This is a genomic window from Mycobacterium barrassiae (genome assembly GCF_025822765.1).
Taxonomy (GTDB): domain Bacteria; phylum Actinomycetota; class Actinomycetes; order Mycobacteriales; family Mycobacteriaceae; genus Mycobacterium; species Mycobacterium barrassiae.
Map to the genome: position 1 here is coordinate 1 of NZ_JACKUK010000031.1, position 45783 is coordinate 45783.

44 protein-coding genes and 1 pseudogene are annotated in these 45783 nt (G+C 66.8%); 29 read left to right on the forward strand and 16 right to left on the reverse strand.

Translation table 11 applies throughout. From position 1 onward, the window contains the following. Nucleotides 1–117 precede the first annotated feature (117 nt). From H7J93_RS21610 to cobG, 3 genes are read right to left on the reverse strand one after another with little or no spacing between them, the layout of a single operon-like run. Entirely contained in the window at nucleotides 118–1596 is a 1479-nt protein-coding gene (locus tag H7J93_RS21610) for a precorrin-2 C(20)-methyltransferase (RefSeq protein WP_267308353.1), read from the reverse strand. Further along, nucleotides 1593–2219: a precorrin-8X methylmutase gene (locus H7J93_RS21615; RefSeq protein WP_267308354.1), complete on the reverse strand. Its 627-nt coding sequence runs from the start codon at nucleotides 2217–2219 to the stop codon at nucleotides 1593–1595. The genes H7J93_RS21610 and H7J93_RS21615 overlap by 4 nt, the downstream gene beginning before the upstream one ends. Nucleotides 2220–2228: 9 nt before the next feature. Continuing rightward, entirely contained in the window at nucleotides 2229–3344 is a 1116-nt protein-coding gene (gene cobG / locus H7J93_RS21620; RefSeq protein ID WP_267308355.1) for a precorrin-3B synthase, read from the reverse strand. A gap of 203 nt (nucleotides 3345–3547) precedes the next feature. Between cobG and H7J93_RS21625 the strand changes: the two genes are divergently transcribed. Next, complete coding sequence (locus H7J93_RS21625; protein WP_264074630.1) at nucleotides 3548–3823, forward strand: hypothetical protein; 276 nt, start codon at nucleotides 3548–3550, stop codon at nucleotides 3821–3823. A 1-nt stretch (nucleotide 3824) separates the two neighbouring features. Here H7J93_RS21625 and H7J93_RS21630 read toward each other — a convergent pair whose 3' ends face one another. Next, a complete protein-coding gene (locus H7J93_RS21630; RefSeq protein WP_276022273.1) occupies nucleotides 3825–4763 on the reverse strand; it encodes a TauD/TfdA dioxygenase family protein in 939 nt (312 codons plus the stop codon). Nucleotides 4764–4908: 145 nt separating this feature from the next. Between H7J93_RS21630 and H7J93_RS21635 the strand changes: the two genes are divergently transcribed. The 9 genes from H7J93_RS21635 to H7J93_RS21675 all read left to right on the forward strand — a co-directional run bounded on the left by H7J93_RS21635 (nucleotide 4909) and on the right by H7J93_RS21675 (nucleotide 15176). Beyond that, entirely contained in the window at nucleotides 4909–5556 is a 648-nt protein-coding gene (locus tag H7J93_RS21635) for an ABC transporter permease (protein WP_267308357.1), read from the forward strand. Next, nucleotides 5553–6719, forward strand: coding sequence for a betaine/proline/choline family ABC transporter ATP-binding protein (locus tag H7J93_RS21640; protein WP_267308358.1), 1167 nt, complete (start codon nucleotides 5553–5555; stop codon nucleotides 6717–6719). The genes H7J93_RS21635 and H7J93_RS21640 overlap by 4 nt, the downstream gene beginning before the upstream one ends. Then, nucleotides 6716–7483, forward strand: a complete 768-nt coding sequence (locus H7J93_RS21645) for an ABC transporter permease (RefSeq protein WP_267308359.1) — start codon at nucleotides 6716–6718, stop codon at nucleotides 7481–7483. The genes H7J93_RS21640 and H7J93_RS21645 overlap by 4 nt, the downstream gene beginning before the upstream one ends. Then, entirely contained in the window at nucleotides 7483–8457 is a 975-nt protein-coding gene (locus tag H7J93_RS21650) for a glycine betaine ABC transporter substrate-binding protein (protein WP_267308360.1), read from the forward strand. The genes H7J93_RS21645 and H7J93_RS21650 overlap by 1 nt, the downstream gene beginning before the upstream one ends. A gap of 74 nt (nucleotides 8458–8531) precedes the next feature. Beyond that, nucleotides 8532–9989: a flavin-containing monooxygenase gene (locus H7J93_RS21655; RefSeq protein WP_267308361.1), complete on the forward strand. Its 1458-nt coding sequence runs from the start codon at nucleotides 8532–8534 to the stop codon at nucleotides 9987–9989. 283 nt (nucleotides 9990–10272) lie between these two features. After that, nucleotides 10273–13860 (forward strand): cobaltochelatase subunit CobN, encoded by a 3588-nt coding sequence (gene cobN / locus H7J93_RS21660; protein ID WP_267308362.1) that lies wholly within the window; start codon nucleotides 10273–10275, stop codon nucleotides 13858–13860. A gap of 97 nt (nucleotides 13861–13957) precedes the next feature. Next, complete coding sequence (locus H7J93_RS21665; protein ID WP_267308363.1) at nucleotides 13958–14338, forward strand: PPOX class F420-dependent oxidoreductase; 381 nt, start codon at nucleotides 13958–13960, stop codon at nucleotides 14336–14338. Continuing rightward, nucleotides 14338–14721 (forward strand): PPOX class F420-dependent oxidoreductase, encoded by a 384-nt coding sequence (locus tag H7J93_RS21670; RefSeq protein WP_267308364.1) that lies wholly within the window; start codon nucleotides 14338–14340, stop codon nucleotides 14719–14721. The genes H7J93_RS21665 and H7J93_RS21670 overlap by 1 nt, the downstream gene beginning before the upstream one ends. Nucleotides 14722–14789: 68 nt before the next feature. Beyond that, nucleotides 14790–15176, forward strand: coding sequence for a PPOX class F420-dependent oxidoreductase (locus tag H7J93_RS21675; protein ID WP_267308365.1), 387 nt, complete (start codon nucleotides 14790–14792; stop codon nucleotides 15174–15176). Here H7J93_RS21675 and H7J93_RS21680 read toward each other — a convergent pair. Then, complete coding sequence (locus H7J93_RS21680) at nucleotides 15173–16777, reverse strand: GMC family oxidoreductase (RefSeq protein WP_267308366.1); 1605 nt, start codon at nucleotides 16775–16777, stop codon at nucleotides 15173–15175. The two genes, H7J93_RS21675 and H7J93_RS21680, sit on opposite strands and share 4 nt — an antisense overlap. 38 nt (nucleotides 16778–16815) lie before the next feature. After that, nucleotides 16816–17526, reverse strand: a complete 711-nt coding sequence (locus H7J93_RS21685) for a dienelactone hydrolase family protein (protein ID WP_267308367.1) — start codon at nucleotides 17524–17526, stop codon at nucleotides 16816–16818. A gap of 48 nt (nucleotides 17527–17574) precedes the next feature. Between H7J93_RS21685 and H7J93_RS21690 the strand changes: the two genes are divergently transcribed. The 4 genes and pseudogenes from H7J93_RS21690 to H7J93_RS21705 all read left to right on the forward strand — a co-directional run. Then, nucleotides 17575–18042 carry an FxsA family protein gene (locus H7J93_RS21690; RefSeq protein ID WP_267308368.1) on the forward strand — a complete coding sequence of 156 codons (468 nt, stop codon included), beginning with the start codon at nucleotides 17575–17577 and terminating at the stop codon, nucleotides 18040–18042. Then, the gene (locus tag H7J93_RS21695) at nucleotides 18043–19629 is read left to right on the forward strand and encodes an amidohydrolase (protein ID WP_267308369.1); all 1587 of its coding nucleotides are present in this window, start codon (nucleotides 18043–18045) and stop codon (nucleotides 19627–19629) included. Then, a complete protein-coding gene (gene lnt, locus H7J93_RS21700; protein ID WP_267308370.1) occupies nucleotides 19622–21325 on the forward strand; it encodes an apolipoprotein N-acyltransferase in 1704 nt (567 codons plus the stop codon). The genes H7J93_RS21695 and lnt overlap by 8 nt, the downstream gene beginning before the upstream one ends. After that, nucleotides 21313–22074, forward strand: a pseudogene (locus tag H7J93_RS21705) (polyprenol monophosphomannose synthase); the annotation flags it as partial. The gene lnt and the pseudogene H7J93_RS21705, both read left to right, overlap by 13 nt. Nucleotides 22075–22107: 33 nt before the next feature. Here the strand turns inward: H7J93_RS21705 and rbpA are convergent. Continuing rightward, the gene (gene rbpA, locus H7J93_RS21710) at nucleotides 22108–22443 is read right to left on the reverse strand and encodes an RNA polymerase-binding protein RbpA (RefSeq protein WP_267308371.1); all 336 of its coding nucleotides are present in this window, start codon (nucleotides 22441–22443) and stop codon (nucleotides 22108–22110) included. 121 nt (nucleotides 22444–22564) lie between these two features. Here rbpA and H7J93_RS21715 point away from each other — a divergent pair, with 121 nt between their 5' ends. The 7 genes from H7J93_RS21715 (at nucleotide 22565) to H7J93_RS21745 (ending at nucleotide 28843) form a co-directional block, all read left to right on the forward strand. After that, nucleotides 22565–22894, forward strand: a complete 330-nt coding sequence (locus tag H7J93_RS21715) for a hypothetical protein (protein ID WP_267308372.1) — start codon at nucleotides 22565–22567, stop codon at nucleotides 22892–22894. Between the two features lie 83 nt (nucleotides 22895–22977). Then, nucleotides 22978–24243 (forward strand): alpha/beta hydrolase, encoded by a 1266-nt coding sequence (locus tag H7J93_RS21720; RefSeq protein ID WP_267308373.1) that lies wholly within the window; start codon nucleotides 22978–22980, stop codon nucleotides 24241–24243. A 79-nt stretch (nucleotides 24244–24322) separates the two neighbouring features. Next, nucleotides 24323–25021 carry a hypothetical protein gene (locus H7J93_RS21725; RefSeq protein ID WP_267308374.1) on the forward strand — a complete coding sequence of 233 codons (699 nt, stop codon included), beginning with the start codon at nucleotides 24323–24325 and terminating at the stop codon, nucleotides 25019–25021. A 213-nt stretch (nucleotides 25022–25234) separates the two neighbouring features. Then, nucleotides 25235–25963: an ABC transporter permease gene (locus H7J93_RS21730; protein WP_372507993.1), complete on the forward strand. Its 729-nt coding sequence runs from the start codon at nucleotides 25235–25237 to the stop codon at nucleotides 25961–25963. Beyond that, complete coding sequence (locus tag H7J93_RS21735; RefSeq protein WP_267308375.1) at nucleotides 25960–26682, forward strand: ABC transporter ATP-binding protein; 723 nt, start codon at nucleotides 25960–25962, stop codon at nucleotides 26680–26682. Before H7J93_RS21730 ends, H7J93_RS21735 begins: the two co-directional genes overlap by 4 nt. 20 nt (nucleotides 26683–26702) lie before the next feature. After that, nucleotides 26703–27716 (forward strand): ABC transporter substrate-binding protein, encoded by a 1014-nt coding sequence (locus H7J93_RS21740; protein WP_267308376.1) that lies wholly within the window; start codon nucleotides 26703–26705, stop codon nucleotides 27714–27716. 11 nt (nucleotides 27717–27727) lie between these two features. After that, nucleotides 27728–28843, forward strand: a complete 1116-nt coding sequence (locus tag H7J93_RS21745) for an LLM class flavin-dependent oxidoreductase (RefSeq protein ID WP_267308377.1) — start codon at nucleotides 27728–27730, stop codon at nucleotides 28841–28843. 79 nt (nucleotides 28844–28922) lie between these two features. Here the strand turns inward: H7J93_RS21745 and H7J93_RS21750 are convergent, their stop codons facing one another. Next, on the reverse strand, nucleotides 28923–29597 hold the full coding sequence (locus H7J93_RS21750; RefSeq protein ID WP_267308378.1) for a hypothetical protein: 675 nt from the start codon (nucleotides 29595–29597) through the stop codon (nucleotides 28923–28925). 75 nt (nucleotides 29598–29672) lie between these two features. On the opposite strand from H7J93_RS21750, the gene H7J93_RS21755 reads away from it, so the two are divergent. Genes H7J93_RS21755 through H7J93_RS21765 form a run of 3 tightly spaced genes read left to right on the forward strand, consistent with a single transcriptional unit; the run spans nucleotide 29673 to nucleotide 35139 of the window. Further along, nucleotides 29673–31181, forward strand: a complete 1509-nt coding sequence (locus H7J93_RS21755; protein ID WP_267308379.1) for a carboxylesterase/lipase family protein — start codon at nucleotides 29673–29675, stop codon at nucleotides 31179–31181. 60 nt (nucleotides 31182–31241) lie between these two features. Continuing rightward, entirely contained in the window at nucleotides 31242–33191 is a 1950-nt protein-coding gene (locus H7J93_RS21760) for a primary-amine oxidase (RefSeq protein WP_267308380.1), read from the forward strand. Then, nucleotides 33178–35139: a DUF7064 domain-containing protein gene (locus tag H7J93_RS21765; protein WP_372507992.1), complete on the forward strand. Its 1962-nt coding sequence runs from the start codon at nucleotides 33178–33180 to the stop codon at nucleotides 35137–35139. The genes H7J93_RS21760 and H7J93_RS21765 overlap by 14 nt, the downstream gene beginning before the upstream one ends. 60 nt (nucleotides 35140–35199) lie before the next feature. Here H7J93_RS21765 and H7J93_RS21770 read toward each other — a convergent pair whose 3' ends face one another. From H7J93_RS21770 to H7J93_RS21780, 3 genes are all read right to left on the reverse strand, one after another. Further along, entirely contained in the window at nucleotides 35200–35526 is a 327-nt protein-coding gene (locus tag H7J93_RS21770) for a YnfA family protein (RefSeq protein ID WP_267308395.1), read from the reverse strand. A gap of 86 nt (nucleotides 35527–35612) precedes the next feature. Next, nucleotides 35613–36500, reverse strand: coding sequence for an SCO6745 family protein (locus tag H7J93_RS21775; protein ID WP_267308382.1), 888 nt, complete (start codon nucleotides 36498–36500; stop codon nucleotides 35613–35615). A gap of 22 nt (nucleotides 36501–36522) precedes the next feature. Continuing rightward, nucleotides 36523–37230, reverse strand: coding sequence for a FadR/GntR family transcriptional regulator (locus H7J93_RS21780; protein ID WP_267308383.1), 708 nt, complete (start codon nucleotides 37228–37230; stop codon nucleotides 36523–36525). Between the two features lie 123 nt (nucleotides 37231–37353). Here H7J93_RS21780 and H7J93_RS21785 point away from each other — a divergent pair, with 123 nt between their 5' ends. Beyond that, nucleotides 37354–37854 carry a gluconokinase gene (locus H7J93_RS21785; RefSeq protein WP_267308384.1) on the forward strand — a complete coding sequence of 167 codons (501 nt, stop codon included), beginning with the start codon at nucleotides 37354–37356 and terminating at the stop codon, nucleotides 37852–37854. After that, the gene (locus H7J93_RS21790; RefSeq protein ID WP_267308385.1) at nucleotides 37854–39296 is read left to right on the forward strand and encodes a GntP family permease; all 1443 of its coding nucleotides are present in this window, start codon (nucleotides 37854–37856) and stop codon (nucleotides 39294–39296) included. Before H7J93_RS21785 ends, H7J93_RS21790 begins: the two co-directional genes overlap by 1 nt. A gap of 43 nt (nucleotides 39297–39339) precedes the next feature. Here the strand turns inward: H7J93_RS21790 and H7J93_RS21795 are convergent, their stop codons facing one another. The 4 genes from H7J93_RS21795 to H7J93_RS21810 all read right to left on the reverse strand — a co-directional run bounded on the left by H7J93_RS21795 (nucleotide 39340) and on the right by H7J93_RS21810 (nucleotide 41955). Then, nucleotides 39340–39822 carry an RDD family protein gene (locus H7J93_RS21795; RefSeq protein ID WP_267308386.1) on the reverse strand — a complete coding sequence of 161 codons (483 nt, stop codon included), beginning with the start codon at nucleotides 39820–39822 and terminating at the stop codon, nucleotides 39340–39342. 102 nt (nucleotides 39823–39924) lie between these two features. Next, on the reverse strand, nucleotides 39925–40815 hold the full coding sequence (locus H7J93_RS21800; RefSeq protein WP_267308387.1) for a DoxX family protein: 891 nt from the start codon (nucleotides 40813–40815) through the stop codon (nucleotides 39925–39927). Between the two features lie 36 nt (nucleotides 40816–40851). Next, nucleotides 40852–41358, reverse strand: coding sequence for a DUF6328 family protein (locus H7J93_RS21805; protein WP_267308388.1), 507 nt, complete (start codon nucleotides 41356–41358; stop codon nucleotides 40852–40854). 45 nt (nucleotides 41359–41403) lie between these two features. Next, nucleotides 41404–41955 (reverse strand): dihydrofolate reductase family protein, encoded by a 552-nt coding sequence (locus tag H7J93_RS21810; protein WP_267308389.1) that lies wholly within the window; start codon nucleotides 41953–41955, stop codon nucleotides 41404–41406. A gap of 52 nt (nucleotides 41956–42007) precedes the next feature. Between H7J93_RS21810 and xylB the strand changes: the two genes are divergently transcribed. The 3 genes from xylB to H7J93_RS21825 all read left to right on the forward strand — a co-directional run bounded on the left by xylB (nucleotide 42008) and on the right by H7J93_RS21825 (nucleotide 44424). Beyond that, a complete protein-coding gene (xylB, locus tag H7J93_RS21815; RefSeq protein ID WP_267308390.1) occupies nucleotides 42008–43402 on the forward strand; it encodes a xylulokinase in 1395 nt (464 codons plus the stop codon). Further along, complete coding sequence (locus tag H7J93_RS21820) at nucleotides 43399–44115, forward strand: MBL fold metallo-hydrolase (protein WP_267308391.1); 717 nt, start codon at nucleotides 43399–43401, stop codon at nucleotides 44113–44115. Before xylB ends, H7J93_RS21820 begins: the two co-directional genes overlap by 4 nt. Nucleotides 44116–44190: 75 nt before the next feature. Then, nucleotides 44191–44424: a DUF6400 family protein gene (locus H7J93_RS21825; RefSeq protein ID WP_267308392.1), complete on the forward strand. Its 234-nt coding sequence runs from the start codon at nucleotides 44191–44193 to the stop codon at nucleotides 44422–44424. Nucleotides 44425–44653: 229 nt separating this feature from the next. On the opposite strand, the gene H7J93_RS21830 is transcribed toward H7J93_RS21825, so the two are convergent. Further along, the gene (locus H7J93_RS21830) at nucleotides 44654–45574 is read right to left on the reverse strand and encodes a LysR family transcriptional regulator (RefSeq protein WP_267308393.1); all 921 of its coding nucleotides are present in this window, start codon (nucleotides 45572–45574) and stop codon (nucleotides 44654–44656) included. Nucleotides 45575–45783: the final 209 nt, after the last annotated feature.

Below are 45783 nucleotides of genomic sequence, written 5' to 3' on the forward strand. Positions count from 1 at the left end.
CGCGCGTCGCCAACGACACGCTCACCACACTGACTATCGGAGGAAGCAAAAGAGGCGCCGTCGGGGTAGCTCCCCGGCGGCGCCTCACCTTGCCCTCTTGACAAACTTCTCTACATATCAGGTGGGGTAGCGGCGCGGCGTGAAGACGGTGTCGCCGGCTTCGCTCAGATACCACTGGGTCTGCGACGACCCGACGATGAGAAGCGTTCGCATATCGACATCGGTCTGGTCGAGGTCGGCCAGCCGGACCACCTTGACCTCTTCGGAAGGGCCCGACACGTCGCGCCCGATGACCACGGGCGTGCCGGGGTCACGGTATTCGAGCAGCAGGTCGCGCATCGCCCCAACCTGCCAGGTGCGACTCTTCGACGCGGGGTTGTAGATGGCGAGCACCAGATCGGCGGCCGCCCCTGCCGTCAAGCGCGCCGCGATCACATCCCACGGCTTCAGCCGGTCGGACAGCGAGATGACGGCGTAGTCGTGGCCCAACGGGGCGCCCACCCGGCTGGCGACTGCCTGTGCGGCCGTCATCGCCGGAACGACGCGAACCCGGACGCCGGGCCACTGCTTGGCCTCCTCGAGCACCGCCGTGGCCATCGCGAAGACACCCGGATCGCCGGAGGACACCACCGCCACGGCGCGGCCCTGCTCGGCCAGCGTGCATGCCAACCGGGCGCGGGCGGGTTCGTCGGTGTTGTCGCTGGGATGGCGCCGTTGACCGTCGCGGCTTCCGATGCGGTCCAGATAGGGGCCGTACCCGATGAGGTCGGTCGCCGCCGCCACCTCGCGACGGCTCTGAGGCGTCATCCAGGCGGTGTCGCCGGGGCCGAGGCCGACCACCGCGACGCTGCCGGTCGTCGACTCGCGTCGCGGCGTTCCCGGCAGCATCGCCAGCGAGAAGTACGGCACCGACGTCTCGTCGACGTCACCCGCGCCCAGCACCCGCTGCGCCGGCGTGCTCGCGCGCTCCACGTAAAAGGCCTCGTCCAGGCGCCCGCTCGCCGAAAGTGCCTCCCGCACCGCGGGATACGAACGCCCCAGCTTGAGCACGACGGCGGCGTCGGTGTCGCTCAGCCTGCGTTTGAGCTCACCGATCGGAAGTGTGCCGGGCAGAATCGTCAGCACCTCGTCGCCCTGGACCAGGGGAGTGCCGGTCGCCGCCGATGCGGCGCTCACCGACGTCACACCGGGAACGATCACCGCGTCGAACCGCTCCGTGAGGCGGGTGTGCATGTGCATGTAGGAGCTGTAGAACAGCGGGTCACCCTCGGCGAGAAGGGCGACGTCGCGCCCGGCGTCGAGATGCGCGGCGATCCGGTCGGCGGATTCGCGGTAGAAGTCCTCCATGGCGCCGGCGTAGCCGCCGGGATGGTCCGTGGTTTCGGTGGTCACCGGATAGACCAGATGCTCCTCGATCTGGCCTTCGCGCAGATACGGCTCGGCGATACCTCGCGCGATGCTCTTTCCGTGCCGGGCGCTGTGGTACGCCACCACGTCGGCCTCGCCGATGACGCGCGCCGCTTTGACGGTCACCAGCTCCGGGTCGCCGGGTCCCAGGCCGACGCCCCACAGGGTTCCTCGCTTGTCTGCCGTCATTCGCGTTCGCTGGCAATCGAATTCACGGCGGCCGCTGCCATGGCGCTTCCGCCGCGGCGGCCCTTCACCACGAGATACGACATTCCGCGGGGACGCTCGATGAGCTCCTGCTTGGACTGCGCCGAGCCGACGAACCCCACCGGTCCGCCCAGCACCGCCGCCGGGGTGGGCGCCCCCTCGTCGACGAGCTCCAGTAGTCGGAACAGGGCGGTCGGCGCATTGCCGATGGCCAGCACGGCGCCGCCGAGGCGGTCGGCCCACAGCTCGACACCCGCCGCCGACCGGGTGGTGCCCAGACGCTCGGCCAAGGCGGGTGCGCGATCGTCCGCGACGAGCGAGACCACCTCGTTGCCCGCGGGCAGCCGCGACTTCGTGATGCCCGCCGCCACCATTGACGAGTCGCACAGCACCGGTGCGCCTGCGACAAGCGCGGCATGGGTCTTCGCGACGACATCGTCGCTGTAGGCGACGTGGTCGGCGACGTCGACCTGACCGCAGGTGTGGATCAGCCGCACCACGACGCGCGCGACATCCTCGGGAAACCGCGTCAGGTCCGCCTCGGCGCGGATCGTCGCGAACGACTGCCGATAGATCTCTGCGGCGTCGCGGATGTAGTCGAGCACCCGCTCACCCTACGGGTGGGTGCCACGCAGCCGGTATCCGTCTCCCGTCGCGACCAGCACGGCACCTGTCGCGGGGCTGCCGCATGCGCGTTCGCAGCCGACAAAGTGCCGGTGACCTGCGGCGGGCTCCTCGACCGCGGCTGCAGCATCGGCACGCACGTCGGCGGCGGAGTGCTCGCAACCGGGGCTTCCGGTGCACGCGCTGACCGACAGCCACGGCGAGTTCTCGTCGAACACCAGCCCCATCGGCGCCAGCACGCGCAGCGCGACGTCGGCCACCTCCTCGTCGAGGTCGAAGACGAGAAGTGACCGCCACGGCGTGATGACCATCGGCGCGTTGATCGCCGCGAGATACTCCGCGACCCGGGCGTTGAGCACTCCCAGCGGAACCGCCGCGCCCAGCGCGACTCGTCCGTCATTCTGCTCGATCCACCCGATCGGTCCCCGCGTCACCGGCTCCCATGTTGCACCGGGTTTTGCCGTCACCGCGAAACCCGCCAACAGCTGATCGGGATTCTCGAGTTCGCTGATGCGCCAACATGTTCCGCGAGTCTCGGCAAAGCGGCCCGCCACCGTCAGCAATGCTTTGACCGCGTCCGGCAGCGGCAGCCGCACGCCGGTGTCCCGGCCGGCGAACAACAGCGCCGCCGAGTCGTCGACAACCTGGATACCGGCGTCGGCCGCCAACCCGCTGACGTCGCCGCGTCCGTCGTCGATGCCGAACAGGAATCGGCCGGGCAGCGCCGCCAGCGCGGGCCGTGCCCGGATCTCCTGGTCCAGTTCCGCGACCATGCCGCGGATATCGACCTCAGAACCGACGCGGCCCGACAACGGCGAGGCCACGATGTTGCGCACCCGCTCGTGCGTCTCCGACGGCAGCAGGCCCGAGGCAGCCAGCGCCTCGGCGACCGCAGCGGTGTCCGTCACCGCGCGGATCTGGATGTTCCCTCGCGAGGTCAGTTCCATGGCCGGCGATGCCCATCGAGTCGCCGCGAGCGCCAGGGTTTCGAGTTGCGGCGCGGTGATCATCCCGCCCGGTAACCGCACCCGCGCCAGCGCCCCGTCGGCGGCTGGATGAACCTGCAGCGCACCCGGGCACGCATCCTGATCGCGGGTCCTGGCCACCAGTTCACGGTACGCCGGAGTTGCTGGGGCACGTATGCGTGGCCCACTAGTTGGCGCACTCCTGCACACACGCGTGACCTGCGTAGATCGCGACGGTTAACCAGGAACTGAGGTAGTCGCCTACGCATGCGTTATCGCATCAGCGCTCGTAATTTTCCTCGTGAAGGGCCCGAGCCGACGGGCACACAGGGTGGGAGAGAACCATGACCGAGCTGACGACCGTTCGTCCGAACATCTCGACGACTACCGACCTGGTGCCTGCGCCCGGCGGCACGACACTGATCACCGAGCAGCAGGTGAGGCTCAGCACCGCAGCCGCGTTGGCCATACCGCCCGTGAGGACCAGCCGCTTCAGCGCGGTCGCCAAAGCGATGAGCGGGCTGTGCACCGCGCCGCACCAGCCCACACCCCGCTACCGTGCGAAGCGGTACGTCTATCTCGAAAACGCGCTGATGGGGCGGGAGATGGATCGGCTGTAGCTCAGCTGGCCAGCCGCACCGGGCTGACCACCTCCGAATACGCCGACGCATCACCGACCACTGCGCGACTGCGCCGGCCGTGGATGTCGACTGGGATATCGCCGGCCAGTGTGACGCGGTTGAGTCGGCGGTACTGGTCGTCGTAGTCCGAGACGGCGTAGTGCTGAGTGGCCCGGTTGTCCCAGATCGCGAGGTCACCGAGCTGCCAGTTCCACCGGATGGTGTTCTCCAGCTTGGTGATCCGATGCTGGAAGAGGTTGAACAGCGTCGCTGACTCGGACGTACTCAAACCGACGAAGTGCTTGACGAACTGGCCGAGCAGCAGCACCCGCTTACCGGTTTCCGGATGCACCCGCACCACGGGATGCTCCGTCTCGTAGTAGTCGGACTCGAATTCTTCGCGATACTCGCGCTCCGTGTCGGCGAGTTCCTCCAGCCGCCGGTCGACGTCCGTCGCGTAGTCATAGACGTTGGTGTGTACCGCCCATAGGTTGTCCGCGAGTGCTCGAAGTGGTTCCGGCAACAGCTCGTACGCGGCCTCCGTATTCGCCCATGTTGTGGTGCCGCCGTACTCGGGCAGTGAAATCGCGCGCAGCAGCGACGCTTTCGGAATGCGATCGACGAAGGTGACGTCGGTGTGCCAGGCGTTGGCCTTGTCATACCGGGAGTCGATGGGTAACAGCTTGGTGCCGCGGGAGGTCACCGTGGGGTGCGCGACGGTCGGCGTGCCCAGCTTGGCCGCCAATGCGAGCTGACCGTCGTCATCGAGTCCGTGCTGATCGCGGAAGAAGATCACCTTGTGTTCGAGCAGAGCCGCGTTGATTCTCGAAACGCTCACCGGATCGATGTCGGCGCTCAGGTCGATTCCGTCAATGCGCGCGCCGATATTCGCGCTCAACTTCACAATCCGCAGCCCTGAGACCACCGGGCTACCTCCCATCTGTCAAAACGAACCCGGCATACGGTGGCCTTTCGACGGCATGTGAACAAGTCTTTTCCTCAGCCCGAATCGAAAGCCCGAATCGAAAGCCCGAATCGAATGGACTCTCCGTTTGGTTTGCGACTTGTGCGGGTACCGTCCCGCCGTGAGGGCACTGTGGGAGTACATCGCTGCCCACCATTCGCAGTTGCTGTTCGACTCCTACCAGCACGTCAGCGCCGTGGTGCAGAGCGTGCTCATCGCCACGATCGTCGGGGTCGCCATCGGCGTGCTGACGTACCGCAACCCGCTGGCCTCCAACCTCGCCACCGCGACGTCCAGCGTCATCCTCACCGTGCCGGCCTTCGCCCTGTTGGGCCTCCTGATCCCGGTGTTCGGGCTGGGCGTGGTGCCCAGCGTCGCGGCGCTGGTGCTTTATTCGCTGCTGCCGATCATCCGCAACACGATCGTCGGTCTGAACGCCGTCGATCCGGCATTGACCGACGCTGCACGAGGTCTCGGCATGGGCAGGATCTCCACCCTGGGGCGCGTCGAACTACGGCTGGTGTGGCCGTCGATCCTGTCGGCGATGCGCGTCAGCACCCAGATGTCGATGGGTGTCCTTGCCATCGCCGCGTACGTCAAAGGCCCCGGCCTGGGCAACATCATCTTCGCGGGACTCGCCAGAGTCGGCAGCCCGACCGCCATTCCGATGGCACTCACCGGAACCCTACTCATCGTCATCCTGGCGTTGCTGCTCGATGCGATCCTGGTGCTCATCGGACGATTGACCACATCGAAAGGCATTCGATGACAACACAATCCGCGTCTGACTCGAGCGGTGCCCGCATCGTCCTGGACCACGTCTCGAAGGTCTATCCGGGTGCCAAGCAGCCCGCCGTCGACGACATATCACTGGACATCCCCGCGGGCGAGATCGTGGTCTTCGTCGGGCCATCGGGCTGCGGCAAGACGACGATGATGCGGATGATCAACCGACTGAGCGAGCCGACGTCGGGGCGCATCCTCATCGACGACAAGGATGCGTTGTCGATCAAACCGACCGAGCTGAGGCGCTCGATCGGCTACGCGATCCAGCAGGCGGGGCTGTTCCCGCACATGACAATCCGCCAGAACGTCGGCCTCGTTCCCGGGCTGCTGCGTTGGGACCGCAAGCGCATCGACGACCGCGTGGACGAACTGCTCGATCTGGTCGGGCTCGAGCCCAGCCAGTACGCCGACCGGTATCCGCGTCAGCTGTCCGGTGGCCAGCAGCAGCGGGTGGGCGTGGCACGTGCACTGGCCGCTGATCCACCGGTGCTGTTGATGGACGAGCCGTTCGGCGCGGTCGACCCGATCACCAGGAGCACGCTGCAGGACGAATTGCTTGGCCTGCAATCCGAACTGCGCAAGACGATCGTGTTCGTCACCCACGATTTCGGCGAGGCCGTCAAACTCGGCGATCGGATCGCGGTGCTCGGCCAGCAGAGCAAGGTGCTCCAATACGACACTCCGCAGGCGATCCTGGCCAGCCCGGCAGACGACACCGTCGCCGGCTTCGTCGGGTCAGGCGCATCGCTGCGCCAACTCAGCCTGGTGCGGGTCAAGGATGTCGAGCTGCAGACGCATCCCGCCGTCCATCGCCGCGATTCGGTCGATGATGCACGAAAGATCTTGGCCGACAGCGAGTTCGACTGGGTGGTTGTGCTCGACGATCGCGACCGGCCGGTGAACTGGGTGCGCGGGCGCAACCTCCGGCACGCCACCACGCTGGCCGAGGCCTTCGAACCGCTCGATGTGGTCAGCACCCAGTCGACGCTCGAGGACGCGCTCGAGGCGATCCTCGCCGCGCAGCACGCGTCGGCCGTCGTCATCGGGCCCGGTAGCAAGTACGTCGGCGTCGTCACACTGGACACGCTCATCGACACCATCACGCGGCTGAGGGCCGAGGCGGAATCGGACGGACACGGGTCGTGACCACCGCCGTCGACAGCTCCGCACCGAAGACGACACCTGCCGAACGTCTTCGGCTGTTGATCCAGCCTGCACTCGTTCTCATCGTCGGCGCGGCGGTGATCTTCTGGGCGTTCAACCGCGATCTCACGGCGACCCAGCAGGAGAACATCAACGTTGGCAATGTCACGGCGTTGATCTGGCAGCATCTGTTGATCACCTTCGCCGTCACCGCGATCGTGGTGGCGATCGGCGTCCCGCTCGGGGTACTGGTGACACGTCCGGGGGCAAAGGCGTTGCGGCCGTTGTTCATCGGGATCGCCAACATCGGCCAGGCGGCACCGGCGATCGGTCTGCTGGTCCTGCTGTTTCTGTGGACGGCGAAGACGGGGTTCTGGATCGGCGTGCTGCCGATCGCCCTGTACTCCCTGCTGCCCGTGCTCGCCAGCACGATCCTGGGCCTCGACCAGGTGGACAAGTCGCTGATGGACGCCGGGCGTGGGCAAGGCATGTCGCGGAGCGCGTTACTGCTCAGAGTCGAGCTGCCACTGGCGATTCCGTACATTCTGGCCGGCCTGCGCACGTCGCTGGTGATCGCGGTGGGCACCGCGACGTTGTCGTTCCTCGTCAACGCCGGAGGCCTCGGCATCCTCATCGACACCGGCTACAAGCTGCAGGACAACGTGACGCTGATTCTGGGCAGTGTCCTCGCGGTGTGCCTGGCGCTGCTGGTCGACTGGTTCGGCGGGCTGGCCGAGTTCTTCCTCAACCCCAAGGGGCTGCGCTGATGCGCGCCGCGCTGGCTACGGTGATCGCCGCGATCTGCGTGCTCGCGGTGTCGGCATGCGGGCTCGGCTCCGGCGGCACGGTGCCGTTCATGGTGGCGCCCGGTTCCATCAAGCGCAACGCCGAGCTCGAGGGCGTGAAGATCACCGTGGGCTCCAAGGAGTACACCGAGCAGGTCATCATGGGCTACATCCTTGAGTACACCCTGGCCGCGGCCGGTGCCGACGTCCGCGACCTGACCGGCATCGTCGGCTCCCGCAGCACCAGGGCGGCGCAGCTGCGCGGCCAGGTCGACGTGGCCTACGAGTTCACCGGCAACGCGTGGATCAACTATCTCGGCCACGAGAAGCCGATACCGGACAGCCGTGAACAGTACGAGGCGGTGCGCGACGAGGACCTCGAGCGCAACGACATGGTGTGGTTGCCGCCGGGCCCCATGGACGACACGTACGCGCTGGCAGCGAGCAAGAAGGTGGTCGAACGCACCGGTGTCCGGACGCTGTCGCAGTATGCCGACCTCGTCAAGACGAACCCGGAGGCGGCGAAAACCTGTGTGGACACCGAGTTCCGCGCGCGCCAGGACGGTTATCCCGGCATGGCCGCGGCCTACGGATTCGATCCGGCGCGGGCGCAGACACCGGTGCTGCAGGTCGGCATCATCTATCAGGCGACGGCCGACGGCGATCAATGTGACTTCGGTGAGGTGTTCACCACCGACGGCCGCATCGCGGCGCTCGATCTCGTGGTGCTCACCGACGACAAGCAGTTCTTCGCCCACTACAACCCGTCGGTGACGATGAAGCGTGAGTTCTTCGACGCGCACCCGGAGATCGCCGAGGTCACCGCGCCCGTCACCGCCGCGCTCACCAACGAGGCGATCATCGAGATGAACAAACAGGTCGACGTGGAGGGTCGCGACCCCGCCGTCGTCGCGCGCGACTGGATGGTGGCCGAGGGCTTCGTCACCGCCGATTGAGCAGTTAACCCCGAAATTCGTCAACATCTGCGTTCGTCCGGCGTAGCGTCCCGAGAATCGGGAGGCACGAAACCATGTCGACACAACGAACGCTGCGGGTCGCGATCATCGGCGCGGGCATGTCCGGCATCTGCATGGCGATCAAGCTGCAGGACGCGGGCATTGACGATTTCGTCGTCTACGAGGCCGCCGACGATGTCGGTGGGACCTGGCGCGACAACACCTATCCAGGGCTCAGTTGCGACGTTCCGTCACGCTTCTACTCGTACTCGTTCCGGCCGAACCCCACCTGGTCACGTTTCATGGCGCCGGGTCCGGAGATCCATCGGTACTTCCGGCAGGTCGCCGTCGAGCGAGGCGTCACACCGCACATCAGGTTCGGCACCGAAGTCACCTCGGCACGATTCCAGGACGGTCGCTGGTGGGTCGCCACCGCGGACGGCGAGGAAGCCTTCGACGTGCTGGTCACCGCGACCGGGGTGCTGCGCGTGCCCCGCTATCCGGACATCGAGGGGCTCGACACGTTCGCGGGGCCGATGTTCCACTCAGCCCGCTGGGACCATTCGGTCTCGTTGCACGACAAGCGGATCGGATTGATCGGCACGGGTTCCAGCGGAGTGCAGATCACCGCTGAACTCGGTGGCAAGGTCCGCGGACTGACGATCTTCCAGCGCACGGCGCAGTGGGTTTACCCGTCGCCCAACATTCGGTACAAGCGGATCACCCGGTTTGCGCTCGAGCGGTGGCCCGCGCTCAACAAATTGGGATACCGCTTCTGGCAGACCTACATCGAGAACACCCTCGGTCGCGCGGCCGTCGAGCCAGGCCTGAACCGGCGGGTCATGGCGCTGGCGTGCCGGCTCAATCTGCGGTTGGGGGTACGCGACCCGGAGCTGCGCCGCAAGCTCACTCCCGACTATCACGCGATGTGCAAGCGAATCATCCTGGCGGGTCACTACTACCGGTCCATTCAGCAGCCGGGTGTACACCTGGTCACCGAGCCGATCGACCACGTCGAACCGCGCGGCGTCGTGACCGCCGACGGCGTACTCCACGAACTCGATCTGCTCGTGCTGGCGACGGGCTTCGACGCCCGCGCGTACGTGCGCCCGATGTCGATCGTCAACGAAAACGGCGTCACGCTGGACGAAGTCTGGGAAGGCGGGCCGCACGCCTACCGATCGATCGCGGTCCCGGGTTTCGCGAACCTGTTCATGATGATGGGTCCGCACTCGCCGATCGGGAATCAATCGCTGGTCCTCATCGCCGAGAACCAGGCCGACTATGCGATGTGGTGGATCGACAAGATGCGCAATGGCGAGATCGTCGCGGCAGCCCCCACCGAGGTCGCGACCAAGGAGTACAACGAGCAGATGAAATCTGCGATGCCGCAGACGATTTGGGTCAGCGGATGCAAGAGCTGGTATCTGGGGAAGGACGGGCTGCCTGAGCTGTTCCCGTGGCGGCCCATCCGTCACCGCGAGCTGCTGGCCACTCCGGACGTCTCGCATTTCGAGATCCGCACCGCCTGACTGTGACGCCCGGCACACTAGAGGTTCTAGTGATCCGTGCCACACAGAATGTCCACTTCTTGCGGCTCGAGCAGTACGTTCCTGATAACTGCACGCGTGTGTAGTAAGCGATGTCAGGAAGGAACGAACGACGATGTTCGAACTCATCGTTTTCGGCAGTCTGCTGGTCGTACTCATCGGCCTCCTCGGCCTGCCGTACCCGCAGAGCACCTACAGCCGCTGGAACCGCCACTAGCCCCGAACTGCCCGGAGCGCCGGCGACGGCGTGGGGTAGTAATGGTGGGTGTCCCAGCCGACCCACGCGCCGACGGTCTTGTTGTTGTCGACGTCCGACACCGACCTGATCACCGCGCGCGCCAGCGGCGCAGACTATCGGTGGGCGAATCCCTCTCGGCTGGTTGACGGGGAACTCGACGAACTCGTCGGCGCTGCCGACATCGCCGTGGTCCGCATTCTCGGCGGCTACCGCGCGTGGCAGGACGGTATCGACGCACTGGAGGCAAGCGGCGTGCCGACCGTCGTGGTCAGCGGCGAGCAGGCGCCGGACGCCGAGCTGATGGGCCATTCCACGACACCCACGGGTGTGGCACTGCAGTCCCACGTCTATCTGGCCCAGGGCGGGGTCGAGAACCTGCGCCAGCTACACGCGTTTCTGTCCGACACGTTGCTGATGACCGGGTTCGGCTTCGCGCCGCCGGCCACCACCCCGAACTGGGGCGTCCTCGACCGTCCGTCGGCGCCCGGCGGGGCAGGGCCGACCATCGCGGTGCTCTTCTACCGCGCGCAGCACCTGGCGGGCAACACCAGCTACGTCGAGGCGTTGTGTCAAGCGATCGAGGAAGCCGGCGGTAAGCCGCTGCCCGTGTTCTGCGCATCGCTGCGCACCGCGGACCCCGAACTGCTGAAACTGCTCGGCACCGCCGACGCGCTGGTGACCACCGTGCTCGCCGCAGGCGGATCGACTCCGGCCACCGTCTCGGCGGGCGGCAACGACGACAGCTGGAATGTGGCCCATCTCGCCGCCCTCGACGTCCCGATCCTGCAGGGCCTGTGCCTGACCAGTTCGCGGTCGCAGTGGCAGGCCAACGACGACGGGCTGTCGCCGCTGGACGTCGCAACCCAGGTCGCCGTTCCCGAGTTCGACGGTCGCATCATCACAGTCCCGTTCTCGTTCAAGGAGATTGACGACGAAGGTCTGATCTCCTACGTCGCCGACCGCGAGCGCTGCGCACGCGTCGCAGGCCTGGCGGTGCGGTATGCGCGATTGCGCGCGACCTCACCGCCGGAAAAGCGGGTTGCCCTCGTGTTCTCGGCGTATCCCACCAAGCACGCCCGCATCGGCAACGCCGTCGGACTCGACACGCCTGCCAGTGCGGTCGCGTTGCTACGCGCGATGCGCGAACACGGTTACCGGATCGACGACGTGCCCGGCCTCGACGCCGGCGACGGTGACGCGTTGATCCACGCTTTGATCGAGCGCGGCGGTCAGGACGCCGACTGGCTGACCGACTGCCAGCTCGCCGGCAATCCGATCCGGGTGCCCGCCAAGGAGTATCGCGACTGGTTCGCCACGCTGCCCGCGGAACTGAGGGACGCGATGGTCGAACACTGGGGTCCGCCTCCCGGCGAGTTGTTCGTCGACCGCAGCCGTGACCCCGACGGTGAGATCGTGATCGCAGCGATGCAGGCGGGCAACGTCGTGCTGTTGGTTCAGCCGCCACGCGGGTTCGGGGAGAACCCGGTCGCGATCTACCACGACCCCGATCTGCCGCCCAGCCATCACTATCTGGCGGCCTACCGATGGATCGACTCCGTCTTCGGCGCTGACGCCGTCGTGCACCTGGGCAAACACGGAAACCTGGAATGGCTGCCCGGCAAGACGCTTGGCATGTCGGCGGCCTGCGGCACCGATGCTGCGCTCGGCGATCTTCCCCTGATCTACCCGTTTCTGGTCAACGATCCGGGGGAGGGCACCCAAGCCAAGCGCAGGGCGCACGCCACCCTCGTCGATCACCTCATTCCGCCGATGGCGCGCGCCGAAACCTACGGCGACATCGCACGTCTGGAGCAGTTGCTCGACGAGCATGCCAACATCGCCGCACTCGATCCGGGCAAGCTGCCCGCCATCCGTCAGCAGATCTGGACGCTGATGCGGGCGGCGAAGATGGACCACGACCTCGGACTCGAGGATCGGCCCGACGAGGACTCGTTCGACGACATGTTGTTGCACGTCGACGGCTGGCTGTGTGAGATCAAGGACGTCCAGATCCGCGACGGTCTGCACATCCTCGGCGAAAAGCCCACGGGCGAAGCGGAAATCGACCTGGTACTGGCCATTTTGCGGGCGCGACAGCTGTTCGGCGGCGACCAGAGTGTGCCCGGCCTTCGCCAGGCACTCGGGCTCGCCGAGGACGGCCACGACGAGCGCGCGGCGGTCGACGCAGCGGAGGCGCAGGCCCGCGAACTCGTTGTCGCACTGGCGGACTCCGGATGGGATCCCGACGCCGTCGACACCATCACCGACCACCCCGACGTCGCGGCGATTCTGCGGTTCGCCGCGACCGAGGTGGTGCCGCGCCTGGCGGGTACGACCGACGAGATACCCCAGATTCTGCGTGCGCTCGACGGCGGCTTCATCGCGGCAGGTCCGTCGGGTTCACCGCTGCGCGGCCTCGTCAACGTGCTGCCCACCGGACGCAACTTCTACTCCGTCGACCCGAAGGCGGTGCCGTCGCGGCTGGCGTGGGAAACCGGTGGGGCCATGGCGGATTCGCTGCTGGCGCGGTACCGCGAGGACTACGGCGACTGGCCGCGGTCCGTCGGCCTGTCGGTGTGGGGGACGTCGGCCATGCGCACCGCGGGCGACGACATCGCCGAAGTGCTTGCGCTGCTCGGTGTCCGGCCGGTGTGGGACGACGCGTCGCGGCGGGTGGTGGACCTGGAGCCGATCCCGCTGGGCGAACTGGGCCGCCCGCGTATCGACGTCACCGTGCGCATCTCGGGTTTCTTCCGCGACGCCTTCCCGCACGTGGTGACGATGCTCGACGACGCGGTGCAACTGGTCGCGAATCTCGACGAGCGGGCCGAGGACAACTTCGTCCGCGCCCATGCGCAGGCCGACCTGGCCGACCACGGTGATCAAAGACGCGCTACCACAAGGATATTCGGCTCCAAGCCCGGTACCTACGGCGCGGGTCTGCTCCAGCTGATCGACAGCCGGAACTGGCGCGACGACGCCGACCTCGCCGAGGTGTACACCGCGTGGGGCGGCTTCGCGTACGGCCGCGGACTGGATGGGCGGCCTGCGGCCGACGATATGAACCAGAACTACCGGCGCATCGCGGTCGCCGCCAAGAACACCGATACCCGCGAACACGACATCGCCGACTCCGACGACTACTTCCAGTACCACGGCGGCATGGTCGCGACGGTGCGGGCCTTGACCGGAAAAGCGCCGGCCGCCTACATCGGCGACAACACCAGACCCGATGCCGTGCGCACCCGCACGCTTTCGGAGGAGACCGCCCGCGTGTTCCGCGCCAGGGTGGTCAACCCGCGCTGGATCAACGCGATGCGTCGCCACGGCTACAAGGGCGCCTTCGAGATGGCCGCGACCGTGGACTACCTGTTCGGATACGACGCGACCGCGGGCGTGATGGCCGACTGGATGTATGAGCGACTGTCCGCCGAGTACGTCCTCGACGATGAGAACCGCAAGTTCATGGCCGAGTCGAACCCGTGGGCGCTGCACGGCATGTCCGAGCGCCTCTTGGAGGCCGCGGGCCGCGGTATGTGGGCACAACCCGATGAGGCCACGCTCGACGGCCTGCGGCAGGTGCTGCTGGAGACCGAAGGCCAACTCGAGGGGTAGCCGTCATCCACTCAGCGGTGAGGCCGCGATTCCGCCCAAAACTTCGCCCTGAGCGCAGTCTCAACTCAACCCGAGCGTCAGCCGCTAGGTTTGGCGTATGCCCACGACCTTTGCCGACCTCGCGAAGGCGGAATACATCCTGCTGACCACGTTCACCAAGGACGGTCGACCCAAGCCCACCGCGGTGTGGGCCCCACCGGACGGCGACCGGCTACTCGTCATCACCCAGGAGAAGTCCTGGAAGGTCAAGCGCATCCGCAACACCCCGCGCGTGACCATCGCGGAATGCGACCGAAGCGGCAACCCGAAGAGCGAGGCCGTCGAGGCGGTGGCGACGATCCTGGACAAGTCCGCCAACGGCCGAACCTACGACGTGATCGCCAACCGTTACGGCCTGATGGGTAAGACGTTCGGGTTCTTCTCGAAGCTGCGTGGCGGCATGAAGAACAACGTGACCGTCGAACTGAGGGCCGCGTGATGGCCGCGCCGACCTTCGCGGAAATCGCCGCCGCCCGCTACATCCTGCTGACCACGTTCACCAAGGACGGCAAGCCCAAGCCGACGGCGATCTGGGCCGCGCCCGACGGTGATCGCCTGCTCGTCATGACCGAGGAAGACTCCTGGAAGGTCAAGCGCATCCGCAACACTCCGCGGGTCACGCTGGCCATCTGCGATGCGCGCGGCAAGCCGAAGAGCGACAGCATCGAGGCGACCGCGCGGATACTCGACAAGTCCGAGGCGCCTGCGGTGATACGCGCAGTCAACAAGCGCTACGGGCTGCTCGGCCGGCTGTTCAACCTGTACATGAAGGTCCGCGGCGTCGACAAGAAGAGCGTGGGCCTCGAGCTCAAACCCGCATGACCGGTTTCGGCGAACGCTTCGATGGGTAGCCTCCCGCGCAACATTTGCGCATCGAGAGAACTGGACCCATGGCAGCAGACACCTTCGACGACGTGGCACGTTCCAAGTACCTGCTACTGACGACCTTCACCAAGGACGGCAGGCCGAAGCCGACGACCGTGTGGGGTGTGAAGGACGGCGACAAGCTGCTCATCTCCACCGACGACGGGTCGTGGAAGACCAAGCGCATCAACAACACCCCGCGCGTGACCATTCAGCGGTCCACCGCACTGGGCAAGCCGAAGGGCGAACCGGTCGAGGCGGTGGCCCGCAATCTGCCGAAGTCAGAGAACCGCCGCGTCTTCGACATGGTCACCAGGAAGTACTGGTGGCACGCGTGGTGGTGGATCCCGCAGGCCATCATCCGCGGGGGCATCGACAAGGTGCACAGCGCGGTCGAGGTCCGCCCGGCCTAGTTCGCGGCGAGGATCAGATCCGCTGCGTGCCAAGCCATCGCCATCGCCGGACCGTTGAGATTGCCCGAGACCATCGTCGGCATCACCGAACAGTCCATCACGCGCAGATTGTTCACACCTCGCACGCGGAGTTCGGGATCGACGACGTCGTCCTCGTCGGGGCCCATCGCACACGTCCCGACGGCGTGATACCCGCAGTAGCCGTGGTCAAGAGCCTCGTTGATGATCGCGTCGTCATCGACAACGTCGGTCCCCGGCTTTGTCTCCTCAACCAGGTAGTCGGCGACCGGAGGCTGAGCGAACACGTCGCGTAGCGCCCTGAACGCAGCAGCGAACGTGCGCCGATCGTGCCTCGTCGTCAGGAAGTTCGGCTCGATGTCCAACGGCGCGTCCGGGTCGGGGGACGTGATGCTCACGTATCCCTCACTGTCCGGCCGCAATACGTAACCGATCGCCGCCACTCCAGGCTCACGCTCGAGGCCGACTTCCTTGCCGGGCTCGAACGGTGCGACCGAGAACGGTGCCATCAGGAGTTGGGCATCGGGGCGCGGCTGGTCCGGCGTGGTCTTGAAGAACCCAGCGACGTCGTAGGCGCCCTGTGCCATCGGACCTCTGCGGTTGAGGAGGTACTTCACCGCCGTGACCGCCTGCCTCGCCGGTGTGGACAGCGCACGGTTGTAGCCGATATTGCGATTCAGCCGGAACTGCAACGAAAAGCAGCGGTGTTCCCGCATGCGCCGACCGACGTTCGGACTGTCGACCCGCACGTCCAGGCCGAGCCGACGCAGCTGCGAGCGATCCCCGATACCCGACAGTTGAAGCAGTTTCGGCGTCGCAATGCTGCCAAGGGACAAAATGGTTTCCCGCCGGGCGGTGAAGGTGACGGGGGAGCCCTTCGCCGGCGACGCTTCGACCCCTACGGCTTTGTCGCCCTCGAACAACACACGATTCACCGTGGTGTCAACCGCGACGGTCAAGTTCGAGCGGCTGCGCACCGGCCGCAGGAACGCCCACGCGGCACTGACCCGCTGACCGTCCTTGATGGTCCGCGCGGCCGGGCCGATCCGTTCGCCGTCATTACCGTTGACATCGTCGGTGACCGACCAGCCGAGGTTGGCGCCGGACGCGATGAAGTCGGCGCACAGGTCCGGTAGCTCGCGGTCGATCGAGATGTCGAGCGGCCCGCCTGTGCCGCGCATGTCGTTGGCCCCGAGGTCATGGTTCTCGATCGTGCGGTAGATCGGCAGGAGTTCGTCCCATCCCCAGCCCGGGTTTCCCAAGCGCACCAGATCGTCGTAGTCGGAAGCACTGCCGCGGTTGTAGACCATTCCGTTGACCGCGCTCGAACCACCCAGGACGCGGCCGCGCACCCAGTGCTCGACGTTGTTGGACGGGCCGATCGGTCGAACAGGGAAGTGCCAAGCCAGCTTTGCGTCGCCTACCAGCTTGCCGAACCCCTTCGGGACCCTGATCAACGGGCTGGTGTCCTTGGGGCCTGCCTCGATCAGCAAGACCTGGTTGGTCGAATCCTCGGTCAGCCGGTTGGCGAGCACGCATCCTGCCGAGCCCGCGCCGACGATGATGTAGTCGAAGTCGTTCACTCCGCCCCCAGCGGTGTCGGAACTGCTGACTCCAATCGTTACGCCGTCCCTGTTTCCTTTCGCAAGTGCTTATCGAAGAACGCGAAGACGCGCGCGTAGGCGTCCTCGGTGGCGGCGTCGTCATATCCGAAACCGGTGATGCGCAGGAAGCCCTGACCAGGCAACTTGTTCGCGAAGCTATGGCCGACATCCGGGTAGACCTTGATGTCGGCCGGAATGCCTTTCTCTTCGACGACCTTGCGCAGCTTCGCCGGCGCGCCCACGCCGATCGGGTCGCGACGGCCGAAACTGGCCACGATCGGGCAGGCGCCGTCCAGTGTCTCGCTCAGATGCCGGGGCAGGGGAGTGCCGTAGAACGGCGCCGATGCGCCAAAACCCTTGGGCGACAACACCAGAGCGAACTGACCTCCCATGCAGAATCCGACGATGCCGACCGGGCCATTGCACTCCGGCATGGCCAACAGGTGGTCGCGCGCCGCGAGGATGTCGTCGAGCGCGCGACCGCGCTGGGTGAGCAACTCCCGGAAGACCCTGGTGATGCAGCGGGCACGACCCCCGCGCGCATAGAGATTCGGAGTGATCGCGATGAACCCCGCCGCAGCGATCCGCGCCGACGTGGCCGCGTTGTCGGGGCTGTATCCGATGGCGTCATGTACGACCACGACACCCGGCCACGGCCCCTGACCGCCGGGCAGGCTCACCAGTGCGTCGATTCGGCCGTCAGGGGTTTCGATGTCGACAGTGGGCACGTCGTCAATCTACGGAACCCATCCGTCGTTTCGGACGTTCTGCATTACATGGCGATGCGGCTGTTCCTCCTCTATACGGTCATCGAGCTGGCGGTCATCGTGGCGTTGGCGTCGACGATCGGCTTCGGCTGGACCGTGTTGCTGCTCCTCGGCACCTTCTTGCTTGGCATCGCGTTGGCCGGATCGCAGGTCAAGCGGCATATCCGGCGCCTGCGCTCGGGCGTTGACATGACCACGGTCCAGGGCGCGGCGGCCGACAGTGTGCTTGTCGCCCTGGGCACGGTGCTCGTCGTCATTCCGGGGCTGGCCAGCTCCGTCCTAGGCGCTCTGCTCCTGTTGCCGCCCACCCGCGCGGTGGGCCGTCCGCTGGTGAAGGCCATGGCCGCGCGCCGCATGGCACTGATCACGGTCGCGGGTCCTGTCGGTTACACCGCCGCGCGCGGTGACTACATTGACGGCGAGGTCATCGACGTAACGGACGTCGAGCCTCCTGCCGTGGAGCGCAAACCCGACTAAGTGACCACCCTCCTGCTGAACGGCCGGGTACACAGCCCGGCGATGCCCGACGCGTCCGCTATGGCGGTGCGCGACGGTGTCGTGGCCTGGCTGGGCAGCGACGACGTGGGCAGAGTGCAGTTCCCTGATGCGCAGGTCGTCGACCTGGACGGCGCCTTCGTCGCACCGGCGTTCGTGGACAGCCACGTACACCTGACCGCGACCGGGCTGACGGTGGCCGGCCTGGATCTGCGGCAGGCCACGTCGCTGCGGCACTGCCTGCAGCTGCTCGCCGACTTCGTTCAGGCGAATCCCGACGGCACCGTGTGGGGGCACGGATGGGACGAATCGGGCTGGCCGGAACGCACCGCGCCGACCACCGCCGATCTCGACGGCGTCGCCGCCGACCGACCCGTCTACCTGGCCCGAGTCGACGTCCACTCGGCGGCCGCCTCGACCGCGCTGCGTCGGCTCGCTCCCGGGCTCGCCGACGCGCACGGGTTCTCGGCTGAGCAGCCGTTGACCAGCGATGCCCACCACCTCGTGCGGGCAGCCGCCCGCGACGGCCTGACCCCGGACCAACGGCGGCATGCCCAGATGGCCGCGCTCAACACCGCGGCCGCCCTCGGCATCGTCGCGGTGCACGAATGCGCCGGGCCCCAGATCGGCGGGCTGTCGGACTGGGACGAGCTGCGCGGCATCGAACACGGCGTCGAGGTCGTCGGCTACTGGGGTGAACCCGTGACCAGCGCCGATGAGGCGCGAGCGTTGATCGCGCGCACCGGCGCCCGGGGGTTGGCCGGTGACCTGTTCGTCGACGGCGCGCTCGGCTCGCGCACGGCGTGGCTGCACCGGCCCTACGCCGACGCCCCGGATTGCTGCGGCAACGCGTATCTCGATGCCGACGTGATCGCGGCGCACCTGCGGGCGTGCACGGAGGCGCAGATCACCGCGGGGTTCCACGTGATCGGAGACGCGGCGGTCAGCGCCGTGGTCGACGCGTTGGAGCGCGTCGTCGAGGAGTTCGGCGCACCGGCTGTGGCGCGGTGCGGACACCGCCTCGAACACCTCGAAATGGTGACCGAACAGCAGGCGCACCGCCTCGGTGCGTGGGGTGTGCTCGCCAGCATGCAGCCCAACTTCGATGCGCTGTGGGGCGGCAAAGATCGGATGTACGCCCAGCGCCTTGGACCCGAACGGGCCGGATCGTTGAACCCGTTTGCGCTGCTAGCATCCCAAGGCGTGCCTCTCGCGTTCGGCTCGGACAGCCCCGTCACCAGCATGAATCCCTGGGCGACGGTCCGCGCGGCGACACAGCACCAGACCGAGGGCAGCGCGCTGTCGGCCCGCGCCGCGTTCGCCGCTGCCACGCGCGGCGCCTGGCGCGCGGCCGGGGTGCGCGACGGTGTCACCGGCACCCTGGTGCCCGGCGCCCCGGCGAGCTATACGGTCTGGGAGGCGGACGAGTTCGAGGTCAGCGCGCCTGCCGACGCGGTACAGCGGTGGTCGACCGATGCGCGCTCGCGGGTGCCCGCCCTGCCTCGACTCGACGACGAACTGCCACGTTGCCGCCAGACGGTGCACCGAGGTGTCGTAATCCATGGCTGACGATGAGCGTCCACCTGAGGTCGACGAGGAAGCCGCCGAGGAAGCCGAACAGCCGCCGGTAGCGCCCGCGGCACCGTCGCGCACAAAGCGGTTCGGCCGGGCCGTGGTTGACCGTCTGCCGCAGTTGAGCGTCGCGATCGCAGGCGGCCTCGCGCTGTGCCTGAGTTTTCCACCGTTCGGCTGGTGGTACCTGGCGTTCATCGCGTTCGCATTGCTCGCCTGGGTGCTCACCCGCGAATCAACCACTGTCGCAGGAGGATTCGGATACGGACTCCTGTTCGGACTGACGTTCTATCTTCCACTGCTGCCGTGGATCAGCGGACTCGTCGGCGCAATCCCGTGGATCGCCCTCTCGGCGATGGAGGCGTTGTTCGTGGCGCTGTTCGGCGCGTTGGCGGTCACGGTTCGGCGGTTGCCCGGATGGCCGTTGTGGTTCGCCGGGCTGTGGGCGGGCCAAGAGTGGCTCAAGTCGACCGTGCCGTTCGGCGGATTCCCATGGGGTGGTGTGTCATTCAGCCAAACCAACGGGCCGCTGCTGTCGGTGGTGCGGGTGGGCGGCGCGCCGCTGCTGACGTTCGCCGTCGTCGTGGTCGGATTCAGCTTGGCCGCAATCACTCTCGAGATCGTGAAATGGTGGCAATCCGACACCCGGCCGTCCGGGCCGCCAGCGGTGGTGGTTCCCGGCGCTTGCATCACCGTCGTCCTGTTGCTCACGGCACTCACATGGCCACAGGTCCGGCACTCCGGATTGGGCGTCAACGACGAACAGGCGATCACCGTGGCCGTCGTGCAGGGCAACGTGCCTCGACTCGGCCTGGACTTCAACGCCCAACGGCGCGCTGTGCTGGACAACCACGTCCGCGAGACGATCCGGCTGGCCGGGGAGGTGCGCGCAGGCCGTGCGCCGCAGCCGATGTTCGTCGTCTGGCCGGAGAACTCGGCGGACATCGATCCGCTCGCCAATCCGGATGCCAAGGCGGAGATCACGGCCGCGGCGGCGGCCATCGACGCGCCGATCCTGGTCGGCGGCGTGGTCGAGGCACCCGGCGCCACGCCGGACAACCCGGCCGCCAACAACTCGGTGATCGTGTGGGACCCGGAGACGGGCCCCGCCGATCGGCACGACAAGCAGATCATCCAGCCGTTCGGCGAGTACCTGCCTTGGCGCGGCTTCTTCAAGCATCTGTCCTCGTACGCCGACCGCGCCGGCTATTTCGTCCCCGGGAGCGGGAACGGCGTCGTACACGCCGCGGGTGTGCCCGTGGGTGTCGCCACCTGCTGGGAGGTGATCTTCGACCGTGCGCCCCGCGAGGCCGTCCGCAGCGGGGCCCAGCTGCTGACCGTGCCGACCAACAACGCCACCTTCGACGAGCCGATGAGCGAGCAGCAGCTCGCGTTCGCCCGGCTGCGCGCCGTCGAACACGACAGATACGTCGTCGTCGCGGGAACCACCGGCATCAGCGCGGTCGTCGCGCCCGACGGACGTGAGCTTGCCCGCACCGCGTTCTTCGAACCCGCCTATCTCGACACTCAGGTGCGGTTGAAGACCCAGCTCACAGCCGCGACACGCTGGGCTCCGGTGGTCGAGGGCCTGCTGGTCGCCGTCGGCGTTGGGGCTCTGTTGGCGGCGATGCTGCACAATGGGAGTTTCGTGCGCCGGCTAGGAACGGCGACGAAAGATAGAGGAGCGAAATGACGACGGGCCCGGGCCCGGGGGAACGCCCAAGCCAGCGCACGCTGGTCATCATCCCCACCTACAACGAGAGGGAGAACCTCCCGTTGATCGTTGGACGCGTCACCGAGGCGTGTCCGGACGTGCACATTCTGGTCGTCGACGACGGCAGCCCGGACGGCACCGGCGAGCTGGCCAACGAGCTTGCGCTGGCCGACCCCGATCGGCTGCACGTCATGCACCGCGCAGGCAAGGGCGGTCTCGGCGCGGCGTACCTGGCCGGCTTCGATTGGGGCCTGGGCCGTGGCTACTCCGTGCTGGTCGAGATGGACGCCGACGGCAGCCATCCGCCTGAACAGCTGCACCGCCTCCTCGACGCCATCGACGGCGGCGCCGACCTGGTGATCGGCTCGCGCTACGTCAAGGGTGGTGAGGTCCGCAACTGGCCGCGGCGACGCATGCTGCTGTCCCGGACCGCCAACAGCTATTCGCGCATCCTGCTCGGCGTCGGCATCCACGACATCACCGCGGGATACCGGGCGTACCGGCGTGAGGTGCTGGAGAAGATCGACCTGTCGGCCGTCGACTCGAAGGGCTACTGCTTCCAGATCGACTTGACCTGGCGCACCATCAACAACGGGTTCGTCGTCGTCGAGGTACCGATCACGTTCACCGAACGCGAGTTCGGCCAATCCAAGATGAGCGGATCCAACATCCGCGAAGCCCTGTTCAAGGTCGCAGAGTGGGGTCTGCGCGGGCGCCTGGATCGCGCCCGCGGTGTCGGCGTAACCCGCTAGCGGCGAACGTCAGCCGCGCCGGCGGGCCTTGATGATGTCGAGGCGCTCCTTGAGCAGTTCCTCGAGCTCCTCGATGGACCGGCGCTCCAGGAGCATGTCCCAGTGCGTGCGCGGCGGCTTGACCTTCTTCGGCTCCGGTGCGTCGCCCTCGATCAGCGTGCCCTCCATACCGTTGCGGCACAGCCAGGTGTGGGGGATCTCGGCGTCGTCGGCGAAGGGGACGTCGAACTCCTCGCCATTATCGGTGCGATAGCGGGCGACCTGACGCGGTGCCAGATCGTGGTTGCGGTCGGTCTCGTAGCTCACAGCCCCGAGGCGACTGCCTCTCAAGACGCGATCAGCCATGGTTAGCACTCCTCAATCAACAAGTCATCCGGAGAATCAACGCAGCGGCACGACACGCAGTTCCCGACTCGGCCCATCATGATACCGGGATTGCAACGCCAGCCGGTTTACAGTCGGGTCCGTGGTACGTCGTCTGCGTTCTCAACCCTGTCGCTGGTGCGGTCGTGAAGTCGCCGACGCCGGAATGGGCAGACGCAGGCAATACTGCCGGCAATCGTGTCGGCAGCGGGCCTACGAACAACGCTCGCTCGTCAAGGGCACCTCGCTGGCTCCAGACGCCGTGGTTCTGACCGCCGACGAGGCCGCCGAGTTGGCCGACCGTGTCTACCAGGTCAGATGCGCCGCCGAGGACGTGTCCACCGCAGTCGACGAAGGCGCCGATGGCGCGGAGTTACGTCAACTGTGCGATGCGCTGATGCGTGCGGCCAAAGCGGCCGACGGCTGGCGTTAGCCCCTCGATTCCTCGAATTTCGAACCTTCGGGACGGGTTGCTCGTCGTTACGTTGACCTGCAAATCTCCCGAGGGGATCCGCCGTGACGCTGTCCACACCTGAGTCCTCAGCATCTGTGTCCACCTCGCCCGGCATCTGGCGATTCGGGGACTTCGTACTGGATACCCACCGTTACGAGCTGCGCGGCGGCGGAGAGGTGATCCGGGTCGAGCCCCAGGTGTTCGACGTGCTGACCCAGTTGGTCGCCAACGCCGACCGGTTCGTGTCCAAGGAGGAGCTGTTCGACTCCGTGTGGGGTGGACGCTTCGTCACCGAGGCTGCGCTGACGAGCCGCATCAAGGCGGTGCGCCGCGCACTAGGCGACGACGGTGAATCGCAACGGTTCATCAGAACCGTCCGTGGGCGCGGCTACCAGTTCGTCGGCACCCTCATCGCGGACGCGCCAGCACCGGTGATGCCCGCCATCGCCGTACCCGAAATCACTGAGCCCGACGACGACCCGCCGCCACCGCGCCAGCACATCGCGTTCTGCAAGGCAGCCGATGGCGTCCGGCTGGCCTACGCCGTCGCGGGGGAGGGTCCGCCGTTGGTGCGGGCCGCGAACTGGATGACCCACCTCGGATACGACATCGAGAGCCCGGTGTGGAAGCACTGGGTGCGTGACCTGTCGGAGAAGCGCCGGTTCATCCGTTACGACGAGCGTGGCTGCGGTCTATCCGACCGGGATGCAACAGATTTCACCTTCGACGACTGGGTGGCGGACCTGGAGTCGGTGGTCGACTCGCTTGGCCTGGAACGTTTCCCGCTGCTGGGCGTGTCCCAGGGTGGCGCCGTCGCAGTGGCCTACGCGGCTCGCCATCCGGAGCGGGTCAGCCATCTGGTGCTGTGCGGCGCCTACGCACAGGGACGCGCGGTGCGCGCGTCGAGCGAGGACGAGAAGCGTGCCGCGGCGCTCGATCTCGAACTGGCCCGAGTCGGCTGGGGCCGTGACGATCCCGCGTTCCGACAGGTGTTTGCCGCGCAGTTCCTGCCCGACGGCAGCCGCACCGACTGGGCGGCCTTCGACCAGTTGCAGCGGCGCACCACGTCGCCGGAGAACGCCGTGCGGTTCCTCGAGGAGTTCGGCCGCATCGATGTGCGCGAACTTGCGCGTGAGGTCTCCTGCCCGACGCTGATCATGCACTCGCGCGACGATCACCGGGTCCCATTGCGTTTCGGCGAGGAACTGGCTTCGCTCATTCCGGATTCCCGTCTCGTCCCGCTGTCGAGCAACAACCATCTGCTGACCGCATCCGAGCCGGCGTGGCAGGTGTTCCGGGCCGAGATCGACGCGTTTCTCGCCGTCTGAAACACCGATGACCGATATCTCCACGCAATCTCCACCCAATCTTCATGTGCCGCCGGAACAAGCCGTTCATGCTGGTCACATGAAGAAATTCACCCGCACACTGCTCGTGGGTATCAGCGCAATCGTCGCGCTCGGCACCCTGTCCGCCTGCTCCGGCGGATCATCGAATCAAGCGACCTCCGCACCGGAGGCGCCGGCCACAACTGCGGCTACGCCCACCGACATCCCGCAGTCCGCGCGCTACATCGCCGACATGACCGCTGCCGACGGCAAGACCATGACCATTGGGATCGCCATCGAGGGCGACCAGGTTGCGGCCTACGCGTGCAACGGAACCGACGACGAAGCGTGGTTCTTCGGCAACCGCACCGACGGTGCGATCGACATCAAGTCACGATTCCGCGACAACCTGCAGGCGGAGTTCGACGGCGGCAACGTCGACGGCACGCTCACCATGAACGGTCTCGCCTATCAGTTCTCCGCGAAGCCGGTGACCGGTGAAGCGGGGATGTACACCGCCGACCTCGACGGTGTACGGGCCTCCTGGGTGGTCCGCGAGGACGGCTCGGCGGTCGGCGTGCAGCTCAACGGCGCTGTGCTCGACGCGGTGGACGTGCAGCAGCTCAACGATGCACAGTTCCGTGCCCAGGTGCGCAACAAGCGGCAGCTTCAGCAGGCGCAGCAGATCACCAGGCTGTCCAACGGCAAGATGAGCTCGAAGATCAACGGCAGGGACGTGACGCCCACTCTGGTCACCGGGAGCTTCCGGCTCAACTGACACCTGAAAATCGTTGCTGTCCAACGGCCCTGCCGGTGTGCTGGATCACATCGGCGGGGCCCACCTCTTTACATCATCGAGAATCAAAACCTAGGTACCCGCCGCCCGTCTGCGTAGCGTCGACGCACCGTGACTAGTTCTGCCGAGCTGGCAGCGCCGATAGCGCCTGTCCGTGCCGTGAATGCTGGGTGGCGGCAGCGCAAATGGGGGCTGATCCGGCTCGCGTCACCCATCGTGCTCGTCGCCCTGTGGCAAATGGGCAGCGCACTGGGGCTTATTTCGCAGGATGTGCTTCCCGCGCCGTCGTTGATCGTCGAGGCCGGCATCGAGGTGCTGCAGAACGGGCAGCTGGTCGACGCGCTTCGGGTGTCGGGCATACGGGTCGTCGAAGGCCTACTGCTGGGCGGGATCGTTGGCGTTGCCCTCGGCACGGCCGTGGGGCTGTCCCGGTGGTTCGAGGCGACCGTCGACCCGCCCATGCAGATGGTGCGGGCGCTGCCACACCTCGGCCTGATACCTCTGTTCATCCTCTGGTTCGGCATCGGCGAGCTGCCCAAGGTGTTCCTGGTGGCGCTCGGCGTGAGCTTTCCGCTGTACCTGAACACCTTCTCGGCGATCCGTCAGGTCGACCCGAAGCTGTTCGAAACCGCGCAGGTGCTCGGATTCTCGTTCTGGCAACGGTTCCGCACCATCATCGTTCCCAGCGCCGCCCCGCAGGTGCTGGTCGGGCTTCGGCAGTCGCTGGCGATCGCGTGGCTGACGCTGATCGTGGCCGAACAGATCAACGCCGACAAGGGGATCGGCTTCATGATCAACAATGCCCGCGACTTTCTGAGGATCGACATCATCATCTTCGGATTGATCGTCTACGCCCTGCTGGGGATCGGCACCGACGCCATCGTCCGCGAACTGGAACGACGAGCATTGAGGTACCGCACATGACGTTGACGGCATCACGCGCGACACAGGTGGCGGGTGAACTCAAAGATGTGAACAAGTGGTACGGCGATCACCATGTGCTGTCCGATATCTCGGTGCGAATCGGCGGCGGTGAGATCGTTGCACTGATTGGTCGCAGCGGATCGGGCAAATCGACCGTGCTGCGGGTCCTGGCCGGGTTGTCGACCGATCACACCGGCCACCGCGCGGTGCTCGGTGCACCCGCTATTGCATTCCAGGAGCCGCGGCTGTTCCCGTGGCGCGATGTGCGCACCAACGTCGTCTATGGTCTGACTCGCAATCGGCTGCCCAAGGCGCAGGCGCAGGCGCGTGCCGATGAGGCGCTGGCCGATGTCGGGCTGGCCGACCGCGCGGAGGCGTGGCCGTTGACGCTGTCCGGCGGTCAGGCGCAACGCGTTTCGCTGGCCAGGGCCCTGGTGGCCGAACCCAAGCTGCTGCTGCTCGATGAACCGTTCGGCGCGCTGGACGCGTTGACGCGGTTGAGCATGCGGGCACTGCTGCTGGATCTGTGGCGTGAACACGGATTCGGCGTGCTGCTCGTCACCCACGACGTGGATGAAGCCGTCGCCCTTGCCGACCGGGTCTTGGTGCTCGACGAGGGCCGGATCATCCACACGCTGGAAATCGACGACCCACGGCAGTCCACGAACACCGAACGCCATCGCGCCGAGCTGCTCGATCAGCTCGGTGTGCAGATCTGACCTTCTACGAAGAGGAATTCATGCGAAAAGTCGCTGTCGTACTTGCGTTGCTCACTCTGCTGCTCGCGGGATGCGTGTCGCGGCAGGACAGTTCGGGTCCGTCCGAAGCGCCTCCCACGGTGGCGCTGTCGGAGCTGTCTGACCTGACGCTCAACGTCGGGGATCAGAAGGGTGGTACCGAATCGCTGCTGCGGGCAGCCGGTGCGCTGGACAACCTGCCGTACAAGGTCGCCTTCTCGACGTTCACCTCGGGACCACCGCAGATCGAGGCCGCCACCGCGGGCAAGATCGACTTCGCGATCACCGGGAACACGCCGCCGATCTTCGGCGCCGCCTCCAATGCGAAGGTCAAGGTCGTCTCGGCGTACGACGGCAGCGGCAGGGGAGACAGGGTGCTCGTCCACGCCGATTCGCCGATCCGCACGGTGGAGGATCTGCGCGGTAAGAAGATCGCCCTCGGCAAGGGCAGCTCTGCCCACGGCAACGTGCTGGGGCAACTGCAACGGGTCGGGATGTCGCCGTCGGATGTCGAACTGGTCTTCCTGCAGCCTGCCGACGCACTGGGTGCCTTCACTCAACGACAGGTCGACGCGTGGGCGATCTGGGATCCCTACACCGCTCAGGCCGAGGCCGACATCCCGGTGCGCAGCGTCGCCCAAGCGACGGGCGTGACGAACGGCGCCGGTTTCGGCATCGCCTCCGACGCCGCACTGGCCGATCCGAAACGGAACACGGCGCTGAACGACCTGCTCGTGCGGTACGCCAAGGCGACGCGCTGGGCGCAGGACAACCCCGAGCAGTGGGCGCAGAGTTATGCCGACGCAGTGGGTCTGGATCTCGAGGTGGCCACCGCGGCGCAGGGGCGCAGCCTGCGGTTGCCTGTCGATCTATCGGACGATCTCGTCGCTTCGGAACAGGAGCTGGCCGATCTGTTCGCCGAATCCGGCCAAATCTCCGATAAGCCCGAATTCAAGAACTGGGTCGATACCCGATACAGCGAATCGCTTGCGCCGCTTTACCTCAACCGCAACTAGGAGCAATCCACATGTCAGAACAGCCGTCTTCGTCACCAACAGCGAAGTTCTTCTGGTTCCTGCCCACCAACGGTGACAGCCGATCCATCGTCGGCGCCTCGCACGCGTCGTCGCATCACATCGTGCCCCCGAACTACCGGGCACCCTCACGCAGGTACCTCGCCGAGGTGGCACGCGCCGCGGACCGCCTCGGGTACGAGGGGGTGCTGACGCCGACGGGGACCTGGTGCGAGGACGCGTGGTTGACGGCGTCGGCGCTGCTCGCCGAGACCGAACGCCTGAAATTCCTGGTCGCGTTCCGGCCGGGCCTGGTGCCGCCGACGCTGGCGGCCCAACAAACCGCGACGCTGCAGCGCTTCTCCGAGGGCCGGGTCCTGCTCAACATCGTCACCGGCGGCGACGACGTCGAACAGCGCCGGTTCGGCGACTGGCTGAACCACGACGAACGTTACGAGCGCACAGGGGAATTCCTGCACATCGTCAACAAGCTGTGGCGCCAGGATTCGTACGACTTCGAGGGCAAGTACTACACGGTGAAGGACGCACGGGTCTCGGCGGCCCCGGATCCCTTGCCGCAGATCTACTTCGGTGGTTCGTCGGCGGCAGCGCTGCCGATCGCCGCAGAGCATGTCGACGTGTACCTGACATGGGGCGAGCCCCCACAGGCCGCGGCGGCCAAGATCGAGCAGGTGCGCAAGCTCGCCGAGGAACGTGGCCGCAAGGTGCGCTTCGGCATCCGGTTGCACACCATCAGTCGCGACACGTCCGCGGCGGCGTGGGCGGTGGCCGACGAACTGCTCGCCGATCTCAGCCCCGAGCAGATCGCCAAACAGACTGAACTGCATGCCAAGTCGGAGTCCGAGGGTCAGCGCCGGATGACCGCACTGCACGGCGGACGGGTGGACAAGCTGGAGATCTATCCCAACCTGTGGGCGGGGGTCGGACTGGTTCGCGGCGGCGCGGGCACGGCGCTGGTCGGTAGCCATGAAGAGGTCGCGAACCTGATCTACGAGTATCACTCCGTCGGCTTCGACGAGTTCATCCTCTCCGGCTATCCGCATCTGGAGGAGGCGTACTGGTTCGCCGAGGGTGTGCTACCGCTGTTGAAGCACAAGGGCGTCGCGTAGCGACCGCGAATTGAGCGCCGAGCGTGCGCTCACTGCGAACACCGGGCCGAAATTTCGCAGTGAGCGCACGTTCGCAACGTCAGCAGCTGAACTTCTCACCGATCTGCGGTGGCGCCGTGACGGGTTCCAGGCATCCGAAGGGCTCGATCCCGGCCTCGCTGTACCGCACCGCGGTGTCATGGGCGCGGTTGGCGCAGAACAGTCCGATCTGATCGACGCGGCACTGGTAGTCGCCAAAGCCCAGCGACCCACCGTAGGGCAGCTCAGGTCCTTTACCGGCGGTGAACGGGCCGGGGTCGCCATGCACGGATCCCACAGTGACACTGGGCCCGTCGAAGTCGACCCAGCCGCCTTTCCACTCGCCGTACGCGTCGTCGGGCCGCGGCGGCGGGTCGGCTAGGTCGACCAGACACGCCAACGCTCCACCGCTGTAGCGGGTGTCGGTGATGCAGGTGGTCTTGCCCGAGGGCGTGACGAATGCGACGTCCTCACCCAGATCGGTGGCCACGCCGTCACGTGTGGCGACGTGGTACTCCGCGGCGTCGACCGTGTCGCCCGCCTCGATCCAGGCGACGACGTCGGCCATCGGCGCCCCCGGTGCGGGCGGATGCGCGGGTGCGGTGGTCGACGGCGTGGTCGACGAAGACCTGCTGGTGTTCGGGGGTATCGGCGTGATCCGCTCGGCCTGGCCGTCCGTGCTGGAGGAACACCCTGCCACTAGCAACACGATCGCGATCAGCCCGGCCCTTCCCATATCGGCCAGGCTAGCGGGCCGACGCGCCGATCCCGTCCAGGCACGTCGGCCGGTGCCATTCGCTACGGTCGGGTCATGCACGAACACACGGTCCGCGCGACGATCGCCTCCGGCACCGTTGAGGGCTTCACCCGCGACGGGGTGAACCGGTGGCGCGCGATCCCGTACGCCCGTCCGCCGGTCGGCCCGCTGCGATTGCGCGCACCGCAGCCCGTCGAGCCGTGGCCAGGGGTGCGGTACTGCCACGGGGTCGGCTACTGCGCGCCTCAGCAACGCATGTACACGATCCTCGCGCCCGGCCGCTACCAGCCGATGAGCGAGGACTGCCTGACGCTCAACGTCGTCACCCCCGCGTCTCCGCCGGACACCTCCATGCCGGTCATGGTGTTCATCCACGGCGGCGGCTACTTCATGGGCAGTTCGGCGACGCCGATCTACGACGGCGCGTCGCTGGCCCGTCAAGGCTGCGTGTATGTCTCGGTGAACTACCGGCTCGGGGCGCTGGGGTGTCTTGACCTCACGTCGTTGTCCGACAGGGAGCACACCTTCGACGACAATCTCTTCCTGCGCGACCTGGTGATGGCACTCCGTTGGGTACAGGACAACATCGCCGTCTTCGGTGGCGATCCGGACAATGTGACCATCTTCGGGGAGAGCGCCGGCGCCCATGCGGTGGCGACGCTGTTGGCCGTGCCCGCCGCTAAAGGCCTGTTCGCACAAGCCATCTCCGAGAGCCCGGCCGCCGGGATGGTGCGCACCAAGGAGATCGCGGCGGAGTACGCTGTCAAATTCGCCGAGATTCTCGGCGCCGGCCCCGGTGAGGGAGCGGCCGCCGTGATGGCCGCCCGCCCGACGGAATTGGTGACCGCGTTCGAACGGCTCATCGTCGCGGGCCAGCGCGACATGCTGGGCGCCTTCGCCGCAGGCCCCACCAGTGGCAGCGAGTACCTGCCGCTGGACCCGATCGCCGCGATGCGCGACGGGCAGGCCCACCGGGTACCGCTCATCGTCGGCACCAACGCCGAGGAGGCCAGGCTGTTCGGCCGGTTCCTCAAACTGTTGCCGATGACCGAGTCGACGATCGAGCGGCTGCTGTCGTTGGCGGAACCCGATGAGCGGGAACGCATCACCTCCGCGTACCCCGGATATCCCGACCCCGCGGCGTGCATCCAGTTCGGCGGCGACTTCGCGTTCGGGGCGGCGGCGTGGCAGATCGCCGAAGCGCACAACAGGCACGCGCCGACGTACCTCTACCGCTACGACTATGCACCGCGGACGTTGCGTTGGTCAGGTCTGGGCGCCACCCATGCGACGGAGTTGCTGGCGGTGTTCGACGTCTACCGAACAACTTTCGGGAAGCTGCTCACCGCCGCAGCGGACCGCAAGACCGCGCTGCGCGTCAGCGACGACATCCAGTCACGCTGGCGTGCCTTCGCCCGCACGGGCGCGCCCGGCGACGACTGGCCGGTCTACACGATCCCCGAGCGGGCGGTGCAGGTCTTCGACCGCCGACCCCGCATCGAGTACGACCCGCATGCCCCTCGTCGAGAAGCCTGGGAAGGGTTCACTCTGGCCGGCCGCTGAATCCGTTGCGCTGTCCCAAACCGCTGCGCATCGCGGCGCATTTGTGATTGCGTGATTCCCGTGGTTTACCCCCTGGATCCGCTCAGCGGCGACGAGTTCACGGCGGTCGCATCCATCCTGCAGCGCGAACACGGTGTCGGAGATGGTTGGCGGTACGCGTCCATCGAATTGATCGAGCCCAGCAAGGCCGAGTTGCGGGCGTTCGACGAGGGGGGAGCGGCGCCGCCGCGCCGCGCGAGGGTGACCTGCCTCCAACGGTCGGCCAACGCGACGTACAAGAGCACGGTGTCGCTGACCGACGACCGGGTGGAGTCGTTCGAGCACATCCCCGGGGTGCAGGCCAACTTCACCGTCGACGAGTTCGCCGAATGCGACCAGCTGCTGCGGTCGCACCCGGATGTCGCAGCGGCGCTGGCCAAGCGCGGCATCACAGACATCGACCTCGTCTTCTTCGACACATGGACCTACGGCAACGCCGTCGCGCCGCCGGAGTACCGCGACCGGCGGATCGGCTGGTCGGACACCTGGGTCAGGGACAAGCCCGGCGGCAGTCCCTATGCGAATCTCGTCAGCGGACTGCACTGCGTCATCGACCTCAATGCCATGGAGTTGCTGCGCGTCGAGGACAGCGGTCCGTTCTCCGGGGACGGTATCGAGAAGCCGAACGTGATGGGCGAGTACGTGCCGAGCATGATCCCGGAGGCCATCCGGTCCGCATCGCGGCGGGAACCGCTCAAGCCGCTGCACATCGAGCAGCCCGAGGGGCCCTCGTTCACCCTGGACGGCAATCTGCTGCGGTGGCAGAACTGGTCGCTGCGGGTCGGCTTCAATCACCGCGAGGGCATGACGCTGCACACCATCAGCTACCGCGATGGCGACCGGGAACGCTCTGTCGCACACCGCATATCGCTCGCCGAGATGATCGTTCCGTACCGGGACTCGTCGGAGGACCACTACCGGCGCACCGCGTTCGACATCGGCGAGTGGGGTCTGGGGTTCATGACCACATCGCTGGAACTGGGCTGCGACTGCCTCGGCGAGATCCGCTACCTCGATGCCGTGCTCCACAACAGCAAGGGCGAGCCCTACACCATCACCAATGCCATCTGTATCCACGAGGAAGACAACGCCGTGCTCTGGAAGCACGTCGACCACAGCATCGGTGCCGAGGTGCGCCGCATGCGCAGGCTCACGGTGTCGTCGCACGTGACGGTCGCCAACTACGAGTATCTGGTCTATTGGCGGTTCTACCAGGACGGCAACATCGAGTGCGAGATCCGGGCCACCGGAATCATGGTGACGACGCCGTTGGCTCCCGGCCAGCCGCACCCGAACGGCACCCTGGTCGACGAACGCACCTACGCGCCGTATCACCAGCACTTCCTGGTGGCACGGCTCGACATGGACATCGACGGCACCGACAACACCATCGTCATGACCGAGTCGCACGCCGAGCCGATGGGGCCGGAGAATCCCTACGGCCTCTCGCTGGTGACGCGCAGCATCCCGTTGCGCAGCGAGAGCCAGGGCAAGCAGGACGTCAACTACGCGACCCAGCGCTCCTGGAAGATCGTCAACCCCAATGTCGTCAACGGGATCGGCACCCACCCGGCGTACAAGCTGGTGCCCAGCGGGGCGATTCCCCCCATGTTCGATCCCGACTCCCCGGTGATCGAGCGGGCCAGTGTCATCGGCCATACTCTCTGGGTGACCCCGAATCATCCCGACGAACGTTGGCCTGCTGGCGAATTCGTCAACCAGTCCTCGAAGGACACCGGGCTGGCGAAGTGGACGCTGGCCAACCGTTCCATCGACAACACCGACGTCGTGATGTGGTATGTGTTCGGCATCCATCACATCACCCGGCCGGAGGACTGGCCGGTGATGCCCGTCGACATCGTGTCGTTCTGGCTGAAACCGTTCGGCTTCTTCGACCGCAACCCGGCTCTGGATGTCGTGGGGACCCCGCCCGACATGTGCCACACCACATCGACCAGTGCGCACCACTGACGTCATGGAGCGGCCCTCGGATCTGACGGCCGACTGGTTGAGCTCCGCACTCGGTTTTCCCGTCACGGATTTCGCGTTCGAGCGCATCGGCACCGGGCAGATGAGTGAGTGCTACCGCATTGAGCTGACCCGCGGCTCCGGTGACACCGGACCGTCGTCCGTCGTGCTCAAGGTGGCCGCGACCGACCCGGTGAGCAGGCAGACCGGGCTGGCGCTCGGGCTGTACGAGCGTGAGGTGCGGTTCTACACCGACATCGCGCCGACCATCGGCGGCGGACCGGTCGCCGCGTGCTATTCGGCCGGCTTCGAGCCCGAGACGGGCGCCTTCCACCTCCTGCTCGGCGACGCCGGGCCCGCAGTCGTCGGCGACGAATTGCGCGGCGCCACAGTCGAACAGGCCACGCTGGCGTTGAGCGAGCTGGCCCGGTTGCATGCGCCGGCGTTCGGCGACGCTTCGATGGCCCAGGCGGACTGGCTCAACCGCGATGCGCCGGTGACGCAGGGGCTGATCGCGCAGCTGTACGCCGGGTTCGTCGACCGGTATGCCGATCAGATCGCGCCGGAGCATCGCGAGGTGTGCGAGCGCCTCGTCGGCAGTTTCGACGCCTATCTGGCGGCCGAGGGCGCCGACGACCGGATCATGGGCCTCGTCCACGGCGACTACCGGCTGGACAACATGCTCTTCGGTCAGCCAGGTGCGGACCGGCCGTTGACGGTCGTGGACTGGCAGACCGTCACCTGGGGGCCGGCCATGACCGACGTGGCCTACTTCGTCGGGTGCGCACTACCCAGCGAAGTTCGTCAGCAGCACTACGACGACCTGCTGCGGGCCTACCACGAGGCGCTCGGGCCAGGGGTGGCGATCAGCCTCGACGACGTCCGCGAGGGCGTGCGGCGGCAGAGCTTCTTCGGGGTGATGATGGCGATCGTCAGCTCGATGCTCGTCGAGCGCACCGAGCGCGGTGACCAGCTGTTCATGACCATGCTGTCGCGGCACGCCGATCACGTGCTCGACACGGGAGCGGTGGAATTGTTGCCGGATCCTGTTGTGGCTCAACCTCTTACACCTGATCCCGCCGACGAGGCGGCCCACGCAGCGGGCACCGAACCGCTGTGGAGCGAGAGCTGGTATTTCGATTTCGTCGATGTAGGGCAGGGTATCGGCGGATGGGTGCGGCTGGGCCTGATGCCCAACGAGAACACCACCTGGGTCAACGCGCTGCTGTGCGGCCCCGACTTGCCGACCATCGCCCTGCTCGACTTCCAGAACACCGGCGCGATCGACCTGACCCTCGACGCCGCCGAGCCGTTGCAGACGTACGCGGTGACAGTGCGGGGTACCGGCGAGGCCTTCGACGATCCGGCGGACCTGCTGCACGGAAAGCCGGGCCGGCCCGTTGAGGCGGCGATGGAACTGGTGTGGACGACCGTCGGTGTTCCGTACCAGTACCGGATCACGCCTCGATACGAGATTCCGTGCACCGTGACGGGCTCGGTGACTGTCGACGGCCGCGAGTATGCGGTGACGAGTGTTCCCGGCCAGCGCGATCACTCCTGGGGAGTGCGCGATTGGTGGTCCATGGACTGGGTGTGGAGCGCACTGCATCTCGACGACGGCACCCACCTCCACGGCGTCGACATCCGGATACCCGGAGCGCCGCCGATCGGTATCGGCTACACGCAACGGGCGGGGGAGCCGCTGGTCGAACTGCAGGGCGTGACGGCCGAGGCGACGTTCGGCGACAACGATCTGCCGGCCTCGACCGCGATCACCTACAACCCGGGCGGAGTCATCGCGACCATCGACATTCGCGGCCACGCACCGGTGCTGCTGACGTCGCCCGACGGGCGGATCAGTCACTTCCCGCGCGCATGGGCGACGGTCAGCACCGCCGACGGTCGCAGCGGCGTCGGCTGGGTGGAGTGGAACCGCAACACGCCTTCCTAATAGCGATTTGTGTGCGTTTCGGCGCGCTCACCGCTCCTGAACGCACACAAATCGCCGGGGTCAGCGCGGCGCGTACATGATGAGCGCGACACCGACGAGGGCGACGACTGCGCCTGCGACGTCCCAGCGGTCGGGCCGGAAGCCATCGGCGACCATGCCCCAAAGCAGCGATCCGGCGATAAACACGCCGCCGTATGCGGCGAGCACCCTGCCGAAATGGGGGTCGGGCTGAAACGCCGCCACGAACCCGTATCCGCCGAGCGCGATGATTCCGGCGCCGATCCACACCAGCCCGCGATGCTCGCGCACGCCCTGCCAGACGAGCCACGCGCCACCGATCTCCAGCAGCGCAGCCAGTACGAACAGGGCGACCGATTTGAGCACCATCACGACCCCCAGCCTGCCCGACAACGGGTGATTTCGGCGTGCTGGGTCACCCGCAGCGTGACTGAGCACGCCGAAATCGCCAGAACTCAGACGAGATGCGAGCTGTCGTCGTCCAGGTCGTCGCGACTCAGGCCCATCGGAGTGAGCGCGGGAACATCGCCGGCGGCCACCACCTTTCGGGTGATCGGCGTCAAGCTGCGGAAGAGCGTATCGACCTCGCTGTCGTCGAGCGCGTCGAGCCCGCCGAGCGCAATCTGGTCTGTGGTGTCCTCGACGCGCTGTTTGAGTTCGCGTCCCGCTGCCGTGAGTTCGTCGTTCTCGTCGAGCAGTCCCCGCGCGACGAGCCGGTCGCGATAAAGGTTCCACTGCTCGTCGTCGTAGTCGCGGCTGCGCATGATGAACTCCTTGGGCACCTTGCCCGCCGCCGCGTGCAGGACGTTGGACTCGCGCCCGGAGACACCGAGCGACGCCAACACGGCCACATGCCCGTCGCCGCGCTGTTCGCGCAGCAGCGTGGTCGCGTGCCACAGCTTGGCCACCGGTTCGTCGGGCCAGTCAAGCGCCAGGTTGGCCGCGAACAACGGGCGGCCGTCCAGGGGAGCGCCGCGGGCGGCCTTGGCAGCCAGTTCCGCGGCCGTTTCCACATCGTCGTCGGTGCCGACTCCGTAGCGGCGCAGCGCTTCCACCGCCGATTGCTCGCGCACCCGCAGCGCATCGGCCGGAGACGCGATCTCCCACGCCGCGGGCAACGCCTTCGCCACCCGGTGAGCGGCGAAGTTGTAGAACGTCGCGGTCACCACTTGCGCAGGCACGACGCCGAAAGGCGCCGAGCGCGCCGCGAAATAGCCCATCCAAAAGCCGCGGAATCCGAGCCCGTCCAGTGCGGCGCGCGCCTCCGGCGCAAAATATGTCACGGCATGCACCGGTTCGAGCCGATCGAAGAAACGCCGCGCCAGTACTGGTTGCCTGTCCACTATCAACCTTTCGCCTCGGAAACTACGAAAACTCTTCGCTCACAGCGGATGCCGCTTCGTCGATGATGGCACGCATCGCTCGCTCGGCGGCCGCTTCATCACGCAACCTGATGGCACGCGCAACCTCATCGTGCAACTCGATGGCCGCCGGGTTGGGCGTGGCGGGCATCATCCCGTGATGGGTGCGGCCGGTGAGCACTTCGGCCACCACTCCGTTCAGCGCGCGGAACATCTCGTTGCCGCTGGCCTCGAGCATGGTCTGGTGGAACATCTTGTCCGCCAACAGGTATGCCTCGAGATCACCGGACCGGCCGTGCACCACCATGTCCGATACCGCGGCCGCCATGACCCTGCACTGATGGGGATCGGCGCGCCGCGCGGCAAGCGCCGCCGCAGCCGGTTCGAATCCCCGGCGTAGCTCCGACAGCGACAGCAACTGTGCGGCGCGGTCGCCCGACTCGAGCCGCCAGCGAATCAGCCTGGGGTCGAAGACGTTCCACTTGTGCGCCGGCTGGACCGTGACGCCCACTCGGCGTCGGGACTCGACCATGCCCATCGACTCCAGCACGCGCACGGCCTCGCGGACGACGCTGCGCGACACCTTGTGCTGGGCGCTGACTCCGTCGAGCGTGATGACCTGACCCGCGCAGTAGTCCCCGGACACGATGGCCGCGCCCAACGCCTCGAGCAAACTGCCGTGCAGTGCACCGACGTTTGAGTGTGACGCCACTCATACATCTTGTCATAGCTTTGCTGGGATGACTAAAAACATATGATTTCGAAATCTTCTTGCAATCGTATGATTATTGAGGCATGCTTTGTGACGTCAAACACAACCGGGTAGGTGGAGGGGATGGCGTCACCAATCGTCGCAATGGGCGTCTCAGGTTCAGGTAAATCGACCGTGGGAGCGGCGCTCGCGCAGCGTCTGCGCGTACCGTTCGCCGACGCCGACGACTTTCATCCGCCTGCCAACATCGCGAAGATGACCGCCGGGGAACCGCTCAACGATGACGACCGGTATCCGTGGCTGGAAGCCATCGGGGAGTGGCTGGCCGAGCGGTGCGACACCGGCGGCGTGATGAGCTGCTCCGCCCTCAAGCGCAAGTATCGCGATCAGCTTCGCCGCCATTGCCACGATGTCGAATTCCTCCATCTCAGTGGCACTCCCGATGTCATCGCCAAACGCCAGGCCAGCCGTCCCGGTCATTTCATGCCCGCATCCCTGCTCGCTTCTCAATTCGAGACGCTCGAGTCGCTGGGCGACGACGAGCGCGGCCTCACCATCGATGTCGACCAGAGCATCGATTCCATCGTCGAAAGCTATGTCGCCGCAACTGAACAGGAGTCCTAGTGGAAGCAATCGACCCGGCATACGGAGCCACCACGCTGCTGCTGATCGCGGCCGGAGCGGTCGCGCTCCTGCTGTTCCTGATCATGAAAGTGAAGCTGCACGCCTTCATCTCGCTCGTGTTGGTGAGCGTGTTGACGGCAATTGTGGCGGGCATTCCGGTGGGCGACGTGCCCGATGCGCTGTCCTTCGGCTTCTCGAACACCCTCGGCTCCGTGGCACTGCTGGTCGGCTTCGGCGTCATGATCGGTCGGCTACTCGAGGTGACCGGTGGCGCCCAGGTGCTGGCCGACACGCTCATCGGCCGCTTCGGTGAGAAGCGTGCTCCTTTCGCACTTGGCGTTGCCGCGCTGATCTTCGGCTTCCCAATCTTTTTCGACGCCGGCCTCGTGGTCTTCCTGCCGATCATCATGACGGTAGCGCGGCGTTTCGGCGGGTCGCTGCTGCTGTACGCGTTTCCGGCGGCCGGCGCCTTCGCCGCCATGCATGCTCTTGTGCCACCGCACCCGGGACCGGTCGCGGCGGCGGAAGCGCTCGAGGCCAGCATCGGCTTGACCCTGCTCGTCGGAGCGCCCGTCGCTGTCCTCTCCTGGTACATCGGCTCCTACCTCGTCTCGAAGTTCATCGGCCATCGAGTGAACGTCGACATCCCCGAGGGGTTGTTCGGTCCGATGAACGGTGGCCGTGACCGTGACGAGACCACCGATTCCGACGGCGGATCCGGCCCGGGCGTTACCGCCACCCAAGCTCCGGCTCGTACCGCGCCCGCCTTCGGGACCGTGCTGGGCGTGTTGCTGCTGCCGTTCGCCTTGATCTCCTTCAATACCGTGCTCAAGACGCTCATGACCGCAGGCGTCATCGAGGAGGGCGCCACCTGGGCCGAGTACCTGATGGTGCTCGGAAACACCTCGGTCGCCCTGCTGATCACGGTGATCGTGGCGACGCTCGTACTTGGGCTCCGGGGGCGCTCGATGGCGGCGGTCAGCGACATCTTCGACAACGCACTCGGGCCGATCTGCACGGTCATCCTGATCACCGGCGCCGGCGGCATGTTCGGCGGCGTGCTGCGACTGAGCGGCATCGGAGACGCCTTGAGCGGTTCGTTGTCGAACCTCGGAATGTCGCTGATCCTGCAGGCCTTCGTCATCGCCACGGTGCTACGCGTCGCGCAGGGTTCAGCCACGGTCGCATTGACGACGACGGCAGGCCTGCTCGGCGCCGCCGCCGCCGAGGCGAGCCTCACCAGCTTCCAGCTCACGTTGCTCGTCATCGCGATTGCCGCCGGCGCGACGGTGCTCTCGCACGTCAACGACTCGGGATTCTGGCTCGTGAGCCGGTTCTTCGGGATGGACGTGAAAACGACCCTGAAGACATGGACCGTCATGGAGACAACACTGGGGCTTACCGCGTTCGCGATAAGCCTGGTGCTGTGGTTCGCGGTCTGACGGGTCTAGATGTCGAGTCGCGCAATCACTTTCGCTGCGGGGCTCAGCCCTTGACGACCTGAGTCCCGCCCGCGAGCTCGTCGTGCTTGCCCTGCTTGGTCGGGCTGCCGTTGATCGTCACCGCGATGACGACGATCGCGATGACACCCAGCAGGCCGCCGATGAACGGGATGATCGGCAGCAGCGTCCACGAGTTACGGATCGCCGATTGCGCAGCCGTCGGCTTCGGTGCACCGCCGGGGCCGTGGACGCTGAGGCCCAGCAGTTTCTTGCCCGGAGTCGCGCCAATGGACACCTCGAAGAGCACGAAGTACACGAACGTCAGCACACCGGTGAACAACCCGGTCACGAAGTAGTTCGACAAGGTGTCCGTGGCGAAGATCAGGGCATAGCTGACGATCGCGACCAGGATGCCGTCGATGATCCTGGCAAGCCAGCGCACCAGCAGTCCGCCGGGCTGCTGACCGCCTGCAGGCGGGTACGCGCCCTGCTCACCGTATTGGCCAGGCTGGGGGTTGGTCGTCATCTGTACTCCTCGCGTCTACGCGGGCAGCGGGTCCGACCGCGCGGATGGTGGAGTAAATCTACCGCTGACGCGGCAGTTCAGAAGGAGTTTGGCGCGCGCTGATCATGAACCCCAGCGGCGACGACGGTGCTTGGCCTCCGAGCGCGCGGTGTCGGCGAGATCCGTTGCGCGCTCGCGCGCGACATCCGCCAGCTCCGGAGCGCGCTGCCGTGCCGCATCGGCCCATTCCCAACCGCGATCGCGCGTCACGTCAACAATCTCACCGCCGCGCTTGCGCGCCAGCTCCGCCAATTCCGGCCCGCGTTCGCGTGCAACGTCGGCGATCTCGGCTCCGCGCTTGCGCGCCAGCTCTGCGAGTTCCGGAGCCCGTTCGCGAGCGACCTCGGCGATTTCGGCCCCGCGCTCGCGCGCGACATGGGCCAGCTCACGTCCGCGTTCAGCACCGACCTGCAGTCCGTGGCCGACCTTTTCGGCGAGCTCGCTGTCGGCGAGAGTCCCACCCGCTGCGGCGCCGACTGGCAACGCGGCGGTGACAGCCTCGGACACCTTGTGTGCGGCGCGGCGTCCGCGCCATCCCAGCGACGGCTTGCCCTCGGTGTCCACGGCAGCGATGATCAGCCCGCCGAGAAGGCTGATCTCAGTGAGGAAGGCGCGACGTTCGTCGGCCTTGCGCTGCGGGTCGGACTCATTCCAAAACGCATGTGCGCCAAGGCTGCCCGGCACCACGCTGAGCGCGAGGGCGGCCGAAGCCAACCGCGGCAGTTTGCCGCTCGCGAGAAGCAGTCCGCCACCGATCTGCACGGCCGCATTCACGCGGGCGACGGTCTCCGCATCGGAGGGAACGTTCGCGCCGACAGGATCGGGGAGTTTACTGAGGCCCTCGAGAGTTGGGCGGGCCGCATCGGCGGCTGGTTTGGGGCTGCGCAGGGCATCGACGCCTCGGGCGATGAAGGCCGCTGACAGCATCGGGCGGGCAACACGTCGGATCAACATGGCTCCGGAGTTCCCCGGTCGTGGAGGTCACAAACTTCAGTACGACGTGTCGCGCAGGTTTCGATCGCGCAGGGGCAGCGCGTACCAGAAGACGACGAGCGCGACCAGCGTGCACCCGCCGGCGATCCACGCACCGGGCCTGCCGACCACGCTGTCGAAGATCACCACTGCGACACCGGTGAGGGCGGTGCCGAGCAAGATCGTCCCGACGATGGCGTACCTGTGCGAAACGGCGACCAGCGTCCTCAGTCGGTGCCTGCGAAACAGCACCCGGTGCATGCTGGCCGGAGCCACCAACAACACGGTCGCACCGATCGAGCACCCCACCGTGATGAGATAGACGATGCGCATGACGCTGTCGAGCGCGGCGAAGCGTGGCTGGAACGGCAGGATGAGAAGGAAGCCGGTCAGCAGCTGTACGCCGGTCTGGGCCACCCGCAACTCCTGCAGCAGGCTCGACCAGTTACGGTCCAGCCGTTGAGCTTCCGTCTCGTCGCGGTCGTCGTCCCAGCGTCCTTGGCCGACCGGGGATTCGCTGCCCACAGTGCATTGTCCCACCGTCGCAGGCCGCCTGCGTCCGATTGGCGGTCAGGCTGGCCGGTAGCACACCAGCGTGATGCCTGATTTGAAGCCCTTGGGCGGTTGCGTCAGCGCGAGTCTCGGAATGCTGGTGCCGTCCGGGAACAGTCGGCGTCCGACACCCTGCACCGTCGGATAGACGAACAGTCGATACTCGTCGACCAGTCCCGCGACGATGACCTCGTGCGCCAGGCTGATGCTGCCCGTCAGCACGATGTCCTTACCAGGCTGGCCCTTCAGGGTCGTCACCTGCTCGACGGGATCGCCGGGGAGCACCGTCGAGTTCTCCCAGCCCGGATCGGTCATCGTCGAGGACACCACGTACTTGGCCACCTGGTTCAGGTAGGCGGTGACGCCCGTGGGGTCCTCGCTTTGCGACGGCCAGTAGGCGCGGAAGTCTTCGAACGTCTTGCGTCCGACGAGCAGCGCATCCGCGTCGGCGTCCTGCCGGTGCGATTCTGCAAGGAGATCCTCATCGGCGAGCTGCGGATCGAACCAGTCGTCGAGCATCTCGACTGCGCCGTCGACGGTGATGTTCTGGGTGATTACGAGCCTTCGCATGTAGAGATAGACCCGGTGCGTCCCGGAACCTCATCGGCGTAGCGTCTGCTGCGTGGCTCTGGTCGCTGGCATCGATTCATCAACCCAGTCGTGCAAGGTCGTCATTTGCGATGCGGATACCGGCTCGATCGTGCGCTCGGCAACCGCGCCGCACCCGGACGGCACCGAAATCGATCCCCAGCAGTGGTGGTCGGCTCTACAGGCCGCGATCACCGCCGTGGGCGGTCTCGACGACGTGGCAGCGGTGTCGGTGGGCGCGCAGCAGCACGGCATGGTGTGCCTGGACAGCTCGGGAACCGTCGTGCGAGATGCCTTGTTGTGGAACGACACTCGATCGAGCGCTGCTGCGGACGCATTGGTGTCCGAGTTGGGCGCGGATCAATGGGCAAAGCGTGTGGGAGTGGTGCCCGTCGCGGCGGTCACCGCGGCGAAGCTGCGCTGGCTCGCCGATCATGAACCTGCACACGCGGATGCGACGGCGGCGGTGTGCCTGCCGCACGACTGGCTGACCTGGCAGCTGGGCGGTTCGGGCGACATCGCCGACCTGCGCACCGACCGCAGTGACGCGAGCGGCACAGGGTACTTCTCGTCGGAGTCCGGCACCTATCAGTTCGACCTGCTCGAAACGGCGATGCGAGGTCGGCGGCCGCAAGTGCCGACCGTGCTGGGGCCGTCGCAGGTAGCGGGGCGCACGTCGATGGGTGCGGCGCTCGGGCCGGGCGCGGGGGACAACGCGGGGGCCGCCCTGGGGCTGGGCGCGGAACCGGGGGACTGCATCGTCTCGCTCGGCACGTCGGGCGTCGTGAGCGCGGTCGGAGCCGTCGCTCCGCACGACCCGGAGGGCATCGTGGCGGGTTTCGCGGACGCCACCGGACGGCAGCTGCCGCTGGTCTGCACGCTCAACGGCGCTCCGGTGCTCGCCGCCGCTGCCGCGATGCTCGGGGTCGACTTCGAGGAACTCGACCGGTTGGCCCTCTCGGCGCCGGCCGGTGCCGACGGGCTCACACTTGTGCCGTATTTCGCGGGGGAGCGATCGCCGAATCTCCCGCACGCCGCAGGCGCACTGCACGGGATGACCACGCGAAATCTCAGCGCGGCCAACATTGCTCGGGCGACCGTCGAGGGCCTGCTCAGTTCGATGGCGTACTGCATCGAGCGGATCGCGGCCCACGGCGTCGAGACGAATCGCATCATCCTGGTCGGCGGGGGAGCGCGCTCGGAAGCGGTCCGGCGGATCGCGCCCGCACTGCTTGGCGCACCCGTTCACGTACCGACGCCCGCCGAATATGTCGCACTCGGCGCCGCCCGACAGGCCGCATGGACACTGTCACAAGCTGATTCACCTCCCGCATGGTCGTTCGACGTCACCGAGACATATACCGCCGATCCGACACCGCATGTGCTCGAGCAGTACCGGGCCGCGCAGCCGCTCACACTGGGTCAATGAATTTTGAGTGGGAACTATTGGCGGACGGCGTTTCTCGTTGCCGTCTCCCATTTCTCGATGTCACGATCGGACTGGTGTGGAGCCGCGCCGGGGCCCTACTCGTCGACACCGGAACCACCCTCACCGAAGCGGCCGCGATCCGCGCCGACGCCGAGGAATTGGCGGGTCGCGAGGTGAGCCACATCGTGCTGACGCACTATCACTTCGACCATGTCCTGGGAGCTTCGGCGTTCGACGGCGCCGCCGTGTACTGCGCGCCTGCCGTCGCGACGGCGATGACCGCCCACGCCGACCGGCTGCGCGCAGATGCACTGCGGTACAGCGCTAACCCGCGTGAGATCGACGACGCCATCGCCGCGTTGCGCGCACCCGACCATGCGGGGGAGTCGACCGTCATCGATCTCGGCGAGCGCGTCATCTCCGTCAGCCATCCCGGTCGCGGCCACACCGACCACGACCTGATCGCGGTCGTCGCGGGCGCCGAGAAGACCGTCGTCTTCTGCGGTGACCTGATCGAGGAATCGGCCGACCCCGCCATCGACACCGACTCCGATACTGCGGCATGGCCGACCACCCTCGATCGGCTCCTGACGATCGGGGGCGACGAGGCCCGCTACGTGCCCGGGCATGGGGCCACCGTCGATGCGGGTTTCGTGCGCCGGCAACGACGGTGGCTCACTGAACGTGTGACGCAGTCGGACCGCCGACTGTGACCGGGGTCATTGTCTGACCTGGCTTATTTAGGGCAGCCTTACCGTTCGCTTTGCTTACGAACGGCTGGAGGTGCCATGAGGGCCGACCTCGAATTCGCCTATGACCTGACACTCGACGAGGCGCGACGGCGCAGCGCAGTGGTCGAGGCCATCGGCCCCGATTGGGACCCGGTTGCAGTGCTCGCCGAGGAGCAGCGGGCCGAGGACATGCTGTATTCCAATCTCGACGAGGAACAGCAGCGGATCTACGACGAGCTGGTGCGTGCCGGTGTACTACCTGATCGGACCGCCGCTCGTGCTACCGATTGATCCCACCGCCGACCGCGGGCGCCGCGCCTGGCTGCCCTGCCCGTGCTGCGATCACGCCACCGGGTGCGGGGACTGCGAACAACGCAAGAACTGCGCCACACACTGGCAGTACCTGTTGAGCAATAAAGGTACACTCGTGCACCTACAGTGCTCCGATTGCGGCTACCTGTGGTCGACGGACACCCGCAGGCGTGCGCGGCGACAACCCGGCGCCGCCTGACCGAAACCGCTACGCGTCCGCCTCTGGGCGCGGCCATTGCGGTCGCGGTAGTGAATCCCCGGCAGGAGGCTGCATCCGGTCCAGGACCGCCCGCAGCGGTGGCCAGTCAGCACGTCCGCGGCGCGTCACCGCGTAGGCGGTCAACACCACTTCGGGTTGGGCCAGGGGGAGTACCTTGACGCCTTTGCCGGTCGGCCTGCCGATGGGTAACAGCCCGACACCGAAGCCGGCGGTGATGAGGTCCTCGACAAGGTCGAGGCTGTCGATCTCGTGTGCGATGCGCGGTGTGAAGCCCGCCAGCGATGCCAAGGTACGTACGGCGGTCTCGTCAGCTGTATTGCGGGAGTTGACAATCCACGTCTGCTCCGCGTACGCGGCGACGTCGGCGGGGCCATCGGGAAACGTCGACGGCACCCCGAGCCCCCACGTGATCGACCACAGCGCCTCGGTCTGCAACACCTGGCCGGGTGATGCGGGCGCGAGGTTGTAGTCGTAGGTCAGCGCCAGATCGAGGTCGTCGTTGGTCAACAGCGCGAAGGCCTCGATGGGCTCGTACTCACTGATCACCAGGTGAACATCCGGATACCGTTCGGCCAGGTCGGCCACGATCGGCAGCAGCGACACCCGGATTCCGGTGGCGAATCCGCCGACCCGCACCGTGCCCGACGGCTCGGCATCGGGATCGAGGTCCAGGCGTGCACTGTCGATCGCCGCGAGAATCGTGACCGCGTGGTCCGCCAGCCGTGCGCCCGCCGGCGTGAGCCGGACCCGGCGCCCGTCCGGTTCGACCAGCTGCGCGCCGACTTCCTTGGCGAGCGCTGCGATCTGCTGCGACACCGTCGACGTCGTGAGGTGGTGGGCATCGGCCACCGCCCGCATCGAGCCCAGGCGCGAGAGCGAAAGCAAAAGCGAGAGCCGCCGGGTGTCCATTCGGCCAATTGTTCACGACGGAGGAACACATATCGGGAAATGAAAGCGCGGCACGCGAGCGATGGGGGGGTTGCGCTCGCGTGCCGCCTAATGGGAGTCGATCAGCGTGTCCTTGACGGGGATCTTGGTTCTTCAGCGGGAGGCTGATCACCGGACCGCCGGCTGGTGAGCACTGTTACAGCCTGGAGTGCTGGTCGACTCCTACGGTT

What these genes read in the sequence shown, in the direction of transcription:
- H7J93_RS21630 (WP_276022273.1), bottom strand. Translation starts at nt 4,763, where the DNA reads ATGGGAGGTAGCCCGGTGGTCTCAGGGCTGCGGATTGTGAAGTTGAGC.
- H7J93_RS21745 (WP_267308377.1), top strand. Translation starts at nt 27,728, where the DNA reads ATGTCAGAACAGCCGTCTTCGTCACCAACAGCGAAGTTCTTCTGGTTC.
- H7J93_RS21770 (WP_267308395.1), bottom strand. Translation starts at nt 35,526, where the DNA reads ATGGTGCTCAAATCGGTCGCCCTGTTCGTACTGGCTGCGCTGCTGGAG.
- H7J93_RS21825 (WP_267308392.1), top strand. Translation starts at nt 44,191, where the DNA reads ATGAGGGCCGACCTCGAATTCGCCTATGACCTGACACTCGACGAGGCG.
- lnt (WP_267308370.1), top strand. Translation starts at nt 19,622, where the DNA reads ATGGCTGACGATGAGCGTCCACCTGAGGTCGACGAGGAAGCCGCCGAG.
- H7J93_RS21625 (WP_264074630.1), top strand. Translation starts at nt 3,548, where the DNA reads ATGACCGAGCTGACGACCGTTCGTCCGAACATCTCGACGACTACCGAC.
- H7J93_RS21665 (WP_267308363.1), top strand. Translation starts at nt 13,958, where the DNA reads ATGCCCACGACCTTTGCCGACCTCGCGAAGGCGGAATACATCCTGCTG.
- H7J93_RS21785 (WP_267308384.1), top strand. Translation starts at nt 37,354, where the DNA reads ATGGCGTCACCAATCGTCGCAATGGGCGTCTCAGGTTCAGGTAAATCG.
- H7J93_RS21820 (WP_267308391.1), top strand. Translation starts at nt 43,399, where the DNA reads ATGAATTTTGAGTGGGAACTATTGGCGGACGGCGTTTCTCGTTGCCGT.
- H7J93_RS21800 (WP_267308387.1), bottom strand. Translation starts at nt 40,815, where the DNA reads ATGTTGATCCGACGTGTTGCCCGCCCGATGCTGTCAGCGGCCTTCATC.
- H7J93_RS21810 (WP_267308389.1), bottom strand. Translation starts at nt 41,955, where the DNA reads ATGCGAAGGCTCGTAATCACCCAGAACATCACCGTCGACGGCGCAGTC.
- H7J93_RS21735 (WP_267308375.1), top strand. Translation starts at nt 25,960, where the DNA reads ATGACGTTGACGGCATCACGCGCGACACAGGTGGCGGGTGAACTCAAA.
- rbpA (WP_267308371.1), bottom strand. Translation starts at nt 22,443, where the DNA reads ATGGCTGATCGCGTCTTGAGAGGCAGTCGCCTCGGGGCTGTGAGCTAC.
- H7J93_RS21740 (WP_267308376.1), top strand. Translation starts at nt 26,703, where the DNA reads ATGCGAAAAGTCGCTGTCGTACTTGCGTTGCTCACTCTGCTGCTCGCG.
- H7J93_RS21610 (WP_267308353.1), bottom strand. Translation starts at nt 1,596, where the DNA reads ATGACGGCAGACAAGCGAGGAACCCTGTGGGGCGTCGGCCTGGGACCC.
- H7J93_RS21650 (WP_267308360.1), top strand. Translation starts at nt 7,483, where the DNA reads ATGCGCGCCGCGCTGGCTACGGTGATCGCCGCGATCTGCGTGCTCGCG.
- H7J93_RS21725 (WP_267308374.1), top strand. Translation starts at nt 24,323, where the DNA reads ATGAAGAAATTCACCCGCACACTGCTCGTGGGTATCAGCGCAATCGTC.
- H7J93_RS21655 (WP_267308361.1), top strand. Translation starts at nt 8,532, where the DNA reads ATGTCGACACAACGAACGCTGCGGGTCGCGATCATCGGCGCGGGCATG.
- H7J93_RS21830 (WP_267308393.1), bottom strand. Translation starts at nt 45,574, where the DNA reads ATGGACACCCGGCGGCTCTCGCTTTTGCTTTCGCTCTCGCGCCTGGGC.
- H7J93_RS21795 (WP_267308386.1), bottom strand. Translation starts at nt 39,822, where the DNA reads ATGACGACCAACCCCCAGCCTGGCCAATACGGTGAGCAGGGCGCGTAC.
- H7J93_RS21690 (WP_267308368.1), top strand. Translation starts at nt 17,575, where the DNA reads ATGGCGATGCGGCTGTTCCTCCTCTATACGGTCATCGAGCTGGCGGTC.
- H7J93_RS21670 (WP_267308364.1), top strand. Translation starts at nt 14,338, where the DNA reads ATGGCCGCGCCGACCTTCGCGGAAATCGCCGCCGCCCGCTACATCCTG.
- H7J93_RS21640 (WP_267308358.1), top strand. Translation starts at nt 5,553, where the DNA reads ATGACAACACAATCCGCGTCTGACTCGAGCGGTGCCCGCATCGTCCTG.
- H7J93_RS21750 (WP_267308378.1), bottom strand. Translation starts at nt 29,597, where the DNA reads ATGGGAAGGGCCGGGCTGATCGCGATCGTGTTGCTAGTGGCAGGGTGT.
- H7J93_RS21755 (WP_267308379.1), top strand. Translation starts at nt 29,673, where the DNA reads ATGCACGAACACACGGTCCGCGCGACGATCGCCTCCGGCACCGTTGAG.
- H7J93_RS21675 (WP_267308365.1), top strand. Translation starts at nt 14,790, where the DNA reads ATGGCAGCAGACACCTTCGACGACGTGGCACGTTCCAAGTACCTGCTA.